This is a genomic window from Acidovorax sp. NCPPB 3576 (assembly GCF_028473605.1).
Lineage (GTDB): Bacteria > Pseudomonadota > Gammaproteobacteria > Burkholderiales > Burkholderiaceae_C > Paracidovorax.
In genome coordinates, this window is record NZ_CP097267.1 from 3,749,506 (window position 1) to 3,804,938 (window position 55,433).

General features: G+C 67.9%; 52 protein-coding genes (2 of these 52 only partly in view). 29 read left to right on the plus strand and 23 right to left on the minus strand.

Annotated elements, in window-relative coordinates; translation table 11 throughout:
• Positions 1-878 carry the 5' portion of a branched-chain amino acid ABC transporter permease gene (locus M5C98_RS17270; protein WP_272548692.1) on the minus strand. 52 nt of this gene lie to the left of the window's left edge, so 878 of the gene's 930 nt are visible here — the first part of the coding sequence; the start codon lies at positions 876-878; its stop codon lies off the left edge, out of view.
• A gap of 357 nt (positions 879-1,235) precedes the next feature.
• Entirely contained in the window at positions 1,236-2,540 is a 1,305-nt protein-coding gene (locus M5C98_RS17275; RefSeq protein ID WP_272548693.1) for a replication-associated recombination protein A, read from the minus strand.
• Between the two features lie 233 nt (positions 2,541-2,773).
• Here M5C98_RS17275 and M5C98_RS17280 point away from each other — a divergent pair, with 233 nt between their 5' ends.
• Complete coding sequence (locus M5C98_RS17280; protein WP_272548694.1) at positions 2,774-3,130, plus strand: DUF1304 domain-containing protein; 357 nt, start codon at positions 2,774-2,776, stop codon at positions 3,128-3,130.
• 114 nt (positions 3,131-3,244) lie between these two features.
• Here the strand turns inward: M5C98_RS17280 and lolA are convergent, their stop codons facing one another.
• Positions 3,245-3,877, minus strand: a complete 633-nt coding sequence (lolA, locus tag M5C98_RS17285) for an outer membrane lipoprotein chaperone LolA (protein ID WP_272548695.1) — start codon at positions 3,875-3,877, stop codon at positions 3,245-3,247.
• A gap of 49 nt (positions 3,878-3,926) precedes the next feature.
• On the minus strand, positions 3,927-6,266 hold the full coding sequence (locus M5C98_RS17290) for a DNA translocase FtsK (RefSeq protein WP_272548696.1): 2,340 nt from the start codon (positions 6,264-6,266) through the stop codon (positions 3,927-3,929).
• A 221-nt stretch (positions 6,267-6,487) separates the two neighbouring features.
• On the opposite strand from M5C98_RS17290, the gene trxB reads away from it, so the two are divergent.
• The 3 genes from trxB to rpmG all read left to right on the plus strand — a co-directional run bounded on the left by trxB (position 6,488) and on the right by rpmG (position 8,057).
• Positions 6,488-7,447: a thioredoxin-disulfide reductase gene (gene trxB / locus M5C98_RS17295; RefSeq protein ID WP_272548697.1), complete on the plus strand. Its 960-nt coding sequence runs from the start codon at positions 6,488-6,490 to the stop codon at positions 7,445-7,447.
• A 194-nt stretch (positions 7,448-7,641) separates the two neighbouring features.
• Positions 7,642-7,875: a 50S ribosomal protein L28 gene (gene rpmB / locus M5C98_RS17300; RefSeq protein ID WP_272548698.1), complete on the plus strand. Its 234-nt coding sequence runs from the start codon at positions 7,642-7,644 to the stop codon at positions 7,873-7,875.
• Between the two features lie 11 nt (positions 7,876-7,886).
• Positions 7,887-8,057 (plus strand): 50S ribosomal protein L33, encoded by a 171-nt coding sequence (gene rpmG, locus M5C98_RS17305; RefSeq protein ID WP_008904999.1) that lies wholly within the window; start codon positions 7,887-7,889, stop codon positions 8,055-8,057.
• 82 nt (positions 8,058-8,139) lie between these two features.
• On the opposite strand, the gene M5C98_RS17310 is transcribed toward rpmG, so the two are convergent.
• The gene (locus tag M5C98_RS17310) at positions 8,140-9,645 is read right to left on the minus strand and encodes an aminotransferase-like domain-containing protein (RefSeq protein WP_272548699.1); all 1,506 of its coding nucleotides are present in this window, start codon (positions 9,643-9,645) and stop codon (positions 8,140-8,142) included.
• Positions 9,646-9,865: 220 nt separating this feature from the next.
• On the opposite strand from M5C98_RS17310, the gene M5C98_RS17315 reads away from it, so the two are divergent.
• Positions 9,866-10,282 carry a hypothetical protein gene (locus tag M5C98_RS17315; protein WP_272548700.1) on the plus strand — a complete coding sequence of 139 codons (417 nt, stop codon included), beginning with the start codon at positions 9,866-9,868 and terminating at the stop codon, positions 10,280-10,282.
• Between the two features lie 62 nt (positions 10,283-10,344).
• Here M5C98_RS17315 and M5C98_RS17320 read toward each other — a convergent pair whose 3' ends face one another.
• Both M5C98_RS17320 and M5C98_RS17325 read right to left on the minus strand, forming a co-directional pair.
• On the minus strand, positions 10,345-11,559 hold the full coding sequence (locus M5C98_RS17320) for a DesA family fatty acid desaturase (protein WP_272548701.1): 1,215 nt from the start codon (positions 11,557-11,559) through the stop codon (positions 10,345-10,347).
• Between the two features lie 138 nt (positions 11,560-11,697).
• Complete coding sequence (locus M5C98_RS17325; protein ID WP_272548702.1) at positions 11,698-13,020, minus strand: RsmB/NOP family class I SAM-dependent RNA methyltransferase; 1,323 nt, start codon at positions 13,018-13,020, stop codon at positions 11,698-11,700.
• Between the two features lie 203 nt (positions 13,021-13,223).
• Between M5C98_RS17325 and M5C98_RS17330 the strand changes: the two genes are divergently transcribed.
• The gene (locus M5C98_RS17330; RefSeq protein ID WP_272548703.1) at positions 13,224-13,490 is read left to right on the plus strand and encodes a DUF1653 domain-containing protein; all 267 of its coding nucleotides are present in this window, start codon (positions 13,224-13,226) and stop codon (positions 13,488-13,490) included.
• Between the two features lie 32 nt (positions 13,491-13,522).
• On the opposite strand, the gene M5C98_RS17335 is transcribed toward M5C98_RS17330, so the two are convergent.
• A complete protein-coding gene (locus M5C98_RS17335; RefSeq protein ID WP_272548704.1) occupies positions 13,523-13,687 on the minus strand; it encodes a hypothetical protein in 165 nt (54 codons plus the stop codon).
• On the opposite strand from M5C98_RS17335, the gene M5C98_RS17340 reads away from it, so the two are divergent.
• Complete coding sequence (locus M5C98_RS17340) at positions 13,688-14,362, plus strand: hypothetical protein (protein WP_272548705.1); 675 nt, start codon at positions 13,688-13,690, stop codon at positions 14,360-14,362.
• A gap of 107 nt (positions 14,363-14,469) precedes the next feature.
• Here M5C98_RS17340 and M5C98_RS17345 read toward each other — a convergent pair whose 3' ends face one another.
• Together M5C98_RS17345 and M5C98_RS17350 are read right to left on the minus strand one after the other, a co-directional pair.
• Positions 14,470-15,618: an ATP-binding protein gene (locus M5C98_RS17345; protein WP_272548706.1), complete on the minus strand. Its 1,149-nt coding sequence runs from the start codon at positions 15,616-15,618 to the stop codon at positions 14,470-14,472.
• Positions 15,618-16,343: a response regulator gene (locus tag M5C98_RS17350; protein ID WP_272548707.1), complete on the minus strand. Its 726-nt coding sequence runs from the start codon at positions 16,341-16,343 to the stop codon at positions 15,618-15,620. Before M5C98_RS17350 ends, M5C98_RS17345 begins: the two co-directional genes overlap by 1 nt.
• A 256-nt stretch (positions 16,344-16,599) precedes the next feature.
• On the opposite strand from M5C98_RS17350, the gene xopAW reads away from it, so the two are divergent.
• Both xopAW and M5C98_RS17360 read left to right on the plus strand, forming a co-directional pair.
• On the plus strand, positions 16,600-17,712 hold the full coding sequence (gene xopAW / locus M5C98_RS17355) for a XopAW family type III secretion system calcium-binding effector (protein WP_272548708.1): 1,113 nt from the start codon (positions 16,600-16,602) through the stop codon (positions 17,710-17,712).
• Between the two features lie 446 nt (positions 17,713-18,158).
• Positions 18,159-19,223, plus strand: coding sequence for a sensor domain-containing diguanylate cyclase (locus tag M5C98_RS17360; RefSeq protein ID WP_272548709.1), 1,065 nt, complete (start codon positions 18,159-18,161; stop codon positions 19,221-19,223).
• Positions 19,224-19,250: 27 nt separating this feature from the next.
• Here M5C98_RS17360 and purN read toward each other — a convergent pair whose 3' ends face one another.
• The gene (purN, locus tag M5C98_RS17365; protein WP_272548710.1) at positions 19,251-19,835 is read right to left on the minus strand and encodes a phosphoribosylglycinamide formyltransferase; all 585 of its coding nucleotides are present in this window, start codon (positions 19,833-19,835) and stop codon (positions 19,251-19,253) included.
• Positions 19,836-19,856: 21 nt separating this feature from the next.
• Here purN and M5C98_RS17370 point away from each other — a divergent pair, with 21 nt between their 5' ends.
• From M5C98_RS17370 to M5C98_RS17380, 3 genes are all read left to right on the plus strand, one after another.
• On the plus strand, positions 19,857-20,570 hold the full coding sequence (locus M5C98_RS17370) for a YceH family protein (RefSeq protein WP_272548711.1): 714 nt from the start codon (positions 19,857-19,859) through the stop codon (positions 20,568-20,570).
• A 63-nt stretch (positions 20,571-20,633) separates the two neighbouring features.
• On the plus strand, positions 20,634-21,839 hold the full coding sequence (locus M5C98_RS17375) for an acyl-CoA dehydrogenase family protein (protein WP_272548712.1): 1,206 nt from the start codon (positions 20,634-20,636) through the stop codon (positions 21,837-21,839).
• Positions 21,840-21,883: 44 nt separating this feature from the next.
• A complete protein-coding gene (locus M5C98_RS17380) occupies positions 21,884-22,999 on the plus strand; it encodes an acyl-CoA dehydrogenase family protein (RefSeq protein WP_272548713.1) in 1,116 nt (371 codons plus the stop codon).
• Between the two features lie 23 nt (positions 23,000-23,022).
• Here the strand turns inward: M5C98_RS17380 and M5C98_RS17385 are convergent, their stop codons facing one another.
• Positions 23,023-24,150 (minus strand): esterase-like activity of phytase family protein, encoded by a 1,128-nt coding sequence (locus M5C98_RS17385; RefSeq protein WP_272548714.1) that lies wholly within the window; start codon positions 24,148-24,150, stop codon positions 23,023-23,025.
• A gap of 180 nt (positions 24,151-24,330) precedes the next feature.
• Between M5C98_RS17385 and M5C98_RS17390 the strand changes: the two genes are divergently transcribed.
• Together M5C98_RS17390 and M5C98_RS17395 are read left to right on the plus strand one after the other, a co-directional pair.
• The gene (locus tag M5C98_RS17390; protein WP_272548715.1) at positions 24,331-25,638 is read left to right on the plus strand and encodes a glycoside hydrolase family 18 protein; all 1,308 of its coding nucleotides are present in this window, start codon (positions 24,331-24,333) and stop codon (positions 25,636-25,638) included.
• Between the two features lie 215 nt (positions 25,639-25,853).
• Positions 25,854-27,167, plus strand: a complete 1,314-nt coding sequence (locus M5C98_RS17395; protein WP_272548716.1) for a tetratricopeptide repeat protein — start codon at positions 25,854-25,856, stop codon at positions 27,165-27,167.
• Between the two features lie 77 nt (positions 27,168-27,244).
• Here M5C98_RS17395 and M5C98_RS17400 read toward each other — a convergent pair whose 3' ends face one another.
• The 4 genes from M5C98_RS17400 to M5C98_RS17415 form a co-directional block, all read right to left on the minus strand.
• Positions 27,245-28,528 (minus strand): TRAP transporter large permease, encoded by a 1,284-nt coding sequence (locus tag M5C98_RS17400; protein ID WP_272548717.1) that lies wholly within the window; start codon positions 28,526-28,528, stop codon positions 27,245-27,247.
• A gap of 20 nt (positions 28,529-28,548) precedes the next feature.
• The gene (locus M5C98_RS17405) at positions 28,549-29,064 is read right to left on the minus strand and encodes a TRAP transporter small permease (protein WP_272548718.1); all 516 of its coding nucleotides are present in this window, start codon (positions 29,062-29,064) and stop codon (positions 28,549-28,551) included.
• A gap of 120 nt (positions 29,065-29,184) precedes the next feature.
• Positions 29,185-30,168, minus strand: a complete 984-nt coding sequence (locus M5C98_RS17410; protein ID WP_272548719.1) for a TRAP transporter substrate-binding protein — start codon at positions 30,166-30,168, stop codon at positions 29,185-29,187.
• A 115-nt stretch (positions 30,169-30,283) separates the two neighbouring features.
• Complete coding sequence (locus M5C98_RS17415) at positions 30,284-30,841, minus strand: HNH endonuclease (RefSeq protein WP_272548720.1); 558 nt, start codon at positions 30,839-30,841, stop codon at positions 30,284-30,286.
• A gap of 166 nt (positions 30,842-31,007) precedes the next feature.
• On the opposite strand from M5C98_RS17415, the gene M5C98_RS17420 reads away from it, so the two are divergent.
• The 3 genes from M5C98_RS17420 to lspA all read left to right on the plus strand — a co-directional run bounded on the left by M5C98_RS17420 (position 31,008) and on the right by lspA (position 35,549).
• Positions 31,008-32,048 carry a bifunctional riboflavin kinase/FAD synthetase gene (locus tag M5C98_RS17420; RefSeq protein WP_272548721.1) on the plus strand — a complete coding sequence of 347 codons (1,041 nt, stop codon included), beginning with the start codon at positions 31,008-31,010 and terminating at the stop codon, positions 32,046-32,048.
• Between the two features lie 109 nt (positions 32,049-32,157).
• Positions 32,158-35,037: an isoleucine--tRNA ligase gene (gene ileS / locus M5C98_RS17425; protein ID WP_272548722.1), complete on the plus strand. Its 2,880-nt coding sequence runs from the start codon at positions 32,158-32,160 to the stop codon at positions 35,035-35,037.
• A complete protein-coding gene (lspA, locus tag M5C98_RS17430) occupies positions 35,037-35,549 on the plus strand; it encodes a signal peptidase II (RefSeq protein ID WP_272548723.1) in 513 nt (170 codons plus the stop codon). The genes ileS and lspA overlap by 1 nt, the downstream gene beginning before the upstream one ends.
• 47 nt (positions 35,550-35,596) lie before the next feature.
• Here the strand turns inward: lspA and M5C98_RS17435 are convergent, their stop codons facing one another.
• Positions 35,597-36,550 carry a hypothetical protein gene (locus M5C98_RS17435; RefSeq protein ID WP_272548724.1) on the minus strand — a complete coding sequence of 318 codons (954 nt, stop codon included), beginning with the start codon at positions 36,548-36,550 and terminating at the stop codon, positions 35,597-35,599.
• Positions 36,551-36,955: 405 nt separating this feature from the next.
• Here M5C98_RS17435 and M5C98_RS17440 point away from each other — a divergent pair, with 405 nt between their 5' ends.
• The 6 genes from M5C98_RS17440 (at position 36,956) to M5C98_RS17470 (ending at position 42,560) form a co-directional block, all read left to right on the plus strand.
• Complete coding sequence (locus tag M5C98_RS17440) at positions 36,956-37,948, plus strand: LacI family DNA-binding transcriptional regulator (RefSeq protein ID WP_272548725.1); 993 nt, start codon at positions 36,956-36,958, stop codon at positions 37,946-37,948.
• A 68-nt stretch (positions 37,949-38,016) separates the two neighbouring features.
• Positions 38,017-39,030, plus strand: coding sequence for an ABC transporter substrate-binding protein (locus tag M5C98_RS17445; protein ID WP_272548726.1), 1,014 nt, complete (start codon positions 38,017-38,019; stop codon positions 39,028-39,030).
• Positions 39,031-39,034: 4 nt separating this feature from the next.
• Positions 39,035-39,853 (plus strand): ABC transporter permease, encoded by an 819-nt coding sequence (locus tag M5C98_RS17450; RefSeq protein ID WP_272548727.1) that lies wholly within the window; start codon positions 39,035-39,037, stop codon positions 39,851-39,853.
• Positions 39,854-39,866: 13 nt separating this feature from the next.
• Positions 39,867-40,664: an ABC transporter permease gene (locus M5C98_RS17455; RefSeq protein ID WP_272548728.1), complete on the plus strand. Its 798-nt coding sequence runs from the start codon at positions 39,867-39,869 to the stop codon at positions 40,662-40,664.
• Positions 40,654-41,721, plus strand: coding sequence for an ABC transporter ATP-binding protein (locus tag M5C98_RS24810; protein WP_442867193.1), 1,068 nt, complete (start codon positions 40,654-40,656; stop codon positions 41,719-41,721). Before M5C98_RS17455 ends, M5C98_RS24810 begins: the two co-directional genes overlap by 11 nt.
• A gap of 5 nt (positions 41,722-41,726) precedes the next feature.
• Positions 41,727-42,560: a phosphodiesterase gene (locus M5C98_RS17470; RefSeq protein ID WP_272553321.1), complete on the plus strand. Its 834-nt coding sequence runs from the start codon at positions 41,727-41,729 to the stop codon at positions 42,558-42,560.
• Between the two features lie 60 nt (positions 42,561-42,620).
• On the opposite strand, the gene M5C98_RS17475 is transcribed toward M5C98_RS17470, so the two are convergent.
• Entirely contained in the window at positions 42,621-43,946 is a 1,326-nt protein-coding gene (locus M5C98_RS17475; RefSeq protein ID WP_272548729.1) for a hypothetical protein, read from the minus strand.
• A gap of 267 nt (positions 43,947-44,213) precedes the next feature.
• Between M5C98_RS17475 and M5C98_RS17480 the strand changes: the two genes are divergently transcribed.
• The 4 genes from M5C98_RS17480 to M5C98_RS17495 all read left to right on the plus strand — a co-directional run bounded on the left by M5C98_RS17480 (position 44,214) and on the right by M5C98_RS17495 (position 47,189).
• A complete protein-coding gene (locus M5C98_RS17480; protein WP_272548730.1) occupies positions 44,214-45,884 on the plus strand; it encodes a Na/Pi cotransporter family protein in 1,671 nt (556 codons plus the stop codon).
• 73 nt (positions 45,885-45,957) lie between these two features.
• Positions 45,958-46,350 (plus strand): arsenate reductase (glutaredoxin), encoded by a 393-nt coding sequence (arsC, locus tag M5C98_RS17485; RefSeq protein WP_272548731.1) that lies wholly within the window; start codon positions 45,958-45,960, stop codon positions 46,348-46,350.
• A gap of 240 nt (positions 46,351-46,590) precedes the next feature.
• The gene (locus tag M5C98_RS17490) at positions 46,591-46,950 is read left to right on the plus strand and encodes an HPF/RaiA family ribosome-associated protein (protein ID WP_272548732.1); all 360 of its coding nucleotides are present in this window, start codon (positions 46,591-46,593) and stop codon (positions 46,948-46,950) included.
• An 83-nt stretch (positions 46,951-47,033) separates the two neighbouring features.
• Positions 47,034-47,189 carry a hypothetical protein gene (locus M5C98_RS17495; protein WP_272548733.1) on the plus strand — a complete coding sequence of 52 codons (156 nt, stop codon included), beginning with the start codon at positions 47,034-47,036 and terminating at the stop codon, positions 47,187-47,189.
• A gap of 155 nt (positions 47,190-47,344) precedes the next feature.
• Here M5C98_RS17495 and M5C98_RS17500 read toward each other — a convergent pair whose 3' ends face one another.
• A complete protein-coding gene (locus tag M5C98_RS17500) occupies positions 47,345-48,415 on the minus strand; it encodes a bile acid:sodium symporter family protein (protein ID WP_272548734.1) in 1,071 nt (356 codons plus the stop codon).
• A gap of 96 nt (positions 48,416-48,511) precedes the next feature.
• Between M5C98_RS17500 and M5C98_RS17505 the strand changes: the two genes are divergently transcribed.
• Entirely contained in the window at positions 48,512-49,462 is a 951-nt protein-coding gene (locus M5C98_RS17505; RefSeq protein ID WP_272548735.1) for a LysR family transcriptional regulator, read from the plus strand.
• Positions 49,463-49,500: 38 nt separating this feature from the next.
• Here the strand turns inward: M5C98_RS17505 and M5C98_RS17510 are convergent, their stop codons facing one another.
• The 3 genes from M5C98_RS17510 to M5C98_RS17520 form a co-directional block, all read right to left on the minus strand.
• The gene (locus tag M5C98_RS17510; RefSeq protein WP_272548736.1) at positions 49,501-51,225 is read right to left on the minus strand and encodes a hypothetical protein; all 1,725 of its coding nucleotides are present in this window, start codon (positions 51,223-51,225) and stop codon (positions 49,501-49,503) included.
• 376 nt (positions 51,226-51,601) lie between these two features.
• On the minus strand, positions 51,602-52,423 hold the full coding sequence (locus M5C98_RS17515) for an NUDIX hydrolase (protein ID WP_272548737.1): 822 nt from the start codon (positions 52,421-52,423) through the stop codon (positions 51,602-51,604).
• Positions 52,420-53,406, minus strand: coding sequence for a quinone oxidoreductase family protein (locus tag M5C98_RS17520; RefSeq protein ID WP_272548738.1), 987 nt, complete (start codon positions 53,404-53,406; stop codon positions 52,420-52,422). Before M5C98_RS17520 ends, M5C98_RS17515 begins: the two co-directional genes overlap by 4 nt.
• Positions 53,407-53,555: 149 nt before the next feature.
• On the opposite strand from M5C98_RS17520, the gene M5C98_RS17525 reads away from it, so the two are divergent.
• Entirely contained in the window at positions 53,556-54,482 is a 927-nt protein-coding gene (locus M5C98_RS17525) for a DMT family transporter (protein ID WP_272548739.1), read from the plus strand.
• A 125-nt stretch (positions 54,483-54,607) separates the two neighbouring features.
• Here the strand turns inward: M5C98_RS17525 and M5C98_RS17530 are convergent, their stop codons facing one another.
• Positions 54,608-55,433 carry the final stretch of a bifunctional diguanylate cyclase/phosphodiesterase gene (locus tag M5C98_RS17530; protein WP_272548740.1) on the minus strand. 1,850 nt of this gene lie beyond the right edge of the window, so the window shows 826 of its 2,676 coding nt (coding positions 1,851-2,676); its start codon lies beyond the right edge, outside the window — the gene reads right to left on this strand; its stop codon occupies positions 54,608-54,610.

Below are 55,433 nucleotides of genomic sequence, written 5' to 3' on the forward strand. Positions count from 1 at the left end.
AGGATGATGATGAGCACGATGAATGCAAAGATGTCGGTGTAATGGCTGCCCAGCAGGCCGCCCGTGAGCGTGCCGATGTAGCCCGAGCCGATGGCCTCGATCAGGCCCAGCAGGATGCCGCCCACCACGGCGCCGGCCAGGTTGCCGATGCCGCCGAACACCGCAGCCGTGAAGGCCTTCAGACCCGGCAGGAAGCCCATGGTGTGCTGCGCGGTGCCGTAGTTGGAGGCATACATGATGCCGGCGATGGCCGCCAGGATGGCGCCGATGATGAAGGTCGCCGAGATCACCATGTCGGGCTTGACGCCCATCAGGGACGCCACGCGGGGGTTTTCCGCCGTGGCGCGCATCGCGCGGCCGAGTTTCGTGTAGTTCACCAGATACACCAGCGAGGCCAGTGCGACCGCCGTCACACTCAGGATCAGCACCTGGGTGGAGGTGATCACCGCGCCGCCGACCTGGAATGGCGTCGTGGGCAGCAACGTGGGATACGGCTTGTAGTTGGGCTTCCAGATGATCATGGCCAGCGTCTGCAGCAGGATCGACATGCCGATGGCGGTGATCAGGGGCGCCAGGCGCGGACTGCTGCGCAGGGGCTTGTAGGCGACCTTTTCGATGACGAAGTTCAGCGCCGCGGCCACGACGCAGGCAATGATGGTGGCCAAAAGAAGGATGACCCAGCCCGGTGCGCCAGGCATGGCCTCTTGCATCAGGCCAATGCAACTCCAACTGGTGAGAGCGCCGATCATCAGCACTTCCCCATGGGCAAAATTAATCAGCTGAATAATGCCGTACACCATCGTGTAGCCCAAGGCTATCAAGGCGTACATGCTGCCGAGTACCAGACCGTTGATGATCTGCTGCAGCAAGATGTCCATAAAAAAAGTCCTTCGTGTTTGTAACGCGCGCACTTCGCAAGCCAAGATCGGCAGTGCCTTGTGAGCCCCCAATGCCACCTAGCAAAAAACCCGCCAGGAGCAAAGCTGTGCGGGTTTGGTGGACGGGATTGTAGCCAGTCGAAACCGTGCGTCTTTAGCACGTTTGGCGGGGTTTTCCCTTGGAATCGCGCGCCATCAGCGGGGCGACGCCGCCATTAGGCAGCGTGATGCAGCCATCGGATTGACGCAAATGGCTTATGCGGTCCACTGGCCGTAAACCCGGCCGCCAGGGGGCGCCCGACCGGCGCGGCAGTGGTTCATGCCGCCTGGCAGCGCCCTCCCCCCTCCCCATCCCCCTCAATCCTTGGCCGCGTCCTGGTCCAGCTGGCGCAACTGGGCCAGCTTGTCAGCGATCTTGGCCTCCAGCCCGCGGGGCACGGGCTGATACCAGCCGGGCTCGGGCATGTCGTCGGGCAGGTACGTCTCGCCCGCCGCGTAGCCGCCGGGCTCGTCGTGGGCGTAGCGGTAGGCCTTGCCGTGGCCCAGTTCCTTCATCAGCTTGGTGGGCGCATTGCGCAGGTGGTTGGGCACCTCGCGCGACTTGTCCTTCTTGATGAACGCCTTGGCCTGGTTGTAGGCCATGTAGCCGGCGTTGCTCTTGGGCGCCACGGCCAGGTAGATCACGGCCTGGGCGAGCGCCAGTTCGCCTTCGGGCGAGCCCAGGCGCTCGTACGTGAGGGCCGCGTCGTTGGCGATCTGCATGGCGCGCGGATCGGCCAGGCCGATGTCTTCCCAGGCCATGCGGACGATGCGGCGCGCGAGGTATTTGGCATCCGCCCCACCATCGAGCATGCGGCTGAGCCAATACAGCGCCGCGTCGGGGTGCGATCCGCGCACGGATTTGTGCAGCGCCGAGATCTGGTCGTAGAAGTTGTCGCCGCCCTTGTCGAAGCGGCGCGCATTGAGGGTGAGCGCACTCTCCAGAAAGGCGGCATCCACCTGCTGCACCCCGGCGGCACGCGCTGCCGTGTCGGTCTGCTCGACCAGGTTGAGCAGGCGCCGCGCATCGCCATCGGCATAGCCCACGAGCGTGTCCACCGCCGCGTCGTCCAATTGCAGATGGGTGAGCACCTTGTCCTGTGCGCGGCGCACGAGCTGCTTCAGTTCGTCGTCGGTCAGCACCTGGAGCACATACACCTGGGCACGCGAGAGCAGTGCCGAATTGACTTCGAACGACGGGTTCTCGGTGGTCGCGCCCACGAAGGTCACCAGGCCCGACTCCACGAACGGCAGCAGGCCGTCCTGCTGGCTCTTGTTGAAGCGGTGGATCTCGTCCACGAACAGGATGGTCTTCTTGCCCAGCGCCAGGTTGTGCTCGGCCTGCTCCATCGAGGCGCGGATCTCCTTCACGCCAGAGAACACCGCCGACAGGGCGATGAACTCATATCCGAAGGCGCTGGCCGTGAGCCGCGCCAGCGTGGTCTTGCCCACGCCGGGCGGTCCCCAGAGGATCATCGAATGCGGCTTGCCCGACTCGAACGCCAGCCGCAGCGGCCGGCCTGCACCGATCAGGTGCGACTGGCCGATGACCTCGTCCAGGCTGGCCGGGCGCAGGGCCTCCGCGAGCGGTGCGGTGGGGGCGGTGGAAAAGAGATCGGCCATGGGTTTGGATGTCAACGAAGGAGGTCCAGGAAGTGAAGGGCTCGGGATGGGCCGATGGACAGCGGTCGCAAGGATGCGCCACCGGGAGCGCGGATCGGGTGGCGCGTGATCGGTGAAAGCGGATTATTCTCCGCCGCCCGCGTTGCATGCTTCGCCCCCGGGGGAGTGCGGGAATTTCCCGCACAATGCCGCGGCACCCGTTTCGATTCAAAAACCCCGAGGAGGAGACCCCCATGTCCATCGCCGCCAACGCCGTCGTCGCCCTGATCGCCCTGCTCCACGTGTATATCCTGGTGCTGGAGATGTTCCTGTGGGACAAGCCCGCAGGGCTGCGCGCCTTCGGGCAGACGGCCGAGCGGGCCGCGGCCACCAAGGTGCTGGCGGCCAACCAGGGGCTGTACAACGGTTTCCTCGCGGCCGGGCTGTTCTGGGGCCTGTCGCTGGGCGGGGCCGGCCTGGGCGTGAAGGTGTTCTTCCTGCTGTGCGTGCTGGTGGCCGGCGTGTTCGGCGCTGCCACGGCGGCCCGCAAGATCCTGTTCATCCAGGCCATTCCGGCCGCCGTGGGTTTGGCGCTGGTGTTGCTGGCCTGAAAACGCCCCCGCCTTGGGGCCACCCATGGCGACCATCAAACAAAATGGCCGCCACCGCAATAAACACTAGGGCATATTGCTATAAATACTATAGCAATCCAATTCAAATGCCCGTTACTGCTTGACCACGTCCGCGCCCGCCGGGGGCTTGAAGTCGAAGGTGGAGGCCGGCAGCGAGGCGCTCGACTGCACATTGGTGAACCGGATGGCCGAGCGCTGGCCGAAGCTGTCCAGAATGTCGAGCGCCGCAAGCCGCTCGCCCTGGAAGCCCACGCGCACGCTCTTGAGCTGCCCGTCCTTGGCCTTCGGCGTGGCCAGCACCCACTGCAAGCCGTCCTGCTCGGGCGCGGATTCCAGCGTGAAATCGGCGCGCAGTGCCTGCAGGTCGGGCGCGGAGGCCAGCAGCGCCGCCGGCGTGGTGCCCAGCGCCTGGGCCTGGGCCCGCTGGGTGACCTGGTTCAGGTCGGCGTCATAGAGCCACAGCGTCTTGCCGTCAGCCACGATGGTCTGCTCGAACGGCTTTTGGTAGGTGAAGCGAAAGCGCCCGGGGCGCTGGAATTCGAAAGTGCCGCTCGACGTCTTGGTGCGCGCCGCCTCGCCATCCTTCGGGGGAGCGGTGACGGTCTGCGTGAAATCGGCGCGGCCGGCCGCCGCACCCTTCATGAAGGATTCGAGGCTTTTGAGGCCGTCGGCGCTGGCGCACTGGGCGGCGGCCGCGATCAGGGCGGTGAAGATGATTTTTTTCATGGATTCTCGGTATCTGAGGCCGGGCGTCGGCTTTTCCAGGGCGGCTGGTTCATTCGCCGCCGCCGCGCGCGGGCACCAGCACTTCGCGCTGGCCGCTGGTGGTCAGACCGCTCACCAGACCGGCCTTTTCCATGTCTTCGAGCAGGCGGGCGGAGCGGTTGTAGCCGATGCGCAGCTTGCGCTGCACGTACGAAATACTGGCCTTGCGGTCCTTGAGCACCACTTCGACGGCCTGGTCGTACATGGGGTCCTTCTCGCCCCCGCCGTCCGCGTCGCCCAGGGGGCCATCGTCACCCTCGACCGTGCCGCCTTCGAGCACGCCGTCGATGTAGTCGGGATCGCCCTGGCTCTTGAGGTAGCTCACCACGCGGTGCACTTCCTCATCGGACACGAAGGCGCCGTGCACACGCACCGGAAGGCCAGTGCCGCTGGCCATGTAGAGCATGTCGCCCATGCCCAGCAGGGCCTCGGCGCCCATCTGGTCCAGGATGGTGCGGCTGTCGATCTTGCTGCTCACCTGGAAGGCGATGCGCGTGGGAATGTTGGCCTTGATCAGCCCGGTGATCACGTCCACGCTGGGGCGCTGCGTGGCCAGGATCAGGTGGATGCCCGCCGCGCGCGCCTTTTGCGCCAGGCGGGCGATCAGCTCCTCGATCTTCTTGCCGACCACCATCATCAGGTCGGCCAGCTCGTCGATCACCACCACGATGTGCGGCAGGCGCTGCAGCGGCTCGGGCTCTTCGGGCGTGAGGCTGAACGGGTTGTAGATGAACTCCTCGCGCGCCTTGGCCTCGTCGATCTTCACGTTGTAGCCGGCCAGGTTGCGCACGCCCAGCTTGCTCATCAGCTTGTAGCGGCGCTCCATCTCGGCCACGCACCAGTTCAGGCCGTGCGCGGCCTGCTTCATGTCGGTGACCACGGGCGCCAGCAGGTGCGGAATGCCTTCGTACACCGACATTTCCAGCATCTTGGGGTCGATCATCAACAGGCGCACGTCGCGCGCCTCGGCCTTGTAGAGCAGCGACAGGATCATGGCGTTGATCCCCACCGACTTGCCCGAGCCGGTGGTGCCGGCGACCAGCACGTGCGGCATCTTGGCGAGGTCGGCCACCACCGGGTTGCCCACGATGTCCTTGCCCAGGCCCATGGTGAGCATGCTCTTGCCCTCGTGATAGACGTGCGAGCCGAGGATCTCGGACAGCCGGATCGACTGCCGCTTGGCATTGGGCAGCTCCAGCGCCATGAAGTTCTTGCCTGGAATCGTTTCGACCACGCGGATGGAGACGAGCGAAAGCGAGCGCGCCAGGTCCTTGGCCAGCCCGACGATCTGCGAGCCTTTCACGCCGGTGGCGGGCTCGATCTCGTAGCGGGTGATGACCGGGCCGGGCATGGCGGCGACCACACGCACCTCCACGCCGAAATCCTTGAGCTTCTTTTCGATGAGGCGGCTGGTCATCTCCAGGGTTTCGGGCGAGACAGTCTCCTGGCGCTGCGCGGGCGGGCCGTCCAGCAGATCGACCTGCGGCAGGCGGCTGTCGGGCATCTCGGTGAACAGGGGCTTTTGCCGCTCCTTCACCACACGGGCGCTCTGGGGCACATCGGACAGCACCGGCTCGATGATCTGCACGGGCTGAGGATGGTGCTGCTCGACTTCATGGCGCTCTTCCTGCACCACCTCTTCGCGTTCGCGTGCGGCGCGCTTGCCGACGGCGACGTCCTTGGCCTTCTCGCGCTTGGCAAGGCCCAGCTGCACCAGCGAATCGATGCGCCCGCCCAGCCGCTCGGCCACGTGGCCCCAGGAGAAGCGGAACACCAGTCCCGCGCCCAGCACCACCAGGATCACGCCGACCAGGCCCGAGCCGGTGAACCCCAGCCACTTCACTCCGGCAGGCCCGGTGAGGTAGCCGATCGCTCCGCCCGCATGGCCCGGCAGCAAGGACTCCAGCCGGTAAAGGCGCGACCATTCCAGCCCGGTGCTGGCCGCCATCAGCATGACGAGGCCGCCCCAGAACATCGCGCGCCGCAGCATCGGGCCATGCCCGTTGGCGCTGGCGTCTTCGCCGCCCCGCATCCAGCGCGCCAGGGAAGACAGCCAGGCCTTCACCGCCGCGGCCACGCACCACCAGACGGAAAAGCCCAGCGCGAAATAGCTGCTGTCGGCCAGCCAGGCACCGAATCGGCCTGCCCAGTTGGCCATCAGGCGGCCGTCCCCCACGCCGGAGGTGGACCAGGCCGCGTCCTGGCCCGAATAGGTGGCAAGGGCCAGCAGCCAGAAAACCAGGGCCACGAGACCGAGCACGAGGCTGATCTCATGGCCGAAACGTGCCGCACCACTGCGGGGCGGCGCCTTGCCCGCGGAGGCGTTGAGGGTATTGAGGGAATAGGTCATAAACGTGCGCGGCCAAGCTTACCCCATGCGCATTGCGCGGCTTCGGCCCCGCCGGCGGAGCCGAGCGCCCCGGAAAGAAGCCTGGCTTTTCATGGCTTCTTACAATGGCCGCGATTGAGAACGCGGCGCCTTTTGCCCGCAGCAGCGGGTTGATACTTCGCGGCTGCGGCCACATCTGCCATTCCAGCCCGGCCGCGGGCGCATACAAACATTTACTTTCCATGTCCAACACGCAACACGCCAAAGTCCTGATCCTCGGCTCCGGCCCCGCCGGCTACACCGCCGCCGTGTACGCAGCGCGCGCCAACCTGAGCCCCGTGCTGATCACCGGCATCGCCCAGGGCGGCCAGCTGATGACCACGACCGAAGTGGACAACTGGCCCGCGGACGTGCACGGCGTGCAGGGCCCCGACCTGATGCAGCGCTTTCTGGAACATGCCGAGCGCTTCAAGACGCAGATCGTGTTCGACCACATCAACCAGGTGGATTTCAGCCAGCGGCCATTCACGCTCAAGGGCGACAGCGGCACCTACACCTGCGATGCGCTCATCCTGGCGACGGGCGCCTCGGCCAAGTACCTGGGCCTGCCGTCCGAGGAGGCCTTCATGGGCCGGGGCGTGTCGGGCTGCGCGACCTGCGACGGCTTCTTCTACCGCGAGCAGGACGTGTGCGTGGTGGGAGGTGGCAACACCGCCGTGGAAGAGGCGCTGTACCTGTCCAACATCGCGCGCAAGGTCACGCTGGTGCACCGCCGCGACAAGTTCAAGGCCGAGCCGATCCTGGTGGACAAGCTCAATGAAAAGGTCGCGGCCGGCAAGATCGAATTGAAACTGTTCCACACGCTCGACGAGGTGCTGGGCAACGACGGCGGCGTGACGGGCATCCGCGTCAAGAGCACGGTGGACGGCCGCACCGAAGACATCGCGCTGCAGGGCTGCTTCATCGCCATCGGCCACTCGCCCAACACCGCCATCTTCGACGGCCAGCTGACCATGGAGAACGGCTACATCGTCACACAGGGCGGCCTCAAGGGCTTCGCCACGCAGACCAGCGTGCCGGGCATTTTCGCGGCAGGCGATGTGCAGGACCACGTGTACCGCCAGGCCATCACCAGCGCGGGCACCGGCTGCATGGCCGCGCTGGATGCGCAGCGCTTTCTCGAGCAGGATGGCGTCATCTGAACGAAGCGGGCTATAATCCGCGGCTTTGCTGAAATTGGGCCGGCTTTACGCCAACCTGGACACGGCAATCGGGTTACCGCCACCCTGAACTGGCGAGGTGAGGCCGGCAGCAGGCCTTGCGATTCACGGCGTTTCTCGCTGGCGGGTCCGCAGGGTGTTCGCTTTAAGGCCGTTAAAAATATCGGAGTGTCCTCATGGCACGCGTATGTGAAGTCACGGGCAAAGGCCCGATGGTCGGGAACAATGTTTCCCACGCCAACAACAAAACCAAGCGTCGGTTCCTGCCGAACCTGCAATACCGCCGCTTCTGGGTCGAGACCGAAAACCGCTGGGTGCGTCTGCGCATTTCCAACGCCGGCCTGCGTTTGATCGACAAGAACGGTATTGACTCCGTGCTCGCAGACCTGCGTGCACGTGGCCAAGCTTAAGGAGAAGCACCATGGCAAGCAAAGGCGGACGCGACAAGATCAAGCTGGAATCCACTGCGGGTACCGGCCATTTCTACACCACCACCAAGAACAAGAAGACGATGCCCGAGAAAATGCTGATCATGAAATTTGATCCAAAAGCTCGCAAGCACGTCGAATACAAGGAAATGAAGCTGAAGTAATTCAGCCTCAGGCTCCTTTGAAAAACCGCCCGGCACCCCGGGCGGTTTTTTTATGTCCGGCCCGTTCTCGCTCTGCAGAGCTTCAGGCTGCCCGACGCAGCGCTGTCGGTTCCGCGCGCTGCTGTGCCATGAGCTGGCCCAGCGTGCGGTAGGCCTCCTCCACCTCGGGTGTGAACGGCATGCCGCAGCTCAGGCGCAGGAAGTTTTCGTAGCGCCCGGTGTTGGAGAACATCGGGCCCGGCGCGATGCGGATGCCGCACTGCAGCGCCTGGTCGTACAGGCGCGTGGTCGAGATGTCGGCGGGCAGCTCCAGCCACAGGCTGATCCCGCCCGGCGGCAGGCTCAGGCGCGTGCCCATCGGAAAATACCGCGCCACGGCGCGTGCAGACTGCTCGCGCTGCAGGCGCAACTGGATGCGCATGCGGCGCATGTGGCGTTCATAGGCCGGCGAATCCACGCTGCGCGCCGCCAGCAACTGGGACCAGGTCTGCATGTTGCGGGTGCGGGCGAACTTGAGCATCTGCACCCGGGCCTGCCAGCGCCCGGCGCTCATCCAGCCCTGGCGCAGGCCGGGGGCGAAGCTCTTGCTGAGCGAGGCGCAATAGATCACCTGGCCGGCGTCGCCCACCTTGTCCCAGGCCTTGGCCGGGCGCAGCGCGCGGGGCGACTCGACGAACTCGCGGTAGATGTCGTCTTCGATCAGCGCCAAGCCGTATTCCACGCACAGCGCCACCAGGCGCTCCTTGTGCGCATCGGGCATCACGCTGCCCTGGGGCATCTGCAGGTGGGGCACCACCACCACGCCCTTGAGGCGCGGCTCGTTGCGTGCCGCCAGCTCCAGCGCCTCCAGCGAAATGCCGGTGTGCGGGCTGCAGGGAATCTCCAGCGCCCGCAGGCCGCGCACCTGGATGGCCTGCAGGATGCCGAAGAAGGTCGGCGACTCCACCGCGATCACATCGCCGGGGTCGGCAATCGCATCCAGCGCCAGGGTGACCGCCTCCGAATTGCCATGGGTGGCGCCGATGTCGGAGGGCGCCAGGCACACCCCGAAGGTGAGCGCATGGCGGGCCATGGCCTGCTGGAACTCCACATGGGTGGTGGGCGCCGACGGCCCATAGACGAGGATGTCGGGCTGCTCGCGCAGCAGGCTTTGCGCCAGCCGGTTCAGCGCCCGGGCATCGAACAGGCTGGGCGCCGGCATGGCGCTGCCCAGATCCAGCGGCACCGGGCCGGCGCGGCGCGCCTTTTCCAGGAACATGGAAATGCGCTCGTTGATGCCGGCGAACACACGCGGGTCGTCCGGCAGGGGCTCGAGCAACTCGGGCTCGCGCGCACCGGGCAGTGCCATTGCCCCCGACTCGCGCACGAAGTAGCCCACGCGTTCGCGGGCCTCCACGCTGCCCTGGGATTCGAGGTGCCGCAGCACCTGCAGCGCGGTGGTCAGGCTCACCTGGTGGCGCTGGCAAAGCTCGCGCACCGAGGGCATGCGCATGCCGGGCCGCAGGCTGCCGGCGGCGATCGCCTGCTCGTACAGGGCCGCCAATTGGCGGTACAGGGGAATCTCTCGGATATCGGCAGAACGCGGCATGGCAGGCATCGGAAAAACCCGCGCACCAGACCCGCGCGCGGCAAGCGGGAATCCCATCATGCCCCGGCACGGTGTACCGGAACAGATACAGGATGGAACATGGCGAACCATAACAGCCCCCTGCCGATCGCGGCTGTTCTACCTGCCGCCAGGGGCGTGTGTACCTGCCCTCGGAGGCCGGCTTTTCTTACGCTGGAGCCCTCACCTGAAGGAGTCCGCCATGACGCAAGCCCCCCGCCACACCGCTGCCAGTGCCCCTGCCACCGCCACTGTTTTACGCCTGGTTCTGGACATCGCCCCAGGACAGCATGTGCTGGCCTGCCTGCCTCCGTCCAGCACGCTCCAGGCGCTGGAGGGAAACATCGTTCTGGGCTTCGGCCCGCTGATCTGCGGGCAGGTGCTGCATGCGCGCCGACAAACCCTGGCGGCCGGTCAGGCGCTCTCGCAAGACGGTGGCGCAACCAGCACCTGGGTGCAGCTGGGCAACCCGGGCCGGCAGACGGTGCATGCCGTACTGATCGAAGCGGTGCCACAACCCGGTGGACTGGCACAGGCCTGGGCGTGGATGAAGGCCCGATGGACTGCCGCAGGGGGCAGCGGAGCGCGCGCACCGGGCGGGGTCGGGACGGCGCACTGACCCCGAACAGGAAAAGGACAGCACCCGAAACGGGCCTGCCCGAGAGGCCAGCCCTGGTCGCCTCAGACCTGCGCCGAGCGCAGACGCAGCGAGAACTCGCGCAGGGCCGCGACGCCGCTTTCCTCCGCTCGGTGGCACCAGGCCTGCAGGTCCGCGGTGAGCTGTTCGCGCGACTGGGAGGTGTTCAGCCACAGTTGGCGCAGTTCTTCGCGCATGGTGATCATCTTGTCGAGCACCGGGTGGGCGGCGCGGGCCTGGGCCAGGTGCGGCTGGATGCGGGCCGGCACCTTCTCGGTATCGCGGTGCACCCAGCGGCGCGCAGCGCGCAGCGCGGACGCATCGGCATTGCGCGCCTTGAGCGCCGCCAGTTCCTCGCGGCAGGCCTGGCGCACGCCCCGTGCATAGCCGGCCATCACCTCGTAGCGGTTGGCGATCAGCGCTTCCAGCGTATGTTCGTCGGCCACGGGCTTGACGGCCCCCAGGCGCAGCTTGGGCGGCACTTTCTTGACCGTGGCCCAACCGACGGCGCGCATCAGGCTGATGTACATCCAGCCGATGTCGAATTCATAGGGCTTGACCGAGAACTTGGCCGCGGTCGGATAGGTGTGGTGGTTGTTGTGCAGCTCCTCGCCGCCGATCACCACGCCCCAGGGCACGAGATTGGTACTGGCGTCCTGCGCCTCGAAGTTGCGGTAGCCCCAGAAGTGGCCGATGCCGTTGACCACGCCGGCCGCCCAGAAGGGAATCCACAGCATCTGCACGGCCCACACCGTGGCGCCCAGGCCGCCGAACAGCACCAGGTTGATGATGAGCATGAGGCCCACGCCCTGCCAGGCGAACCGGCTGTACACATTGCGCTCCACCCAGTCGTCGGGCGTGCCGTGGCCGAACTTGCGCACCGTCTCGGCATTGTTCGCCTCGGCGCGGTACAGCTCGGCGCCGCGCCACATCACGGTGTCCAGGCCCCGGGTCTGCGGACTGTGGGGGTCTTCTTCGGTTTCGCACTTGGCGTGGTGCTTGCGGTGGATGGCGACCCACTCTCGGGTCACCATGCCGGTGCCCAGCCACAGCCAGAAGCGAAAGAAATGCGAAGGCACCGCCCCCAGCTCCACCGAGCGGTGCGCCTGCGCGCGGTGCAAAAAGATGGTCACCGCCGCGATGGTGATGTGCGTGGTGAACAGCGTGTACAGCACCACCTGCCACCACGACAGGTTCCACAACCCGTGGCCCAGCCAGTCGATGGCGGCGTTCAGAACAGCCCAGTCGGGTAACAGCATAGTGGAAGACCTTCGCTAACTAAAGAAAGTTACCGCCCCATTCGGGGCAGCTGACAGATTTTAAGCGGCGATGCAACCACGATGCCGCATATGCCCTTGACCCCGCCGGTGTCTTGGACTGGGAGGGCAGCCCAGCGCTCAAGGCCTGCGCGTCCAGATGGCGGCAAAGAAACCGTCCGTCTGGTGCAGATGGGGCCACAAACGCAAATAACCAGTGCCCGATGCCGTGCCGCTGCACAGCGCGCCGGCCTGCTCGACCTTGAGCTGGGTCAGCAGCTCCCCGGCGTCGGCCGGTTCGAAGTCCGGGTGCGCCGCGCTGAACGCCTCGGCGATGGCTTCGTTCTCTTCGGGCAGCACGCTGCAGGTGGCGTACACCAGCCGGCCACCCGGCTTGAGCAGGCGCGCGGCGCTGGCGAGGATGGCGGTCTGCTTGGCCACCAGTTCCTGCACGGCCTGGGGGCTCTGGCGCCATTTCAGGTCGGGGTTGCGGCGCAGGGTGCCCAGGCCGGAGCACGGCGCGTCCACCAGCACGCGGTCGATCTTGCCGGCCAGGCGCTTGATGCGGTCGTCGCGCTCGTGCGCGATGGCGGCGGGGTGCACGTTCGACAGGCCGCTGCGGGCCAGCCGGGGCTTGAGCGCATCGAGCCGGTGGGCCGACACGTCGAAGGCATAAAGGCGCCCGGTGTTGCGCATGGCCGCGCCGATGGCGAGCGTCTTGCCGCCGGCGCCCGCGCAAAAATCGACCACCATCTCGCCGCGCTTGGCATCGAGCAGCAGCGCAAGCAATTGCGAGCCTTCGTCCTGCACTTCGATGGCGCCCCGGGTGAAGGCATCGAGCTTGGCGAGCGCGGGCTTGCCATCCACGCGCAGACCCCAGGGGGAGTACGGGGTGGGCTGGGCAGGAATGCCGGCCTTGGCCAGTTCCTTTTGCACATCGGCCCGCTTTTCCTGCAGGGCATTCACGCGCAGATCGAGCGGCGCGCTTTGCGACAGGCTGTCCACCAGGGGCCAGAAGCCATCGCCCAGCTGGCTCTTGAGCGGCGCCACCAGCCACTCGGGCAGGTTGTGGCGGTGGCGCTCCATGAGGTCGTCCGCCGGCACGGCATCGCACTGGTCGAGCCAGTTCTTTTCCTGGTCGTTCAGCGCGCCGCGCAGGAAGTCGCGCGCGCCGGAGGCATTGCCGGCACCCGCCCGGCGGGCCTGCTCGTCCTGGCTGTGCGCGAAGCCCAGGATGGCCAGGCGGCGCTCCTTGGGGCCGCTGCCCGAACGGGCGAGCTGCTCGAACAGCAGCTTCTTGCGCAGCACGGTGTAGGCGGTCTCGGCGAGGGTGGCGCGTTCGCGCGGGCCGAGGGAGCGGTGGTCACGGAAAAAACGGGACACCACCGCATCGGCGGGGTGTTCGAGGGTCAAGGTCAGCCTGACGAGTTCAGCGCAGGCGTCCAGAAGGGCTTTGGGGTGCATCCCCCGATTGTCCCACTGGCTGGCGCCCCTCCAGCCAGCGGCACAGCGCAGCACGGCCTTCGTCCATGCACCGAGCCCCCCAACGCAGGCCCTGCGAAAGCGGCGACACTGCGCCGTTGCGCGCCGTTGCGCGCCGTTGTGCACCGGACTCTCCGGCGCGCTCTGGCCCGCCGCCTTCCGTTTGACAACCCGCCATCGCATCCATGACCGACGACCTTCCCGCCCTGCGTCCCACCCAACCCGGCCTCTACCGCCACTACAAGGGCCTTCTGTACGAGGTGATCGACACTGCCCGCCACAGCGAGACGCTGGAACCCATGACGCTGTACCGCGCGCTCTACGGCGAGCAGGGGCTGTGGGTGCGGCCCGCCGCGATGTTCGAGGAAACCGTGGTGATCGACGGAAAAGCGCAGCCGCGCTTTCAGCGGGTGCAAGCATCGCCGGAAACCGCGCCCGAGACCAAGCCTTAGAAGTGCCGAACGCCTTAGATTCAATTGCCTTCTTAGCTATTATTTTTATAGCAAATTAATGCTAATCCGCTGCGATACGTCAGCTTCGGGTGGCCCACGGCGCGTTCGCGCGGCAAATCAAATTCCACTGCGCCAGGAACACCATCCTGTTTCATCCTCTGGTCTGTGCCAGTTGAAACAAACAAAGGTTCGGCCAAGTGAAATTTTCCAAATTACTGACGCACTCCCGTCCCAGCACGCATGCGCCCACATCGACAGAGCCCGGGAAAACAGCGGGTACGGCACCGAAAGCCAGCAGCAGCAGCGGTGGCGGCCTGCTGTCCGGTCTGATGGGGCGCCATTCCAAGCCACAGGCGGCACCCCGACCGCGCCAGCCACTGGACAGCGCCGCCAGCCAGCGGGCGTCCGACGTGGCCTCCGCCATTCGCTACATGAACGCGAGCGCCGGACCGGCCTTTGCCGCCTCGCCCCGCCGCTCGGAACCGGCGCCCCTGGCGGCGCAAACTCCTTCCGAAACACGCCCTGAAATCCGGCAGGAGCCGCCGCCCGCAGCCCAGCCCGTGCCGGATTCAGCACACGCCGAGGAAATCGAGGGCGACGACAGTGCCGAGGTCCAAGCTGCGATGGCCCGACTGCAAGGCCGGACCCTGTTCACCATCGCGGAGGAGCCCGAGTTGGAAGCGCAGGCGACGAGGGTCACCCTGCAGGATCTGTTCGATGCCGAGGACCATGCGCGGGCGAAGGCCCATGCCAAGGCCCAGGCCAGCTTGCCAGCCGCGACCAGCGCGGCTGCGGCGGCCTCCACCGCGCCGGCGCATTCCTCATCCGGCGGAATCGCGCAGCGGCTGCGCCATTTCTTCCAACGGGCATAGCAGGAGCGCAGCCAGCGCGGGCCATCCCCTGGGATCGCCCTGCCATGGCGGATTCATGCGCCAATGTGCCAACGCCGCCGTATTGATTGCCTTAGCAGCTACTATTTTTATAGCAAACGTGCTGCCGGGCTGCCGTTACCCCCGCGCGGCAGCGTGACGGTGGCGACCAGCCCGCCGCCCGGCGCATTGCACAGCTGCAGGCTGCCGCCATGCCGCTGCGCGATGTCGTGCGCGATCGACAGACCCAGGCCCACGCCGCCGCTGTGCCGGTTGCGCGAGCCTTCCACGCGGTAGAAGGGCTGCATGACGCGGTCCAGCTCCTGCTCGGGCAGCCCCGGCCCGCGGTCGCGCACGGCAATGGAGACGGCGTCGCCCCGGTCGCTCAGCGTGATCTCGGCGCCGCCGCCGTAGCGCACGGCGTTGCCGACCAGGTTGCCGATGCAGCGGCGCAGCGCGCCCACGCGCGCCGGCAAGGGCTGCGCGCTGCCCTGCAGCGTGACGGCGTGGCCGCAGTCCTGCGCGTCGTCCACCAGGCTCTGCAGCAGCGCCCCGATGTTCAGCGGCGCCACCGGCTCGGCATGGGCCACGCCGCGCAGGTGGTCGAGCGTGGCGGTGATCATGGCGTCCATCTCCCCGATGTCGCGGCAAAAACGTTCGCGCTCGCCGTCGTCCTCCAGCGTTTCGGCGCGCAGCCGCAGCCGGGTGAGGGGCGTGCGCAGGTCGTGCGACACCGCGGCCACGAAGCCGTCGCGCTCGGCCAGTTGCTGGCGGATGCGCGCCTGCATCTGGTTGAAGACGCGGCTGGCCTCGCGGCATTCGGCGGGGCCGTCTTCGGGCAGCGGCGGGCCATGCAGATCGCCGCCCAGGTCGCGCGCGGCGCGGGCCAGCCGGTGGATGGGCCGGGACAGCCAGCGCGCGCCCCACCACGCGGCCAGCATGAGGGCCAGAAGGCGAACGCCGATGTCGAGCGCGAGGCCCGCGTGCAGTAAGCCCGGCCGATGGTCGCGCGGGGGCCGGCCGGCTTCGGGCGGGCCGGACGGTGGCGGGCGCCGCGCGGCATCGCCTTCCATGGCGGCCCTGGGCGGCGGCGGGCCCATGCCGGCCGGGCGCAGCTCGAACATCAGCGTGAGGGCCAGCACATGGCTGGCCGTGACGGCCACGAACAGCAGCAGCGCCAGCCGGCCGAACAGGGTGTCCGGCAGCCAGCGCCGCCACCCTGCGCGCGCGGGCTCCATCGGCGCCGCGGCCTGCGTCACTACGCCCTGCCCGCCAGCCCCTGCACGGTCTGGGTGTGAAACAGATAGCCCACGCCGCGGACGGTGCGGATGAAGGAAGGCGAGCGCGGGTCGTCCGACAGCTTGTGCCGCAGGCGCGAGACCAGCAGGTCGATGCTGCGCTCGAACGAATCCATGGTGCGGCCGCGCGCATGCTCCATGAGCTGGTCGCGGCTGCACACGCGCCGCGGCATGCGCAGGAAGGTGCACAGCAGGCGGTATTCGGCATTGGTGAGCGGCACGGTGACGCCGGCGGGGGAGACGAGATGGCGCTCCACGCCGTGCAGCGCCCAGCCGTCGAAGCGCACCACGTCGTCCGGCGCCGAAGGCACGGCCAGGGGACGCGCCGCCGCGCGCCGCAGCACGTTCTGGATGCGCGCGACCAGCTCGCGCGGCTCGAAGGGCTTGCTCATGTAGTCGTCGGCGCCCATCTCCAGCCCCAGCACGCAGTCGTACGGATTGGCGCGCGCCGTGAGCATGATGATGGGCACGGCCGAGCGCTCGCGCAGCTCGCGCGCCAAGGTGATGCCGTCGGTGCCGGGCAGCATGATGTCCAGCACGACGAGGTCCATGGTTTGCGCGGCCATGCGCTCGCGCAGGGTCTGGGCATCGCGCGCCGCATGGGTGGCGTAGCCGAAGCGGGCGAGGTACTGCGTGAGCAGTGCGGTGATGTCGTCGTCGTCATCGACCACCAGGATGTGTTGCATGGGAGCGGGCGGAAAAGCGGGGTTGCCGGCCCAGTGTACGCAGCGCCCACGCGGCGTTGCGCACGAACTGGCCGGCTTTTTGCCCGCTGTTCGCGCCTTGGCGAACCCTTTCGTACCCGACCCGATACAAACGGGACAAACCGCCGTTACCGGCGCTTCCAAGAATGGGCTGCAGGCTGCTGCCGGTGCGCGCGTTCCGCCAGAGGGACGCACGACGGCGCGGCAGCCGCCAACCCTTGGAACGAAAGGAACGATGATGACGACCATCAGTAGTGTCGGCAGCGCGTGGTCCAGTGCGAGCGTCCAGCGGGCTTCGCGCCCCGGGCCTTCGCCGGAGCGCCTGTTCGGAAAATTGGATGCCGATGGCAGCGGCGGGGTGGACGGCACCGAGCTGCAGGGCCTTCTGGACAAGGTGGCGAAGAAAAGCGGTGTGGACAGCGGCACCAGCGCTTCGGACCTGATCCAGAAGTACGACAGCGACGGCAACGGCAGCCTGAGCAGCGACGAGCTGTCCAAGACGCTGGAGAGCGTGCTGCCGCAGCGCTCCACCATGGACTTCGCCCAGTCGCGCAGCGACGCCGGCAGCGGCGCGACCGGCCAGGCCGGCGACGACCTGTTCGGCAAGGTGGACGGCGACGGCGATGGCAAGGTGAGCCAGACGGAACTGCAGTCCCTGCTGGAAAAAATGTCCGGCGGCACGGCCAGCGCCACCGGCACGAGCAGCGACGAACTGTTCGGCCAGCTGGATGCGGACGGCGACGGCAGCCTGTCGCAGGCGGAGTTCGACGCCGGCCGGCCCTCGGGCCAGGGCGGCGCGGGCGGACCGCAGGCGGGCGGCATGCCGCCCCCGCCCCCCGGCGGGCCGGGTGGCGGGGGCGGGCCCGGTGGAGCGGGGGGTGCCGGCAGCGCGAGCGCATCGTCCGGCAGCACCACCTACGACGTGCTGGACACGAACGAGGACGGCGTGGTGTCGGCCTCGGAACTGGCGGCGGCGGCCACCGCGGACACGTCCAGCACCTCGGGCACCTCCGGCAGCACGACGGATGCGGTCACCGCGCTGTTCAACGCCATCGACACCGACGGCGACAAGCAGCTCAGCGCCCGCGAATCGTCATCGTTCATCGACCAGTTGACGCGCCAATGGACGCAGGCCACCCGCAGCGGCACCGCATCGTCCAGCGACGCCAGCAGCGGCACCGCATCGTCCAGCGACGCCAGCAGCAGCAACGACAGCAGCAACGCGAGCGCCCGCAGCAGCCAGCGGCTGGATCTGGCGCAGCTGGCCGAACAGGCACGGCGGCAATACGCTGCGGTTTCCGGCGGGTGGAGCGGCAGCAGCACCGCCAGCACCTTGAGCGCCCTGGCCTGAAGCCATCGCCGGCCGAGCCAGCAGGCCCGGCCGGCACCCGGTTCGCCGATCCACGCAGTGCTTTCCAGCCCGTCAGTCGACGAGCTGCGTGGACCGGCACCCCTGCGCTGGCAGCCTTACAACCAAAACAGGCTCCACCGCAATATTCACTATGGCGTATAGCTATATTTTTTATAGCATTCGATCCAGCCACTCCCGGTGAGCGGAACGGCGCGCCCCTTCTTTGGATGCGCTGGCACCCGCGTGCCGCGCTTGCTGCCATGCACCGCACTCCATCGCCGAACGGCCGGGAAGCCCGCTTATCCTCGCGCTGAAGCCCGCCGCCAGACAGCGCCCCGGCGGCGGTCCTGCCCCTCTGGGAAACACCGTTGCCGTAGCAAATGGATACAACGGAACGCCCGGATGTTGCGTACACCCTCCTCGTCGTTCCTCACGTGAAGCCATCGATGTCCTCCACCCAGAAACCCGACTCGCCCGCCAGCACCACGCCCGGGGCACAGGCACCGTCCCAAGGCGCCCCCCTGCCCTTCAACGAACCGCAGCGGCTGGACGCGCTGGAGAAGCTGCGCGTGCTCGACACCCACCCCGAGCAGGCCTTCGACGACCTCACCATGCTGGCATCGGCGGTGTGCCAGGCCCCGATCGCGCTGATCTCGCTCATCGACGCGGAACGGCAGTGGTTCAAGTCGCGCACCGGCATCGACACGCCCGAGACGCCGCGCGAACTGGCCTTTTGCGCCCACGCCATCCTGCAGCCCGACTACGTGTTCGAGGTGCCCGATGCGCACCTGGACCCGCGTTTTTCCGGCAACCCGCTGGTGACCGGCGACCCCGGCATCCGTTTCTATGCCGGTGCGCCGCTGGTCACCTCGGACGGCATGCCCATCGGCACCGTCTGCGTGATCGACCGCGAGCCGCGCTCCCTGACGGACGCCGAACGCCGCGCCCTGCAATCGCTGGCCCGCCAGGTGGTGACCCAGCTGGAGCTGCGCCAGGCCATGGCCGGGCTGGAACTGGAGAGCATGACGGACGGCCTCACCGGACTATGGAACCGGCGCTGCCTGGACCGCCAGTTGCGCACGGGCTGGGACGACGGCAAGCGCTCCGGCCAGCCGCTGAGCCTGGTGATGATCGACCTGGACCACTTCAAGCGCGTCAACGACGAGCTGGGCCATCCGGCCGGGGACGACATCCTGCGGCACGCAGCGCAAGTGGTCCGCAGCAGCGTGCGGGCCGGCGATTTCGCGGCCCGCTTCGGCGGCGAGGAATTCTGCGTGGTGCTGTCCCAGACCAATGCCGACGGCGCCCGCCATGTGGCCGACAAGCTGCATGCGGCATTGAATGCCAGCACCTGGCCGCACCGCCCGGTCACCGCCAGCTTCGGGGTCGCCACGGCGGGGTTCGAGGAAGTGAGCAATCCCCACGCGCTGCTGGCGCGGGCCGACCGGGCGCTCTACGTGGCCAAGGCTTCGGGGCGCAACCGGGTCAGCGTGTTCGACGGCTGGTCCTGAGCGGAAGGCGCCGCCCGGCGGGCCGGCTCAGCCCAGCCGGTGCAGCAGCTTGAGCACGGCGCGGGGGTAGATGGCGTGTTCCTGCGCCAGCACGCGCGCGGCCAGCACCGGCGCCGTGTCGCCGGGCAGCACCGGCACCACGCCCTGGGCGAGGATGGGGCCGCAATCGAGTTCGGCGGTCACTTCGTGCACCGTGGCGCCGGCCACCTCGCAGCCCGCGTCGATGGCGCGCTGGTGCGTGTGCAGCCCCGGAAAGGCCGGCAGCAGCGAGGGATGGATGTTGACCAGCCGCCCGGCGTAGCGCGCCACGAACGCGGGCGTCAGGATGCGCATGAATCCCGCCAGCACCACCAGGGCCGGGGCATGGGCATCGATGCGCTCGGCCAGCGCGGTATCGAACGCCTCGCGCGACGCGAAGGCGCGGTGGTCCAGCGAATCCGTGGCGATCCCCTGCGAACGGGCCCAGGCGAGGCCGCCGGCGTCGGCCTTGTTGCTCAGCACGGCGGCCACCCGGGCGCCATGGCGGCCGGCCCAATCCTGCTGGCGGGAGGCATTCACGATGGCGGCCATGTTGGAGCCGCCGCCGGAGATCAAAATCACGATGTTCTTCATTGCCGGAAATTATCCCCCGCCATGCCCTTCGATCCCCGCACCCGCCCCCTGTCGCCCACCGAGGCCCGCGTGCTCGCCACGCTGATGGAAAAAGCCCGCACCGTGCCCGACAGCTACCCGCTCACGCTCAATGGCGTGCTGAACGGCTGCAACCAAAAGAGCAGCCGCGACCCGGTGATGCAGCTGACCGAGCCCCAAGCGCAAGAGGCGCTCGATTCGCTGCGCCTGCGCACGCTGGCGGTCGAGATCGGCGGCAACCGGGCGACGAAGTTCGAGCACAACTTCCCGCGCGGCATCGGCGTGCCCGACCAGTCGGCGGTGCTGCTGGCCCTGCTGATGCTGCGCGGACCGCAGACCGCGGGCGAGCTGCGCATCAACTCCGAACGCTGGCACCGGTTTGCCGACATCTCCTCGGTGGAGGCCTTCCTGGACGAGCTGCAGTCGCGCAGCGAAGAAAAAGGCGGCCCGCTGGTGGTGCAGCTGCCCCGCGCGCCCGGCGCCCGCGAGCAACGCTGGGCCCACCTGCTGTGCGGCCCGGTCGATGCGAGCCAGTACGCCGCCGGCCCGTCGGCCAGCGAAGGCCCCGCCGCCCAGGGACTGGCCCCGCGCGTGGCCGCGCTGGAGGCCGAGGTGGCCCAGTTGCGCGCCACCGTGCAGCGCCTGTGCCGGGAACTGGGGCTGGAGGAACCGGAGCCGGAAGGCGCTGCGCCCGTGTCGCCGCCCGGACAGGAGTAAAAAGCACGACCGTGCTACAACCGGCGGATCGGCTCGAACCGGCAGCCCGAGGAGACACACCGCATGGATCTCGCATTCACCCCCGAAGAACAGGCCTTTCGCGAAACGATTCGCGCCTGGGTCAAAGAGCATCTCCCCCCGGAGATTTCCCACAAGGTGCACAACGCCCTGCGCCTGACACGGGGCGATATGCAGGGCTGGGCCAAGATCCTGGGCAAAAAGGGCTGGCTGGGCTTCGGCTGGCCCAAGGAGTTCGGCGGCCCGGGCTGGACCGCCGTGCAAAAGCACCTGTTCGAAGAGGAATGCGCCCTGGCCGGCGCGCCGCGCATCATTCCCTTCGGCCCGGTGATGGTGGCGCCCGTCATCATGGCCTTCGGCAATGCCGAGCAGCAAAAGCGCTTCCTGCCCGGCATCGCCAGCGGCGAGGTGTGGTGGAGCCAGGGCTACAGCGAGCCCGGCGCGGGCTCGGACCTGGCCTCGGTCAAGACGCGCGCCGAGCGCGTGGGCGACCACTACGTGGTCAACGGCCAGAAGACCTGGACCACGTTGGGCCAGTACGGGGACTGGATGTTCAACCTCGTGCGCACCAGCACGGAAGGCAAGCCGCAGACCGGCATCTCGTTCCTGCTGCTCGACATGAAGTCGCCCGGCGTCACGGTGCGGCCCATCAAGCTGCTGGACGGCGAATGCGAGGTGAACGAGGTCTTCTTCGACAACGTGAAGGTGCCTGCCGAGAACCTCATCGGCGAAGAGAACAAGGGCTGGACCTACGCCAAGCACCTGCTGAGCCACGAGCGCACCAACATTGCCGACGTGAACCGCAGCAAGCGCGAGCTGGAGCGCTTGAAGCGCATCGCCCGCGCCGAGGGCCTGTACGACGACCTTCGCTTTCGCGACCAGATCGCCCTGCTGGAGGTGGACATCGTCGCGCTGGAGATGCTGGTGCTGCGGGTGCTGTCGGCCGAGAAGTCGGGCAAGAACTCGCTGGACATCGCGGGCCTGCTCAAGATCCGCGGCAGCGAGATCCAGCAGCGCTATGCCGAACTGATGATGCTGGCCGCCGGCCCCTTCAGCCTGCCCTTCATCGAGGAAGCGATGGAGGCCGGCTGGCAGGGCGATGCCGGCGCCGGCGCCCTGGGCGGCTTTCCGGGGGGCGAGGTGGCCAACGCCCCGCTGGCCGCGAACTACTTCAACCTGCGCAAGACCACCATCTACGGCGGCTCCAACGAGGTGCAGCGCAACATCGTCGCCCAGACCGTTCTGGGCTGAACCCACCCCTCCCGCCAGGGCGAGAACTTCGCCAGGAGTGAAACATGGACTTTGATTTCTCGGATGACCAGCAATCGCTGCGCGACGCGGTGCGCCGCTGGGTGGACAAGGGCTACACCTTCGAGCGCCGCCGCGGCATCGTGGCCGGCGGCGGCTTCGACCGCGCGGCCTACAACGAACTGGCCGAGCTGGGCCTCACGGCCCTGACCGTGCCCGAGGCGCATGGCGGCCTGGGCCAGGGCCCGGTGGACGCCATGGTGGCCCTGGAGGAACTGGGCCGGGGCATCGTGCTGGAGCCGCTCGCCCAGGCCTTCATCGCCAGCAGCGTGCTGAGCCAGTACGCGCCGCAAGCCGTGCAGGCCGACTGGCTGCCCCGCATCGCCAGTGGCGAGGCCCTGGTGGTGCTGGCGCAGCAGGAGCGCAAGGCCCGCTACCGCCTCGACGTGTGCGAGGCAAAAGCGGCCCCAGCGCAATCAGGACATGCGCTGACAGCTATCAAAAGCATCGTTCCGGCCGGCGACCAGGCGGATACCTTTTTGGTGCCGGCCCAGCTGGACGGCGCGATCGCCCTCTTCCTGGTCGAACGCAGCGCGCCGGGCGTCGCCACGCGCGGCTATGTCACGCAGGACGGCAGCCGCGCCGCCGAGGTGCAATTGGCCGACGCACCCGCCACGCTCGTCGCCACCGACGGCCTGGCCGCGCTGGCCCTGGCGGTGGACACCGGCATCGCAGGCGTGTGCGCCGAAGCCGTGGGCGTGATGGACCAGGCCGTGTCGCTCACCGTGGACTACATGAACCAGCGCAAGCAGTTCGGCGTGGTGATCGCCAGCTTCCAGGCCCTGCGCCACCGCGTGGCCGACATGAAGATGCAGCTGGAGCTGGCACGCTCGATGAGCTACTACGCCAGCCTCAAGCTCAACGCGCCGGCCGACGAGCGCCGCCGCGCCATCGCCCGCGCCAAGGTGCAGCTGGGCCATTCGATGCGTTTCGTGGGCCAGCAGTCGGTGCAGTTGCACGGCGGCATCGGCGTGACCGATGAATACATCGGCAGCCATTACTTCAAGAAGCTCACGCAGCTGGAGATGACCTACGGCGACACGCTGCACCACCTGGGCGAGGTGTCGGCGCGCATGCAGGACACGGCCGGCGTCTTCGCCTGACGGGGCGGGCCCGGCGCGGCAGGCTATTCGGACAGCACCTCGAACGCGAGGAACTGGCTGATCTGCGTGTCGTTGAAGTTGTTGTCGGACACCATCACCAGGCTGCGGTGGCCGTTGGCCAGCCGCGGGCCCCAGGCCATGCCCTCGATGTTGTCCAGCGTGCGCAGGCCCAGCGTGTTCAGGTTGAGCACCAGGCGCTTGCGCACCGGGGTGAAGCCGCCCGAGCCCAGCGAGGCCATGCCGCTCACGTCGGTGGCATCCCGGGTGTCGATCTCGTACAGGCGGATGTACATGCGGTACAGGTCGTCGCTGCCCTGCACGCCCGAGCGCTCCAGCACCAGGAAGCGGTGGTCGTCCACCGCCAGCATTTCCGACACGCCGTTGTCCGCGTTCTTGCCCGTGCCCGGCACCGCCTGGATGGGATCGACCGGATAGGCCACCGGGCGCAGCACCGCGCCGCTGCGGCTGTACTGCAGCATGCGTGAATACGCGCCCGCCGTGGGCGTGGGCACCGGGCCGTCCTGGTAGAGCGGCGCCTCCATGGCGGCCCACAGCGATGCGCCGTCGGCCGAGAAGCTGAGCCCCTCCAGCGTGAGGTTGTTGCGCGCACCGGTCGCCTGCGTGGGCGACATGCGGTACGCCGCGGGCCAGGGCAGCGCGCCCAGGGCCCGGCCGCTGGCATCGGCATGCATCACGAACGGGTCCAGGCCCAGGCTGCGATCGCCCTCGCTGGTCCACCACAGGCTGCCGTCGAGCGGATCGATGCGGATCGCCTCCGGATCGGGCACGGGGCTGGCCGCCGTGGAGGCCGTGCGCGCGGGGTACACGCTGCCGTCGGCCTGGCGCCAGGGCGTGGTGGCGAGGAACTGCACGGGCGCGAACGTGGACTGGTCGAACGTGAGGCGCGCGGTGTAGAACCGGGCGGGGCTCTTGTCGGAGCGGTCGTCGCTGACCAGCACCCAGGTGTCGCGCGCCGCGTCGTAGTCGATGCCCGAGAGGCCACCCACCACCGTGCCACCCACCTGCAGCGTGTTCGGCACGGTCTGCTCGCCGATCAGGCGCACGCTGATGTCGCGGGCGCCGCCATCGCTGCCTCCGCAGGCGGCAAGGAACACGGAGAGAACGGCGGCGCAGGCGATGGGTCGGAACATGGGCGGCTCTTTGGACAAAGTTGGGTGGCAGGGGGTGGCCAGCGCCGGACCTTAGCGGGCCCGCATGACAGGCTGATGGCGCTCGCGGCCCGGCATTTTGCAGGGAAATTTCACACATTCCAAAAGGTGGAATTTCGCTATAGTGACCGCCCCAACAACAGCTCCGGAGGTTTTCCCGCCATGCGCACCTTGATCAAACAGATTGCCGCCATCCACCTGATGACCCTGATGGCCACCAGCGCCTGGAGCCACGGAACGGGCCACGGCCCCGGCGGGGGCAGCGCCGCCCAGCCGCGCGAAGTCGTCGGCTACTTCACGTCCTGGGGCATCTACGCGCGCAACTTCAAGGTCAAGGACCTGGTCGCCCAAGGCGGCGTTCCGGCCGTGACCACCATCAACTACGCATTCGGCAACGTGCAGCCCGCGCAGGCCGGCGGCACCGGCCCGGTGGTCTGCCAGCTGGGCGATGCCTACGCCGACGTGGACCGCGCCTGGGCCGCCGAAGAGAGCGTGGACGGCCAGGCGGTCGATGCCAGCCAGCCGCTGCGCGGCAACTTCCAGCAATTGCTCGCGCTCAAGCGCGCCTACCCTGGCACCAAGGTCCTGATCGCGCTGGGCGGATGGAACGGGTCGAAATGGTTCTCCGACGCCGCGCTGACGGCAGAGTCCCGCAGCGCGCTCGTCACCTCCTGCATCGACCTGTTCATCAAGGGGCGCACCGACGGCAGCACCGCGGGCAACGGGCCGGCCGCCGGCGTGTTCGACGGCATCGACATCGACTGGGAATACCCGGCCGCGGAAGGCGCCGAGGGCAACACCGTGCGGCCCGAGGACACCCGCAACTTCACGCTGCTGCTGCAGGAGTTTCGCCGCCAGCTCGATGCGATCGACCCGCAGTTGCGCCTGACCATCGCCGCGCCGGCCGGCCCGCAGACCGCCGCCAAGATCGAACTGGCCGAGGTGGCCCAGTCGCTCGACTTCATCAACGTGATGGCCTATGACCTGCACGGCGCCTGGGAAAGCACCACCAACCACCAGGCCGCGCTCGCGCCGAACCCGAACGATCCGGCCCGTGCGCAGAAACTCTCGGTGGTCGAGACCGTGGGCCGCTACCTGCAGGCGGGCGTGCCGGCCCACAAGATCGTCGTCGGGGCGCCGCTGTATTCGCGCGGCTGGACGGGCGTGACCAACGCCCAGCGCGGCCTGTACCAGCCGGCCACGGGCGTGCCAGCCGGCACGTACGAGGCCGGCATCGAGGACTATCAGACCCTCAAGGCCAAGCCGGGCTTCACCCGCTACTGGGATGCCCATGCCCGCTCGGCCTGGCTGTTCGACGGCACCACGTTCTGGACCTTCGACGATGCGCAGACCCTGCGCGAGAAGGCCCGCTTCGTGAAGCTGGCACGGCTGCGCGGCATGATGTTCTGGGAACTGTCGGGCGACGGCGGCGAGCTGGTGCGCGCCGTGGGCGACGAACTCTCGCGCTGACCGATCACGGATCGCCAAAGGTGGAAGGCCGCTGCCGCCCGTTGGGTCGCAGCGGCCTTTTTTCAGGCCCGTGCCCGCCCCGCGCAGGCATGGTGCAACGCCCTCGTCGCAGCGCGGCCAATGCCCGAACGGGACCCGCAGCGAATCCGGGATAATCGTCCACCCATCCTGAAGGCGCCGAACATGCGCGCCTCCCCCTATTTGCCCCTCCCGACATGAGCGCAACACCCCTCGCAGACCCCAACCGCCAACACCTTGAAACCGCCAGGACGCAGATCGCCCAGGGCGAACTCCAGAAAGCCGCGCTGACGCTGAACAAGGCCCAGCAGCAGTCCCCCAACGATCCCCGCGTATTCATGCTGGCGGGCCTGATGGCGGAGAAGGCCGGCAACCTGCCCAAGGCGTTCGAGGCGCTGCGCCATGCCGTGGCGATCTCGCCGGACTGGGGCCCTGGCCTGCTGGAACTGGCCCTGCTGCTGGCACGCCAGAACCAGTTCGACGAAGCAGTGAGCACCGCGGAGAAGGTCGCTCGGATCGAACCCAACAACCTCGTGGTACTGGCCGGCGTGATCGACGTCGCGCACCGCGCGGGCCACCTGGACATGGCCGTGCGCCACCTGCGCCGCGGGCTGGAACTCGTGCCGGGCGATGCGCAGCTGCGCCGCCAGCTGGCACGCGACCTGAGCGGCCAGGGCGCGCACGCCGAATCCGTCGAGTTGTGGAGCGGCCTGATCGCCGAGAACCCGGCCGACACCGAATCGCTGCTCGGCCGCGTGAAGGCACACCTCGCTGCAGGCACGCCCGCCCGCGCCGTCGCCGACACCACCACGCTGCTGGAACTGGCCCCTGGCGACTCGGTCTATGCCTACTACGCCGCGCTGGCCCATGGCGTGACGCCGAAGCACCAGCCGCCGGAACTGAACCGCGGCCTCTTCGACAGCCTGGCCGAGATGTACGACCAGCACATGGTGCGCGGCCTGCGCTACCAGTTGCCCAAGCGCGTGGCGGACAAGATCCTCGAACGCTTCCCGGACAAGAAGCTCAACCTGCTGGACCTGGGCTGCGGCACGGGCCTGCTTGGCGTGTGCCTGGGCCGGCTGGACGGCTTTTTGATCGGCGTGGACATCTCGATGAAGATGATCGAGCAGGCCGGCCGCCACAACGTGTACGACCGCTTCCACCACGTCAACCTGCTCGACGCCCTGCAGGAAACACCCGACGCCATCTACGACGTGCTGGCCGCGCTGGACGTGTTCATCTACACCGGCGACCTGACCGAGACCGTTCCCAACGCCCTGCGCATCCTGGTGCCCCAGGGCGAGCTGATCTTCTCTTGCGAGACGTCGGACGAAGCGGGCCCGGACATGGTGCTGCAGCCCAGCGGCCGCTACGCCCACAAGCGCAGCCATGTGGTGGCGCTGTGCAAGGCGGCAGGCTTCGAAACCGTGGAAGTGGAAGACACCGTGCTGCGCTACGAGAACAACGCGCCCGTGCAGGGCTTCATCGTCACGGCGCGCAAGGCGGTCTGACGGCGGGGCGCCCACGGCGCCCCCAAAGAAAAAGCGCGGCCGGTGCCGCGCTTTTTTTCATGGCATCTCGCGCCGGATCAGAACCCCAGCGCGTGCGGCAGCCAGGTCGAGATCGCCGGCACGAAAGTCAGCAGGATCAGCACCGCCAGGTGCGCCAGCAGGAAGGGCGGCAACTCCCGCGTGAGGGCCGCCAGCGGCACCTTGGTGGCCACCGAGGTCACGAACAGCAGCCCGCCCACGGGCGGCGTGATCATGCCCAGGGTGAGGTTGACGATCACCACCATCGCGAAGTGGATCGGATCGATGCCCAGCGCCGCCGAGATGGGCGCCAGGATCGGCACGAGGATCATCACGCCCGGCAGCGGCTCCATGAAGATGCCGAACAACAGCAGCAGGATGTTCACCGCGATCAGGAAGGTGACGGGCGACAGGTTCCACCCCACGATGGTCTCTGCCAGTTGCTGGGGAATGCCTTCGATGGTCAACACCCACGCGAACGCGGCCGACGCGGCCACCACCAGCAGCACCGAGGCGGTGAGCAATGCCGAGCGCGCGGCGATGTGGGGCAGCGCCTTCCACTCCAGCGTGCGGTAGATCCATTTGCCGCAGATGAGCGCGTAGAACACCGCCACCACCGACGCCTCGGTGGGCGTGAAGATGCCGAAGCGGATGCCCACCAGAATCAGCACGACCAGCATCAGCGCCGGGATGGCGCGGATGCTGTTGGACAGCATCTCCGCCCGGCTCGGCCGGGGCTCGCGCGAGCGGTAGTCGCGGCGCACGCACACGCGCCAGTTGACGAAGGCCATGGCCGCGGCGATCAGCAGCCCGGGCGCGAAACCGGCGATGAAGAGCGCGCCCACCGACACCTGTTCGTCCTGCAGCGCATAGATGATCATGATGATCGAGGGCGGAATGATCGGCCCCACGATGGCCGTGCTGGCGGTGAGCGCCGCCGCGTAGGCGCGCGAGTAGCCCGCCTTGTCCATCATCTTGACCATCATCGAGCCGGGCCCCGCCGCATCGGCCAGTGCAGAGCCCGAGATGCCCGAGAACAGCGTGAGCGACAGGATGTTGGCATGCCCCAGTCCGCCGCGCAGATGGCCCACGAACTGCGCCGCGAAGCGCAGCAGCACCACGGTGAGCGCGCCGCCGGACATGATCTCGGCCGCGAGGATGAAGAACGGCACGGCCATCAGCGGGAAGCTGTCGATGCCGGTGAACATCTCCTTGAACACGATCAGCTGCGGATAGCGCCCGCCCACGAACACCGCGATCGCGGCCGACATGGCCAGCGCGAACGCGACGGGAAAGCCCAGCGCCATCAGGACGATGGCGGAAACGAAGAGAGTGATGGCCATGGGTCAGGTCCTTTGGAACATCACAGCGACGCGGCGGACTCGGCGTCCATCTCGTCGGACTCGACATAGCGCCCATCCCGTACATAGCCCCGGGCCATGAACAGCAGGTGCACGAACAGCAGCAGGAAGCCCACCGGCATGGCCGAATAGATCCACGCGAACGCGATGTCGGTGGCCGGCGTGGTCTGGAACCGCGTGGCCCACACGTACTGCACCGAGAACCACGCCATCACCAGGAAGAACACGCCCAACCCCGCCACGATCAGGCCGCGCAACCAGCGCGCGCCAGTCTGCCCCAGCGTGTGGTGCAGGTTGTCGATGGCCACGTGCCCGCCGAAACGCAGCACCAGCCCGGCCCCGAGGAACGTGCCCCAGATCATCAGGTGCCGGGCCACCTCCTCCGCCCAGACGATGGAATCGCCCGTGGTGTATCGCAGCACCACGTTGGCGAAGACGATGCAGGCCATGGCCAGCAGCAGGATGATGAGCAGCCAGCGGTTAAAGGCTACCAGCGCGCGCTCGAATCGGTTCAGCATGGGAAGGAGGGCACCTGCCGGCGCCAATCTGTCGGTCGATCGATCAAAACGGAAAAAGCCCGGCTAGGCCGGGCAGAGGAAAAGCGCACGCCGGACAGGCTCCGGGCGCGCCGGCCACCGTCACTTCGTGCCGGTGATCTGGTCCAGCGTCTTCTGGCCGAACTTGGTGGCGTATTGCTTGTAGGCAGGTTCCAGGGCCTTCTGAAAGGCCGCCTTGTCCACCGACTCCACGACCTGCATGCCGGCCGCCTTGACTTCGGCCAGGCCCTTTTGCTCCACGTCGTCCACGAACTTGCGCGACGCCGCCGCGCCCGCCTTGGCGCCCTGGGTGAAGGTGGCCTTCTGCGCATCGCTGAGGCCCGCCCAGAAGTTGGGCGACACGATCAGCGCCATGGGCGCATAGACGTGGCCGGTCAGCGAGAGGTACTTTTGCACCTGCGGCAGCTTAGCGGAGACGATCACCGACATGGGGTTTTCCTGCCCGTCGATCGTGCCCTGCTGCAGCGCGCCGATCACCTCGGGCCAGGACATGGGCGTGGGCGAGGCGCCCAGCGTGCGGAAGGCCGTGATGTGCACGGGGTTCTCGGTCACGCGGATCTTGAGGCCCTTGAGGTCCGCCGGCGTGCTCACCGGGTGCTTGTTGTTGGTCAGGTGGCGAAAGCCCTGCTCGCCCCAGGCCAGGGCGATCAGGCCCCGGGCCTTGAACTTGCCCAGCAGGTCCTGGCCGAAGGGCCCATCCAGCACCGCGCGGGCATGGGCCGTATCGCGGAACAGGAAGGGAATGTCCACCACGCCCACATCGGGCACGAAGTTGCTCAGGGCGCCGGTGGAGACGATCACCGCCTCCACGGTGCCCAGTTGCAGGCCTTCGATCAGCTCACGCTCGCCGCCCAGGGCGCTGGAGGGAAACTGCTTGAACTTGAAGGCGCCGTTGGTGCCCTTCTCGACCGTGTCCGCCCAGGCCTGGGCCGCGGCGCCGTAGTGCGAGTTGATCGCCAGCGCATAGCCGACCTTGGCTTCCTTGGCCTGCTGGGCGAACACGGAAACGGTGGGCAAGCCGGCAACGGCGGCGGCCAGCAACAGGCGGCGGGAAGCAATGCGCATGGAAACGGTCCGATCTGGGCCCCCAGGGGGCGTTGTGACAAAGGAGGCAGGATTATTCCCGCAGCCCTCGGCCCCTGCCCTCGGGGAAAGTACCTGCGCAGGCGCTTTTTTTCGATCAGTCCAGCAGGCGGGACGATTTGGGCACGTGCGCCATCAAAAACTCCATCTGGTCCGCCAGGATGCGGCGGTTGCGCAGGATGAAGTCTTCCCACAGGCTGGGCACGTAGGGCGCATAGAGCAGCGGCATGTGCGCCTGCTCGGGCGTGCGCGGGCCCTTGCGGTGGTTGCAGGGGCGGCAGGCCGTGACCACGTTCATCCAGTGGTCCACGCCCTGGCGCGCATAGGGCACGATGTGCTCGCGCGTGAGGTCTTCTTCGTGGAAGTGCCCGCCGCAGTACGCGCAGACGTTGCGGTCGCGGGCGAAGAGCTTGCCGTTGGTGAGGCTGGGCTTGAGGTTGAACGGGTTGATGGCCGGCACGCCCTTGGTGCCGATGATGCTGTTGACACCGATGACCGACTGTTCGCCGGTCACCGCGTTGTGGCCGCCGCGGAACCGGGCGATCTGGCCGCCGGATTCCCAGCGCACCTCGCCCGCGGCATAGTGAATGACTGCCTGTTCCAGCGAAATCCACGATTGGGGCAGCCCCTGGGCCGACAACTTCAAGACCTTCACAACTCGCCTCCTGGAACAACGATGCACACAAGGATTCAGAACGCTGATGTCTCACGGACGGCGTGCCAAGGCCGGCCTGTGGCTCACAATATACTCCGTTCATGACAAATTGGCGTCCAGCGCTTGGTACACCTGCGCAAGGCGCTATCAAAAGTAAAGCACTCCGATGAAGATCTTTCGAGGCTTCCATCACCCCGACATTGCATCGGCCTGCGCCCTCACCATCGGCAATTTCGACGGCGTGCACCGTGGGCACCAAGCCATGCTGGCACTGCTGAACAACGAGGCGGCACACCGCGGCGTGCCCAGTTGCGTACTGACGTTCGAACCCCACCCGCGCGACTACTTCGCCGGCGCCCGCCAGCGCCCCGAACTGGCGCCCGCCCGCATCGGCACGCTGCGCGACAAGCTGGACGAACTGCGCCGCTGCGGGGTGCAGCAGACCGTGGTGCTGCCCTTCAACGAACGGCTGGCCAGCCAGCCGCCGCAGGCTTTCATCGAGGACGTGCTGGTGCGCGGCCTGGGCGCGCGCTACGTGCTGGTGGGCGACGATTTCCGCTTCGGCGCGCAGCGTGCGGGCGACTACGCCATGCTGGACAGCGCCGGCCGCAGCCAAGGCTTCGAAGTGGCCCGGATGAACAGCTACGAGGTGCACGGCCTGCGCGTGTCGAGCTCGGCCGTGCGCGAAGCCCTGGCTGCCGGCCGCATGGAAGACGCTGCCCGGCTGCTGGGCCGGCCCTACGCCATCTCGGGCCACGTGGTGCACGGACGCAAGCTCGGCCGCGAACTGGGCGCCAGCCGCGAAGGCGCCGGCGACGGCTTTCGCACGCTCAACCTGCGCTTTGCCCACTGGAAACCCGCCGCGGGCGGCATCTTCGCCGTGCGTGTGCACGGCCTGGCCGCCGATCCCCTGCCGGGCGTGGCCAACCTGGGCGTGCGCCCGTCGCTCGACCCGAAGGACGTGAACGGCGGCCGCGTGCTTCTGGAGACGCACTGCCTGGACTGGCCCCGCGATCTGGGACCCGAAGGGGCGTACGGTAAAATCGCCCGCGTGGAACTCCTGCACAAACTGCACGACGAGCTGAAATACGACAGCCTCGACGCCCTCACCCGCGGCATCGCCCAGGACTGCGATGACGCGCGTGCGTATTTCTCCGCCGCCACGCACGCCGAGACCCGTCGCCAGACCACGCGCGACCGAATTTGACGGTCCCCGTGCCGCAGCGCAGCCCTGCGGCCCCGTCCGCCCCCTCATCTTCTTTCTCTTCCTGCGTTCCAGGCCATGGCCCGGAACGGCCCGCTCCTTAGGTCTTGCCATGTCCGAGAACACGAACGCCAACCCCACCCCTTCCACCGGCACAGATTACCGCGCCACGCTCAACCTGCCCGACACCGCCTTTCCGATGCGCGGCGATCTGCCCAAGCGCGAGCCGGGCTGGGTGAAGGAATGGGACGAAAAAGGCATCTACAAGAAGCTGCGCGACGCCCGCTGCGGCGCACCGAAGTTCATCCTGCACGACGGCCCGCCCTACGCCAACGGCCAGATCCACATGGGCCATGCAGTGAACAAGATCCTGAAGGACATGATCACCAAGGCGCGCCAGCTCGAAGGCTTCGACGCGCTGTACGTGCCCGGCTGGGACTGCCACGGCCTGCCGATCGAGAACGCCATCGAGAAAAAGCACGGCCGCAACCTGAGCCGCGACGACATGCAGGCCAAGAGCCGCGCCTATGCCACCGAGCAGATCGCGCAGCAGATGGGCGACTTCCAGCGCCTGGGCGTGCTGGGCGAATGGGACAACCCCTACAAGACGATGAACTTCGCCAACGAGGCGGGCGAAATCCGGGCGTTCAAGCGCGTGATGGAGCGCGGCTTCGTGTACCGGGGCCTGAAGCCCGTGTACTGGTGCTTCGACTGCGGCTCGTCGCTGGCCGAATTCGAGATCGAGTACCAGGACAAGAAGAGCACCACGCTGGACGTGGCCTTCAAGGCGCACGAACCTGCCAAGCTGGCCGCCGCCTTCGGCCTGCAAGGACAGGAAGGCCCCTCCGGTAGCCTGTCCAAAGACGCCTTCGTGGTGATCTGGACCACCACCGCCTGGACCATCCCCGCCAACCAGGCGCTGAATTTGAACCCCGCCTTGACCTACGCGCTGGTGGACACCGAGCGCGGCCTGCTGGTGCTGGCCGAATCGCTGGTGGAAGACTGCATGGCGCGCTACGGCCTCACCGGCCAGGTGCTGGCCACGGCACTGGGCGAAAAGCTCGGCGGGCTGGAGTTCGAACACCCGCTCTACGACGTCGATGCCGGCTACCGGCGCCTGTCGCCCGTGTACCTGGCCGACTACGCCACGGCTGACGACGGCACCGGCATCGTGCACTCCTCGCCCGCCTACGGCCTGGAGGATTTCAACTCCTGCCGCGCGCATGGCCTGGCGCTGGACGACATCCTGAACCCCGTGCAGGGCAACGGCACCTACGCGGCGGACTTCCCCCTGTTCGGCGGCCAGCACATCTGGAAGGCCGTGCCGGTCGTCATCGAGGCGCTGCGCAACGCTGGCCGCCTGATGGCCACCAAGGACATCACCCACAGCTACCCGCACTGCTGGCGCCACAAGACGCCGGTGATCTACCGGGCGGCCGCGCAATGGTTCATCCGCATGGACGAAGGCGAAGGCGTGTTCACCAAGGACAAGGCGCCCAAGACCCTGCGCCAGACGGCGCTGGAGGCCATCGAGCACACCAGCTTCTACCCCGAGAACGGCAAGGCCCGCCTGCACGACATGATCGCCAACCGGCCCGACTGGTGCATCTCGCGCCAGCGCAGCTGGGGCGTGCCCATCCCGTTCTTCCTGCACAAGGACTCGGGCGAGCTGCATCCGCGCACCATGGAAATCATGGACCAGGCGGCCGATATCGTCGAGAAGGGCGGCATCGAGGCCTGGAGCCGCGTGACGCCCGAAGACATCCTGGGCGCCGAGGATGCCGCCTGCTACACCAAGAGCACCGACATCCTGGAAGTGTGGTTCGACTCCGGCTCCACCTTCTTCCACGTGCTGCGCGGCACGCACCCGGGCGTGCACCACGACACCGGCCCCGAGGCCGACCTGTACCTGGAAGGCCACGACCAGCACCGCGGCTGGTTCCACAGCTCGCTGCTGCTGGCCAGCGCGCTGGAGGGCCGCGCGCCCTACAAGGGCCTGCTGACCCACGGCTTCACCGTGGACAGCCAGGGCCGCAAGATGAGCAAGTCGCTCGGCAACGGCATCGACCCGCAGGAGATCAACAAGAAGCTCGGCGCCGAGATCATCCGCCTGTGGGTGGCCGCCAGCGACTATTCGGGCGACATCGCGGGCGACGACAAGATCCTGGCGCGCGTGGTGGACGCCTACCGCCGCATCCGCAACACGCTGCGCTTCCTGCTGGCCAACGTGAGCGACTTCGATCCGAAGGCCGACGCCGTGCCGTTCGACCAGATGCTGGAGATCGACCGCTATGCGCTCACGCGAGCGGCCGAGTTCCAGGCCGAAGTGCTGGCCCACTACCAGGTGTACGAGTTCCACCCCGTGGTGGCCAAGCTGCAGCTTTACTGCTCGGAAGACCTGGGCGGCTTCTACCTCGACGTGCTGAAAGACCGCCTGTACACCACGACGCCCAAGAGCCTGGCGCGCCGCAGCGCCCAGACCGCGCTCTACCAGATCACGCACGCCATGCTGCGCTGGATGGCGCCCTTCCTGTCGTTCACGGCGGAAGAGGCGTGGAAGGTGTTCGGCACGTCCGAATCGATCTTCCTGGAAACCTATGGCGCCATCGCGGGCGCTGACGAAGGGCTGTTGGCCAAGTGGGCGCGCCTGCGCGCCATCCGCGATGCGGTGAACAAGGAAATCGAAGCGCTGCGCGCGGCCGGCCAGGTGGGCTCGTCGCTGCAGGCCACGGTCACCCTGACTGCCGCCCCCGAGGACCACGCGCTGCTCGCCAGCCTCGGCGACGATCTGAAGTTCGTCTTCATCACGTCCGCGATCGAACTGGTGGCGGGCGATGCGCTGCGGATCAGCGTGCAGGCCAGTTCCGATACCAAGTGCGAGCGCTGCTGGCACTACCGCAGCGATGTGGGTCAGGACCCGGCCCACCCGACCCTTTGCGGCCGCTGCACCAGCAACCTGTATGGCGCCGGCGAAGCGCGGGAGCACGCGTGATGGCCCGCAGCAACTATTCGTCCCCCTCCTCCGCCGCTGGCGGCAAGATGTGGCCCTGGCTCGTCTGGGCGCTGCTGATCCTGATCGCCGACCAGTTCACCAAGACGCTGATCCTGGGCTACTACCGGCTGGGCGATGCCACCTACATCACCAGCTTCTTCAACATCGTGCGTGCGCACAACACGGGCGCGGCCTTCTCCTTCCTGGCGGACGCGGGCGGCTGGCAGCGCTGGGTGTTCACGGGCATCGGTGTGGCGGCCACGCTGTTCATCGTGTGGCAGTTGCGCGCGCACCCCGGGCAGAAGCTGTTTTGCTTTGCACTGTCCAGCATTTTGGGCGGCGCCGTGGGCAACGTGGTGGACCGCATGATGCACGGCTACGTGGTGGATTTTCTCGACTTCCACGCGCGGGGCTGGCACTTTCCGGCCTTCAACCTGGCGGACTCGGCCATCACGGTGGGAGCGGCCTGCCTGATCCTGGATGAGCTGCTGAGGGTGAAGCGCTCTTCCTGAGCCGTGGTCGGGGGGGCCCGACTGCGGAGGGCTCGCACCCGGAAATTTCAGCGGCTTTTGCGAAGTTGGTGCTTCGCGCCATTCAACAGGCCGGGCACTTCCTTTTGTGCATCCCGAATGCTGAGGCCGGGCTTCATCTCGCGGGCCACGCCCACTGCGAGGGTGTCATTGAGCAGGCTGCGTCGGGCTTTTTGCAGGCTGGGTGGTGCCGCCAGCGCATCGCTGGAAACACCGAACCGGGTGGCCTTGGCGATGTCGACCGCACGATTGAGTTTGGTCTGGACGCGTAACTCGAAAGCCCGGCTGATCACCGGCATGCCCCGATAGGTGAGGTGGGGCGGCCAGCGGTAATCCGGCACAACCGTTGCGTTCGCCTGAAAGAACATCGCAGCCAGCCCCTGCCCGTTACTCGCGATCAGCCAATCTGTCCGGGCTTTTGCGGCCAGGCCGGAGGTCTGAGAAAAGTTGAAATAAGACTGGGTGCTCTCCTGCACGTCCGACAGCTGGCCATCGGACGCGAACACGGCAGGGCCATCCATCCACGGATCCAAGACCAAAGCAAAGGCACTGTGAGGATTTGCCTCTTGCCTCCACTCGGCCCACACATGGCCAATCTGCGAGGAGGTCACTTGATACAGCACCTCACCCGGCCGCAAAGAGGGTGCATGCAACATGACGCCAAGCGCAGCATGCTCGTCGCAGGTTCCCGTCTGCGCGAACAGCGCAGCCGTGGCCCGTGCCTGCACCCGCGGCCACCCTGCCATCTGGATCAACTGGTACGTCATGGCATTGCAGGCAACGCTTCTGCGTGAGCTTTCTCCCCGCGTGCGCTCGATATCGCTGGCCACATTGCCCCGACCTAAAGGCAGCATTTCGCGAACTGCATCGACCGTTCGATTGGCCAGCCTCAGCCGTGCAAGGTCTGCGCTGTCCACCACCCGGCCATCGATTGCGCGGGCCATGACGTAGGGACGCAGCCGAGCGTCGTTCTGCTGGTGCATTGCCGCGTCTGAAAACGGGAAGTACTGGCGCGGAGGAAGCCCCCCGGACGATGCCGCACGCGCCGGCAGTCCGGCACAAGCCGTTCGGGAAGACGGCGCGGAGATGGGGTGAGTCACCGTCAACGCATCGGTGCCAGTCACTACGGCCCGCTGCGCCGGCCGAGCGTTGCGAGAGGAAAGAGGCGTAACCATGGCGGCTCCAGTGCGATCGCAAGGAAAACAGGTCTTTGCCGGCCAGAGGATGCCCCACCAGGAACCCTTGCGAATGCGCCGTGCGAACGATTTCGTGCGCATGCGAAGCGCCATTCCCATAGGCAAGCCCGAGCTGTCATCACGCCGTCACGCCGCGCCGCTCCAATGCCATGAAATCGATTACATGGCCTTTTCCAGCCCCACCCCACTCCCATGACCATCCAGGACGTTGCCCGCGAAGCCGGGGTTTCGGTCGCCACCGTGTCCCGCGCGTTCAACCTGCCGGACAAGGTCATGCCGGCCACGCGCGACCTCGTGCTCGGCGTGGCCGAGCGCCTGGGCTACGCGCCCAACGCCAGTGCCCGCACCCTGCGCACGCAGCGCAGCCGCGTCATCGGGGTGGTGCTGCCCACGCTGCTCAATCCCGTGTTTGCGGAATGCCTCGAAGGCATCGCGCGCGCCGCTGCGCTGGGGGGCTATGCCATCCTGCCGTTCACCACTGAATACGCGGTCGCGCAGGAAGAGCGCGCCGTACACCTGCTGCTGGCCGGCAATGTGGACGGCATGATCCTCGTGGTGTCGCAGCCCGAAGCCTCGGCTGCGCTCGCGCGCCTGGCTGCGGCTGCGCTGCCTTATGTGCTGGCCTACAACCGGCATCCCGGCCACCCTTGCGTGTCGGTGGACAGCGAAAGCGCCGTGGCCGACCTGGTGGTGCAACTGGTGGCGCTGGGGCACCGGCGAATCGCCATGGTGAGCGGCCAGCTCGCTGCGTCCGACCGGGCGCAGCAGCGCTGCAGGGGCTTTCGCCGCGGCATGGCGGCCGCGGGGCTGGCAGAGGCGCCCGTGGTCGAAGTCCCGTTCGTGGAAACCGCCGTGGAGGAAGTGGCCCAGCTGCTGCGCGGGGCGGGCCGGCCCACTGCACTGGTCTGCTCCAACGACCTCATTGCGATCCGCTGCCTGCGGGCGGCCCACCAGGCTGGCCTGGCCGTGCCACGCGATCTCAGCGTGGTGGGCTTCGACGGCATCGCGCTGGGGCAGGACCTCACGCCCATGCTCAGCACCGTGGCACAGCCAAATGCCGACATCGGCCGCTGCAGCGTGGAACTGCTGATCCAGGCCATGGCGGCGAATGCACCGCTCGCGCCGGGGGACAGCCTGACGCTGCCGCATCACTTGCGTGCTGGCGAATCCTGCGCCGGTGCCTGAGCGACGGATCCCGCAACCGACGTCCCCCAACCCATCCCTTCCCTCGTTCTGCTTTTCTGGAGCCCCCGATGAAACCCACCTTGCAAACCCTGATCCGCACCACCGTGCTGGCCTTCGGCCTGGCCTGCGGCGCCGCCGCGATGGCGCAAACCGCCATTTGCTACAACTGCCCGCCCGAATGGGCCGACTGGGGCAGCCAGCTCAAGGCCATCAAGGCCCGCACGGGCGTGACCGTGCCGCCGGACAACAAGAACTCCGGCCAGGCCCTTGCCCAGATGGTGGCCGAGCGCGCAAGCCCCGTGGCCGACGTGACCTACCTCGGCGTGACGTTCGCCATCCAGGCGCAGAAAGACGGCGTGGTGGGCACCTACCAGCCCGCCGGCTGGAAAGACATTCCGGAAGGCCTCAAGGACCCGGCGGGTCACTGGTTCACCATCCACTCGGGCACGCTCGGCTTCATGGTGAACGTCGATGCGCTCAAGGGCAAGCCGGTGCCGCAATCGTGGGCCGACCTGCTCAAGCCCGAGTACAAGGGCCTGATCGGCTACCTTGACCCGGCCTCGGCCTTCGTGGGCTACGTGGGCGCGGTGGCGGCCAACCAGGCCCGCGGCGGCACCATGGACAACTTCGCACCCGGCATCGACTACTTCAAGGCGCTGCAGAAGAACGAGCCCATCGTGCCCAAGCAGACGGCCTATGCCCGCGTGCTGTCGGGCGAGATCGCCATCTTGCTGGACTACGACTTCAACGCCTACCGCGCCAAGTACAAGGACCAGGCCAACGTGCAGTTCGTCATTCCCGCGGAAGGCACCGTGGTCGTGCCTTACGTGATGAGCCTGGTGGCCAATGCCCCGCATGCGGCAGACGCCAGGAAGGTGCTGGACTTCGTGCTGTCCGACGAGGGCCAGGCGCTCTGGGCCAACGCCTACCTGCGCCCGGTGCGCGCCAGCGCCATGCCCAAGGAAGTGCAGGCCCGCTTCCTGCCGGCCAGCGACTACGCGCGCGCCAAGACCGTGGACTACGGCCGCATGGCCGCTGCGCAAAAGGCGTTCTCCGACCGCTATCTGAAAGAAGTGCAGTAACGCCATGGGCCACGGAGGTTCCGCTCCTTCGCGCCCGGTGCTGCTGGCGTGCGCCGCGCCGGCCGTGGCGTTCTTCGCCGCGTTCTGGCTGCTGCCCGTCGCCCTGCTGCTGGCCCTGCCTGCGGCCAAGGGCTGGGCGACCTACTTCGCGGTGCTGACCCATGCGCGCTACCTGCAGAGCCTGCTGCAGACGCTGGGGCTGTCGCTTGCCGTCACGCTGGCCACGCTGGTGCTGGGTGCGCTGGTGGGCATCACGCTCGCGCGCCAGCGCTTTCATGGCCGGGCGCTGCTGCTGTCGCTGCTCACGCTGCCGCTGTCGTTTCCCGGCGTGATCGTGGGCTTTTTCATGATCCTGCTGGGCGGGCGGCAGGGGCTGGTGGCCGACCTGTCGGAGGCGCTGGGCGCGGGCCGCACCACGTTCGCCTACGGCCTGACCGGCCTGTTCCTGGCGTATCTGTACTTCTCGCTGCCACGGGCCATCGCCACCTACACGGCGGCGGCCGGCAGCATGGATGCGCAACTCGAAGAAGCCGCCCGCTCGCTCGGCGCCTCGCGCTGGCGCGTGGCCCGCGATGTGTGGGTGCCCGAGCTGGCGGCCACGACGCTGGCTTGCGGCGCCATCGTGTTCGCCACGGCCATGGGCGCGTTCGGCACGGCGTTCACGCTGTCGGCCAAGTTCGAGGTGCTGCCCATCACCATCTACAACGAGTTCACCAACTATGCCAACTTCGCGCTGGCCGCCAGCCTGTCGATCACGCTCGGGCTGATCACCTGGCTGGCGCTGTGGGTGTCGCGCCGCGTGTCCGGCACCACCGCTTTCTGAAGGGGCCGAAACCATGCGAAATGCAAGACAGGCCCCGGCCTTGCTGGTGGCGCTGACCGCACTGGTCGCGCTGTTCATGATCGCGCCCATCGCTCTGTCGGTGATGGCAGGGCTGGTCAACAACTACAGCCTGGGCCTGAAAAGCGGCCTCACGCTGCGCTGGCTGGGCGAGGTGTGGGAGAACTACGGCGGCACGGTGGGCTGGTCCCTGGTGCTGGCGCTGCTGTGCGTGCTGGGCAATCTGGTGCTGGGCGTGCCCTGCGCCTATGCCCTGGCGCGCAGCCGCTCGCGCTGGGCGCGGCTCTTTGAAGAATTGCTCACCCTGCCCGTCGCCGTGCCCGGGCTGGCCAGCGCGCTGGCACTCATCCTCGCCTACGGCACGCTGCAAGGCTTTCGGCAGAGCTTCGCCTTCATCCTGGTGGGGCACATGGTTTTCACGCTGCCCTTCATGGTGCGCACCGTGGGATCGGCATTCCAGAAGAACGAACTGCGCTCTCTCGAAGAGGCCGCGCGCTCGCTGGGCGCCAGCTTCGCGCAGCGCTTTCTGGGCGTGCTGGTGCCGGCCGTGCTGCCGGCCATCGTAGCGGGCAGCCTGATGGTGTTCACGCTCTCGGTGGGCGAGTTCAACCTTACCTGGATGCTGCACACGCCGCTCACCCGCACGCTGCCCGTGGGCCTGGCCGACAGCTATGCCTCCATGCGCATCGAGATCGGCTCGGCCTACACACTGGTCTTTCTGATCGTCATCCTGCCCGTGCTGTGGGGCCTGCAAGCCATCGGCACCTTCATCGAGAAACACCATGGAACTTGAACGCACGCGCGTGGACGTGGTCCAGTGCGCCAAAACCTATGCCGACGGCACCCGCGGCCTGCAGCCCACCGACCTGACCGTGGAGCCCGGCGAAGTCATGGCCCTGCTCGGACCGTCGGGCTGCGGCAAGACCACGCTGCTGCGCCTGATCGCCGGGCTGGAAGCGCCCGATGCCGGCAGCCGCATCGCTTTCGGAAGCACCGATGTCACCCGCATGCCGATCGAGCAACGCGGCGTCGGCATGGTGTTCCAGCACTACGCGCTTTTTCCGCAGATGACGGTGGAGGCCAACATCGGCTATGGCCTCAAGATCCGCGGCGTGGCCGAAGGCGAGCGCCGCCGCGCCGTGGGCGAACTCGTCGATCTGGTGCGCCTGGGCGGCCTGGAGAAAAAGCGCCCGGCCGAGCTCTCCGGCGGCCAGCGCCAGCGGGTGGCCCTGGCCCGCGCCGTGGCCGCGCGCCCGCGCGTGCTGCTGCTGGACGAGCCCCTCACCGCGCTGGATGCCAAGCTCAAGGAATCGCTGCGCGACGAACTGGCCGACCTGCTGCGCCGCCTGCACATCACCGCCATCCACGTCACCCATGACCAGCAGGAGGCTCTGGCCATCGCCGACCGGCTGGCCGTGATGCACGCCGGCCGCATCGTGCAGGTGGGCGAGGGCGAGGCGCTCTACCGAGCGCCCAGCCACCCGTTCGTGGCCACCTTCCTGGGCCGGGTGAACCGCATCGTGCCGGGGGTCGAGCCCAGCGAAGCGCGAAGGCTGCCGCACCTCACGGCGCTGTGGGCAGGCAACGCGCTGTCTGCCGATACACCCGATGCGCTGCTCGTGCGCCCCGAGGACGTCGAGGTGGGCCCGGCCCTGCCCGACTGGGGCGCCGCCGCCGTGACGCGCCGCAGTTTCCTGGGCGACCGCGTGCAGCTCACACTGGCCGTCCCGGGGCACACGCCCCTCCTGGCCGATGTGCACCGTGACCACCCCGCGCGCGAAGGCGAGTGGGTGGGCTTTCGCATCGCCACCCACCGGCTCCTGTCCGTCACCGAAAGCCTCAGCGCATGACCCACATGAACACCACCACCTTGCTGCTGCAGCTCTCCGACCTGCACATCCGCGAGCGCGGCCGGCTGGCCTATGGCCGGCTGGACACCGCTCCCTACCTGCGCCAGGCCGTGGACACGGTGCTGCGCATGCCGCAGCGCCCGGATGCCGTCGTGGTCACCGGCGACCTGACCGACTTCGGCCGGCCTGCGGAATACGGCCACCTGCGCGAACTGATGGCGCCGCTCGGGGCCATGCCGCTCTACCTGCTGCCCGGCAACCACGACGACCGCGAGCAACTGCGTGCCAGCTTCCCCGGGCACACCTACCTTGGCGAAGACGGCTTCGTGCAATACAGCGTGCCCGTGGGCGGGCTGCAGCTCATCGCACTCGACACCGTGGTGCCCGGCGCCAGCGAAGGCGGCCTGTGCGAGGCACGGCTGGCGTGGCTGGAGCGCGAATTGGAGGCACAACGCGGCCGGCCAGTGGTCATCGCCATGCACCACCCGCCTTTCCGCACGCTGATCGGCCACATGGACGCTATCGGCCTGCTGGAAGGCGCCCAGGCGCTGGAGGCCATCGTGGCGCGGCACCCCAACGTGGAGCGGGTGGTCTGCGGCCACCTGCACCGCGCCATCCAGGTGCGCTTCGGCGGCACCCTTGCGGCGACCGTGCCATCGCCCGCGCACCAGGTGTGCCTGGACCTGGCACCCGACGCCGCCTCGGCCTGGACGCTGGAGCCGCCCGGCTTCGGGGTGCATGCGCTGCCGCAGGGCGGGAGGCTGGTCAGCCACATCGCGGCCAGCGGGACGTATCCCGGGCCATATCCGTTTCACGAGGCGGGGCAACTCATCGATTGAGAATGCCACCAACCCCAAGCCCCCTTGTGCCGCGAGGTTGGCCTCACGGCACGACCACGCTCAACGGCTACTCGGGAAAATCTCTGCCCTGGAGTAGCCCTCGATCATGGTCAGATGTTCCACGCCGTTTCGCATGCGGGCTTTGATGTCGCTGATCGATGCCGCCAGTTCATTGAATTTCGCTGCGGGGTCCATGGCCGCCGCATCGCGCCACTGCTTGAGCTGCCGAGGATCCAGCCGGGCACCCAGCGTTTCGTCGGCCAGTTGCTCCACCAGATCGTCATAGCCTTCCAGCATCTCGTCCTTTGCCGCAAGCACCTGCTCCAGGTTTTGGATCTTTCTGCCCATCGCCTGGACGTTTCCGAGGAGTTCCAGCACGCCACTGACGTGATATCGCATGTTCATGGTGCGCAGAGACAACAAGGCCTGCGCCATTCCATGGCGCTTTTCGTCTGCCGCTTGCTGGGCCAGCGCAGCAGTTGATTCGGCAGCCACCGTGCTGGCGGCATGTTTTGGGGAGGCAGGAGCGCCAGCCGCCGGCTGGGTCAGCGCGTTCGCTTCAGCGGCAGGGGGGCTGGCAGCCGCTTTCGGCGGTTCGGAGTGGACGGGCGCAACGGTCAACTCCACCTTGGCTTCGACCTCCACGCTCTCCTTCGTTTCCTTTGCCGCTTCTGTTTCCGTGCCGGTCTCCAGATCCGAGCCCCAATCCGACAGCGCGTCCATGAAGACGTCGGTATCCGAGTCCGTTTCCGATTCAGGGGCGCCCTCCAGCCGCGCCTGCATGTCGCGCACTGCGGCCTCCGCGTCCTGGAACACCGCCTCCAGATTCACCGATGCGGCCTGGGCCCAATGGCCGTAGCGGCCCGGATTTGAGTGCCCATCCAACTGGTTCATCTGCTTGCGCAGTTCTGCCTGCGCACCGAGCGCAGCGTCTCTGAACCGCAGCATGTCTTGCAGATTCCGAACCTGGGCCTGCACCGCCGCAAGGTTGTCCGACACCGATTTCTCGGCATCATCGACATAACCCTTCGGCTCGCCCAACATCTTGAGAATCCCCTGGGCCGCCCGATCGTGCTGATGCATGGCTGTGTCCAGTGACTTCGCGACAGTGGCCACGGAAGCCTTCGACACCTCCTCGGTGCCGGCCGGTGACGACTGGATACGGATGCCCACGTTTGATCGGGGACGATTCACGTGGGAGCCCCCGTGCATCGGCGGCATCCCGCCGTCCCCGGTGGATGTGGGTTGATGCCCGGCCCTGCCTTGCAGGCCGAGCCCGGTCCGCGGCATGGAACTCGACCTTGCCGCCGGGACGGCTTCCTTTCCGCGGTCGGCAACGGAGCGGGCAACCCGCGGCGGCGACTTGATTTCTGTGAGCTGGACCATGGCTTCTCCCTTGAATGCTTATGTGGAAGGGCCGAGCGTAGGAACGGGCCTTCCGCGCCGCGCCGCACAACCCGAAGCCCTTGCCCGACACGCGAAACCTGGACTACCCCGTGCCACCCAGTCCACCCGGCATGCCAGCCCGACCCGCCCGGGCCCGTGGTTGCTGGCCGGCTGCTATGGATTCAGGAGTATGCTGTCAGTCCCGGAAAGGCAGGCAGGCCAGGAGCCCTGTGCACCGCCTCCCGGGTGACGCATCCGATCCTTTTCATGAAGCACCTGTTGAATCTGCTGGCCGCCGTGGCACTGCTGGTCTGGGGCACCCACCTGGTGCGCACGGGCGTGCTGCGTGTGTTCGGCGCCAACCTGCGCACCATGCTCGCTCGCAGCATGGGCAACCGCTTCACGGCAGCGCTGTCGGGCATCGGCGTGACGGCGCTGGTGCAGTCCAGCACGGCCACCTCGCTCATGACCTCGTCGTTCGTGGGCCAGGGGCTCATCACCCTGCCCGCCGCGCTGGCGGTGATGCGCGGGGCCGATGTGGGCACGGCCCTCATGTCGGTGCTGTTCTCCACCGACCTGTCGTGGCTGTCTCCCCTGTTCATCTTCGTCGGCGTGGTGCTGTTCATCACCCGCCAGTCCAGCTCGGCCGGGCGCGTGGGGCGCGTGCTCATCGGGCTGGGGCTCATGCTGCTCGCGCTCGACATGGTCGTGCAGGCCAGCGGTCCCATGCTGGCCTCGCCCATCATCAAGGCCATGCTCGGCTCGCTCAACAGCGACATCGTGATGGAGATCGTCATGGGCGCGGTGCTGGCCGTGATCGCGTATTCCAGCCTGGCCATCGTGCTGCTCATCTCGGCCATGGCGGCCTCGCATGTGGTGCCGCTGGACGTGGCCCTGGGCCTGGTGCTGGGCGCCAACCTGGGCAGCGGCCTGCTGGCCGTGCTGACCACAGCCAAGTCGGCCGTCGAAGTGCGTCAGGTGACTGTGGGCAACCTCGTCTTCAAGCTGATGGGCGTGGCGCTGGTGGCCCCGTTCGTGGGACTTTGGCTGCGCTACGTGCAGCCCCACATGCCGGGCACCGCACAGGGCGTGGTGCTGTTCCACCTGGGCTTCAACGTGGTCATCAGCCTGGGGTTCATCGCCTTCACGCAGTGGGTGGCCACCTGGGTGACCCGGCTGCTGCCCAAGCCCGTGGGCGCGCAGAGCCTGCGGCCGCACCACCTGGACCCTTCGGCCCTGTCCACCCCGTCGCTGGCCATTTCCTGCGCCGCGCGCGAGGCGCTGCACCAGGCCGACGTGGTGGAGACCATGCTGCTGGGCGTGCTCGATGTGATCAAGAAGAACGACGTTCAACTGGCCGAGCGCCTGCGCAAGATGGACGACGAGGTGGACGAGCTGTATTCGTCCATCAAGTACTACCTGACCAAGATTTCCCGAGAGGCGCTGGGCGAGGACGAGAGCCGGCGCTGGACCGACATCATCAGCTTCACCATCAACATGGAGCAGATCGGCGACATCATCGAGCGCGTGCTGCTCGACATCGAGGACAAGAAGATCAAGAAGGGCCGCCAGTTCTCCGACGCCGGCATGGCCGAGATCACGGAACTGCACGAGCGCCTGATCAACAACCTGCGCCTGGGAATGAGCGTGTTCCTCAACGGCACGGTGCGCGATGCACAGAAGCTGCTCGAAGAAAAGGCACGCTTTCGCGACCTGGAGCGCGCCTACGCCGCCACCCACCTGGTGCGCCTGTCGGACAAGACGCTGCAGAGCATGGAAACCAGTTCGCTGCACATCGACCTGATCAGCGAGCTCAAGCGCATCAACTCGCACATCTGCTCGATCGCCTATCCCATCCTGGACTCGGCCGGAGCCCTCGCGCCCAACCGCCTGCGCACGGCCACCGGCGCAGCGCAGGACGCCACGATCGGAAAATGACGGGTCGCCCACGCACCTGCCCCTTCCCAGGGCCGCGCCATCGCAGCACGACCATTCGCTGAAAGCCCTGCCTGTGACCTCCCCTGCCCCGCACGACAGCCGGCTAGAACCCGACGTCATCATTTATCACAACCCCGAATGCGGCACCTCGCGCAACGTGCTGGCGCTGATCCGTGCGAGCGGCATCAAGCCGCATGTGATCGAGTACCTGAAGACCCCGCCTTCGCGCGACATGCTGGCATGGCTGGTCGCGCGCGCAGGCGTACCGGCGCGCGAGATCCTGCGTGAGAAGCACCCGCTGCATGCTGAGCTGGGCCTCGGCGATCCGGCCCTGGACGACACCCGGCTGCTCGATGCCATGGCCGCCCACCCTGCGCTCATCAACCGCCCCATCGTGGTATCGCCGCGGGGCGTGCGCCTGTGCCGGCCCGCCGAACGGGTGGCGGATCTTTTGCCCGCCCGCTAGCAAAGCGGTAGGCACGGCGCCCGACCGTGCGCTCACCAGGATGGGTGGGTTCAGTCCATCCGCTGCACGATCAGGGTCGCGCCCGCCCCGCCGGCCAAAGGCGGGGGTCAGCACCCCAGAGAACGAGGTGTCACGCAACGTGACAAAGGGCCCTTCGCACGGCCCCATGCTCCCTCGGCCTACAGGTCGGGGAGACAGCCGAAGGCACCCTGAACCCTCTTATCTGCATCAGGAGATTTCATGGAAATTCACATCAACACGGGCAATGGCATGGAAAACCGCGAAAGCCTGGAACGCTGGGCCGACGCGGAGATTCGCAAGAATCTGTCGCGGTTCAACGATGGCGTGCGGCGCGTCGAAGTGCACCTGTCGGACGTCAACCATGACCGGGGCGGCGCGGACGACAAACGCTGCGTGATCGAAGCGCTGGTCCCCCAGCATGCGCCCGTCGTTGCCACCCACAACGCACCCTCGGTGGATGAAGCCTTCCGAGGCGCCGAAGCCAAGCTGCAGCGCGCGCTGGACAGCGCCCTCGGCAAGCTCAAGGATCTGCGCGACCGCACCTCGATCCGCACGCAGCCGGAATTGCTGCAGCCTTGATCGAGCGAAGTCGGCGCCCGCCGAAGGCGCAGGGCAGGCCGGCCAGGGCCTGCCCCGCCTGCATCCCCTTTCCAGGAGACACCATGAACACCCCCAAGCACTCGCCGGACAACGACGAACCGGAAATCACCCAGGAAGACAGCGTGCCGGTGGACGAGACCGACGCGGAGGGCGAAGCCATGATGAAAGAGGTCCGCAACGACCGCCTGAAGGTGCCCCCCGGCGAAGAAAACGCATGAGGCCGGGGACGGCCGCCAATCGGGCGCGCACCCGACGCGCTGGACGCTGCGGCGGTTTCAACAGCGGTATCGGTCTTGCCAACGGCGGTCCACGCCGTCCATGAATGCACGCAGGGCCCTGCGCCCTCCGTCAGGCCCCTGCCCTGCCCTCTCCTTTACGGGACCCGCGTGGTCTCGGCCACGCGGGCCGCTGCCGCGCCGGCGGCGATGCGGTCCGCGGGGGCGAGCCCCTCGGGACGGCGTGCGTAGCGCTGTGCAAGCACGGCGCACACCATGAGCTGCATCTGGTGGAACACCATCAGCGGCAGCACGATGGCCCCCACGGCGTGCGAGGCGAACAGCACCTTGGCCATGGGCACGCCACTCGCCAGGCTTTTCTTGGAGCCGCAGAACACCACGGTGATCTCGTCCTCCTTCGAAAAGCCGAACCGCCGGCCGACCCAGGTCGTCGTGGCCAGCGCGATGGCAAGGATCACCGCGCACACCACCACCAAGCCGGCCAGCGCCGGCAGCGGAATCTGCCGCCACAGCCCCTCGATCACCGCTGCGCTGAACGCGGTATAGACGACCAGCAGGATCGAGCCCTGGTCCACGAACTTGAGCACCGCGGCGCGGCGCTGCACGAAGCCGCTGATCCACGGCCGCAGCAGGTGGCCCGACAGAAAAGGGACGAACAATTGCAGCGTGATGCGCCCGATGCTGGCCAGCAGGTCGTGCGTGCCGCCGCCCGCAGCGCCCGCCGTGCTGTGCGCCACAGGAACGCCCGGCAGCAGCCAGCCCACGAGCAGCGGGGTGATGACGATGCCCAGCAGCGTCGAGCCCGAGGCCGCGCACACGGCGGCAGGCATGTTGCCGCGTGCCATGGCGGTGAAGGCGATGGACGACTGCACGGTCGCCGGCAGCACGCACAGGAAGAGCACGCCCAGGTACAGCTCGGGCGTGACCAGCGGCTGCAGCACCGGCCGCAGCGCCCAGCCGATCAGCGGGAAAAGCACGAAGGTGGAGGCCACCACCACGAGGTGCAGGCGCCAGTGAGACAGGCCGGCCACGATGGCCTGGCGCGACAGTTTGGCGCCGTGCAGGAAGAACAGCAGCGCGACGGCGGCCAACGTGGCTTGCTCAAAGCCCTGGGCCACGCGCCCCGAGGCAGGCAACAGGCTGGCAAGCGCCACCGTCGCCAGCAGCGCCAGGGTGAAATTGTCGGGAAGAAAACGGGAGCGGGCCATGAAGAGCGGAGCCTTTGCAATCGAATGGCCGCCATTAAGCCAGGGCGAACCGGCAAAGTGAAATGGATTTATCTGATGGTTTTATGATTTCGAATCATGAATGTCACGCTGCGCCAGCTCCACGTCTTTCGCTCGGTCGCCGCCACGCGCCATTTCAGCCGCGCGGGCGAGCAGATCGGCCTCACGCAACCCGCCGTGAGCCGCTGCATCACCGAGCTGGAAGCGCAACTGGGACTGCAGTTGCTCAACCGCACCACGCGCGAGGTCGAGCTGACCGAGGCGGGCCGCAGCCTGGCCGCCCGCCTGGAGCGCGTGCTGGAAGACCTGGACACGGTGCTGCTCGACGTGCGCGGCATGGCGTCCGAACGGCGGGGCCGGGTGCGCGTGGCCAGCAGCCCCACGCTCTCGGCCCACCTGATGCCCGACTGCATCGCCCGCTGCCAGCGCGAGATGCCGGGCCTGCAGATCGTGCTGCTGGACCGCATCCAGCACGACGTGCTGGCAAGCGTCTTATCGGGCGAGGTGGATTTCGGCGTGGTGATCGATCCTGGCGACCGCGAGGCACTCACCTGCGAGGCCATCCTGACCGAGCCCTTTTGCCTGGCCTGCCCGCCGGGGCATCCCCTGGCACGCAAGCGCAGCGTGCGCTGGACCGACCTGGAAGGCCAGCCGCTGGTGCTGCTCGATCACGCCTCGGGCAGCCGCCGCCTCATTGACCAGGCACTGGCGGCGCACGGCGTGGCCGCCACCGTGGCGCAGGAGGTCGGCCACCCGACCACGATCTTTCGCATGCTGGCCGCGGGCCTGGGCATCTCGGTGGTTCCCACGCTGGCCCTGCCGCCCGAGGGCCTGCCCGGCGTTGCCGTGCGGCCTCTTCGCCCGCGCGTGGACCGGGAAATCGTGCTCATCCACCGCCGCAACCGGGCGCTGGCGCCCGTGGCGCAGGCGGCGTGGAACCTCGTGCGTACCGTCGCGCAGGAGCGGCAGGCCCCGGGACCGATGGGCGCCGCCACCATGGCGAAACCAAAGGGCGACGCACGGGGTTGATGCGCTGCGCTCAGCAACCCAACCCGTGCGGCGCTCCGTCAGCGTCCGACACCCGGCGGTGCGAACATGCTTGCCGCCGCCGCAATGGTCGACCGGTCCTCGTCGGAAATCTCCATGGCTTCGTCTTGATCGACACGGTCGTCGGAGATGGCGTCTGAATTCTCGTCATCGTCCAGCGAAAAACCAAAGCTCTCGAGCGTCAACGGGCCGGCGGCCTGCCCATTGTCCGCTCCGGCGGGTGCGGACGTTTCGACTTCCTCTTCGTCGTCGGGCGGGAGCATGCCCTGGCTTTGCAGGATCTGGTTCCTGCGGATCTGCTCACCGATTTCCGAGAGGCTGGCGTCGCGCAATTCCCGGGGGAGCCGTGCAGGCTTTCCCTTGCTGCCATCGGTCCTCTCAGCGATCCCTTCTCTCACCGCGTACTCCGCAAAGCGCACCCGCCGGCCCGAGCCAGCGGCGGCATCCGCCGGTTCGGCGCTTCCTTGCGGTCGAACCGCCACGTACTCCGCATTGAAACGCCGGCCCTGGAACTGGGAGCTGCGGGTGAGCCTCGGCCCATCCCCCGCTGCACTGGAGGCGCCTGTGGGACTGGATGGTTCGGCCGCACGGGCAGGGGACGCCTGCACCGGGGAGGCAACGGACTCCACCGTTGGCGCGGGCCGTGTCCTGCGGGACGTCGCGCCCCGCCATCCCCCCGCCACGGGTGGCGCAGAAGCCTCTGATGAAGGTTCGGGCGGCACGGCTTCCTTGCCCGGGCGGCGGCTGGCGTCCTGGCCCTGCGAAGGCCCAGCCCCGTCGCTCGACGGGCCGGGCCGGGCCGTCTGCGGGCTGGTGCTCCGCTGCCGGCGCTGGGGCTGATACAGCGGAGCAGGCGTGCTCTCTGGCTGAGGCTCGGGGAATGCCCCCGGTGCTTGCTGCGTCCGCTGCCGCCCACGCGCCGCGAGATTTTCGGAGGCGATGTGCACCAGCTCGGCCCGGCGGTATGCCAATGGCCCGCTTCGAAGGCCGTCCATCTTCTGGAAGAGGCGTTCGACCTCGGCCTGCAGTTCGGGACTGCCGTTCAATCGCCGGGCGACTTCGTCGCGCGGCAGGTTGTTGGCGTCAGCACGCGCCGCCATGTTCCGCTGCACCGCTGCGTCGATGTCGTCGCGGTTCAACACGAAAGCATTCCCGTCAGGCGATGCCTGCAGGATCATTTCGTCACTCACCCGCAAGCGCTCTGCCGCGATCACATCGGGATCGTAGAGTTGCGACGCCATGCTCCACTGGAGCGGCGGGCTGCTGCTGATCGCCGTACGCAGGTCTGCCCGCGGCTCTGCCCGGACACCCTCCGGGCGCCCCTGCATCTGCGGCCGGGCCAAGGGTCCTGGCGCAGTCCGGCCCGGGGTGCGCCCGGTCCGGGCCCCGGCTGACGATGCCGACGCCTCGTTCCGCGCGCGGAGCGCCAGATTGGCAGAGGCGATGTGCACGAGCTCGGCCCGGCGGTATGCGAGGCGCCCGTTTGCAAGGCCTCCCAGCTTCTGGGAAAGGCGGGCAAGCTCGGCCTGCAGTTCAGGGCTGCGCTCCAATCGCCGGCTGACTTCGTCGCGAGGCAGGTTGTTGGCGTCCGCACGCGCCGCCATGTTCCGCTGAACCGTCTCTTCGATGGCGGTGCGGTTTGGCCGGTAACGGTGACCGTCTGGCGGTGCCTGCATCATCATTTCCTGATTGACCCGCAAGCGCTCGGCGTCGATCACGCCCGGATCGTAGAGCTGCGAAGCCATGGCCCAGCTCAGCGGCGGGCTCGTGCTGATGCCCATCGCCCGGATGTCTGCCCGCGGCAGGGCGGCCTGCCCGCGGCAGGGCGGCCTGCCCGGCCAACCCTGCACCGGCCTGCCGCGGCGGCGGCATTCCGTGGGGGGATGCATGCCGATGGGGCGACGTGCGCGGCGGCGAAGCGGGTGGACTCGCCGGCCGCTCCGAGGACGAAGAACCGCCGGTGATTTTGCGTGCGATGTGACCGAGACCGAACATGGGCATTCCTTGGAAAACGGGTTGGACCCGTGTTTCCAATTTATCCAGCACGCCCTGCCAGGATCTGCCAGCGCCCGAAACGCCGTGCAGCGCCCCGAAGCGAGCGCCTTCAGGCGCCCTTGCACGCTACCAGCCGTAGAACCCCGCCAGCACCATCGCCGCCTCCGGCGTGAACTCGCCCCGCTCCAGCCGTGCGTGCACTTCAGCCGTCTCCAGCAAATCGAACCGCTCCACCTCGCCATCCTGGTTCTCGGGCACCAGGCCCTCGGGCATGGTGGCGTGGAACCAGTCGATGCGCTCGACCATGTACCCCACGCCTTCGCCGTCGCTGCTGGGCCGGGCGAAGTCCACGTGGCCGCGGTGCGCCATGCCGTGCAGCGCGCCGGCGTGCAGGCCCGCTTCTTCCCAGGTTTCACGTTCCAGCGCCGTGTGCAGCGTGTCAGCAGCGCTGACCATGCCGCCCATGAGCGTGTCCCACTTTCCGGGATGGGTGGGCTTGTCGAATGCGCGCTGCTGCACCCACAGGCGGCCGCCCGGTGCGCTGCCGACCAGGTGCACGGCCTGGGTGGCGATGCCCAGTGGGCGCACGGCGCCGCGCTCCACGGTGCCGATGCGCTCGCCCGCCGCGTTGCACACCGCGAGTTGCTCGTCGCGCCAGGCCCCGCAGCGCCCGGCGCGGCGCAGGGCCTGCGCCAGCGCGGCCAGGGCGGTGGTGGCATCGCTGGCGGTGGCATCGAGGTGCCAGGCAAGCGCACCGCCATGCTCCTTTTTTAATAGCAAGAAGGGCAAGCAAAACGCCGGCATGAGGGCGATTTCATCCAGAACGCCTGGCGCCACCGTGCCCACGGCCTGACCCGCCACCACGAACGGCAGGCGCGGTGCCGCAGGGGGCTGCTGCGCCTGCCGGCGCGCAGCCGGCACCCAGCCCGGCACGGGCAGCCCGCTCATTCGAGGGTGAGGATGGTGCAGCCCGTGGTCTTGCGGGCCTCCAGGTCGCGGTGCGCCTGCTGCACGTCACGCAGGGCATGGCGCTGCGCGATGTGGATCTTGACCGCGCCGCTTTGCACCACGGCGAACAGGTCGTCCGCCATGGCCTGGGTGGCCTCGCGCGTGGCGATGTGCGTGAAGAGCGTCTGCCGCGTGACGTACAGCGAGCCCTTGGCGCCCAGCACGCCGGGCGCGAAGGCCGGCGCCGGGCCCGAGGCATTGCCGAAGGTGGCCATGAGGCCGAAGGGCCGCAGGCAGTCGAGCGACTTCTCCCAGGTGTCCTTGCCCACCGAGTCATACACCACCTTCACGCCCTTGCCGCCGGTGATGTCCTTCACGCGCGCGGCGAAATCCTCGGTGCGGTAGTTGATGGCGTGCGCCGCGCCGTTGGCGAGCGCGAGGCGGCATTTTTCGTCGCTGCCGGCCGTGCCGATGAGCTGCAGGCCCAGGGCCTTGGCCCACTGGCAGGCGATCAGGCCCACGCCGCCGGCGGCCGCATGAAAGAGCACGTGGTCGCCGGGCTGCAGGCCCTCGGCGGGCAGCGTCTTCTTGAGCAGGTATTGCGCCGTGAGGCCCTTGAGCATCATGGCCGCGCCGGTCTCGAAGCCGATGGCGTCGGGGAGCTTGCAGACGGTCTTGGCGGGCATCACGCGCACTTCGGAGTAGCTGCCGGGCGGGTTGCTGGCATAGGCCGCGCGGTCGCCGGCCTTCAAGTGCGTGACGCCCTCGCCCACGGCTTCGACGATGCCCGCGCCTTCCATGCCGATGGTGGCGGGCATGGGCAGGGCGTACAGGCCGGTGCGGTGGTACACGTCGATGAAGTTCAGGCCCACGGCATGGTGGCGGATGCGGATCTCGCCCGGGCCGGGGTCGCCGACGGCCACATCGACGACATGGAGTTCTTCGGGGCCGCCATGCTGGCGGATCTGGACGGCAAGGCTCATGGGGAACACTCCTGCAAACAGAGAGAGGGGGAAAGGGGAGAACAGGGAAGCGGGAGAACGGGCAGGCCGGCTACCGGGCAACGGAAAGCGGGTGAATCCTGCCATGTTTTGCCGCGCCTTGCCGGAGCGAGGCGCTACAGTCCACGCCCATGACGCAACGACTCACCCCGGGCACGATCGCCCTGCTGGCCACCGCGCCGCTGCTGTGGGCCGGCAATGCGGTGGTGGGCCGGCTGGTCCACACGCTGGTGCCGCCCGTCACGCTCAACTTCATGCGCTGGGCGCTGGCATTTCTGGTGCTGCTGCCGCTGGCGTTCCGCGTGCTGGGGCCGCAAAGCCCGCTGTGGCCGCACTGGCGGCGCTATGCGGCGCTCGGGCTGCTGGGCATCGGCTGCTACAACGCGCTGCAATACATGGCGCTGCAAACCTCCACGCCGCTGAACGTGACGCTCGTGGGCTCCAGCCTGCCGGTGTGGATGCTGACCGTGGGCGCGCTGTGCTTCGGCGCGCCGGTGCGGCGCCCGCAGTTGATCGGCGCCGTGCTGTCCATGGCCGGGGTGCTGCTGGTGCTGAGCCGCGGCGAGTGGGGACAGTTGCTCGCGCTGCGCCTGGTGCCCGGCGATCTGTTCATGGTGCTGGCGACGATCTCCTGGGCGTTCTACAGCTGGCTGCTGTCGCGCACGCACGAACCGGCCACGGTGCGCTCGGACTGGGCGGCGTTCCTGATGGCGCAGATGGTGTTCGGGCTGGCCTGGTCGGGCGCCTTCGCCAGCGGCGAATGGGCCCTGGGCCACACGCGCATCGAATGGGGCTGGCCGCTGGCCGCGGCGCTGGCCTTCATCGCGCTGGGGCCGGCCATCCTGGCATACCGCTGCTGGGGCGTGGGCGTGCAGCGCGCGGGGCCGGCGGTGGCTGGGTTCTTCATCAACCTCACGCCGCTCTTCGCCGCCGTGATGTCGGCGATGTTCCTGGGCGAGACGCCGCGCCCTTACCACGCGGCGGCGTTCTTGCTGATCGTGGGCGGCATCGTCGCTTCGTCCCGGACGGCCAAGGCCTCGGCAGACCCGAAGGCATGAAGAGCCGAAAAGGCCTCCACCGCAATCAATACTAGGGCACATTGCTATTAAAAAAATAGCAAAAGAAAGATCGGCACCGTGGCCGATGCCGGGCGCGGCCGGGCCGCAATGAATTGAGCCCCGGCTCAGAGCGGCCCCGGCAAGGGCGCGCTCGGCGCGGCGCTGCTGGCAAAGCGCTCCACCAGTTCCGCGACCGGCAGGGGCCGCGCGAAGAGGTAGCCCTGGTACAGGTCGCAGCCGTGCTGGGCCAGGAAATCCTTTTGCTCGGCGGTCTCCACGCCCTCCGCGATCACCTGCAGCTCCAGGTTGCGCGCCATGCCGATGATGGTCTGCACGATCACGTCGTCGGTGGGGCGCACGCCCAGGTTGCGCACGAACGACTGGTCGATCTTGAGCTGGTGCAGCGGCAGCCGCGTGAGGTAGGCGAGCGACGAGTAGCCCGTGCCGAAGTCGTCCACCGAAAACCGCACGCCCTTGGTGCGCAGCAGGTGCATCTTGGCGACCGAGTCTTCCACGTTGTCCAGCACCAGCGATTCGGTCAGTTCCAGCTCCAGCAGGTGGGGGCGGATGCCGGTCTCCTGGATCACCTCGACCACGCCCGCCACGAAGTCGGGATGGCGGAACTGCCGCGCGCTCACGTTCACCGACACGTGCACGTTGCGCAGGCGCGCGTCGTGCTGCCACTGGGCCAGTTGCTCGCAGGCCGTGCGCAGCACCCACATGCCGATGGGCACGATCAACTCGCTCTCCTCGGCCACGGCGATGAAGTGGCCGGGGGCCACCAGGCCGCGCTCGGGGTGCTGCCAGCGCAGCAGCGCCTCGACGCCGACCATGATGCCGGGCAGCGTGAACTGCGGCTGGTAGTGCAGCACGAACTGGCCCTGCTGGATGGCCACCTGCAGATCGGCCTCCAGCTGCGCGCGCTGGGTGATGACCACCTGCATCTGCGGA

What these genes read in the sequence shown, in the direction of transcription:
- M5C98_RS17495 (WP_272548733.1), top strand. Translation starts at nt 47,034, where the DNA reads ATGAACACCCCCAAGCACTCGCCGGACAACGACGAACCGGAAATCACC.
- M5C98_RS17510 (WP_272548736.1), bottom strand. Translation starts at nt 51,225, where the DNA reads ATGGCTTCGCAGCTCTACGATCCGGGCGTGATCGACGCCGAGCGCTTG.
- M5C98_RS17405 (WP_272548718.1), bottom strand. Translation starts at nt 29,064, where the DNA reads ATGCTGAACCGATTCGAGCGCGCGCTGGTAGCCTTTAACCGCTGGCTG.
- M5C98_RS17360 (WP_272548709.1), top strand. Translation starts at nt 18,159, where the DNA reads ATGTCCTCCACCCAGAAACCCGACTCGCCCGCCAGCACCACGCCCGGG.
- M5C98_RS17375 (WP_272548712.1), top strand. Translation starts at nt 20,634, where the DNA reads ATGGATCTCGCATTCACCCCCGAAGAACAGGCCTTTCGCGAAACGATT.
- M5C98_RS17275 (WP_272548693.1), bottom strand. Translation starts at nt 2,540, where the DNA reads ATGGCCGATCTCTTTTCCACCGCCCCCACCGCACCGCTCGCGGAGGCC.
- M5C98_RS24810 (WP_442867193.1), top strand. Translation starts at nt 40,654, where the DNA reads ATGGAACTTGAACGCACGCGCGTGGACGTGGTCCAGTGCGCCAAAACC.
- M5C98_RS17435 (WP_272548724.1), bottom strand. Translation starts at nt 36,550, where the DNA reads ATGCACCAGCAGAACGACGCTCGGCTGCGTCCCTACGTCATGGCCCGC.
- M5C98_RS17390 (WP_272548715.1), top strand. Translation starts at nt 24,331, where the DNA reads ATGCGCACCTTGATCAAACAGATTGCCGCCATCCACCTGATGACCCTG.
- purN (WP_272548710.1), bottom strand. Translation starts at nt 19,835, where the DNA reads ATGAAGAACATCGTGATTTTGATCTCCGGCGGCGGCTCCAACATGGCC.
- lolA (WP_272548695.1), bottom strand. Translation starts at nt 3,877, where the DNA reads ATGAAAAAAATCATCTTCACCGCCCTGATCGCGGCCGCCGCCCAGTGC.
- M5C98_RS17475 (WP_272548729.1), bottom strand. Translation starts at nt 43,946, where the DNA reads ATGGTCCAGCTCACAGAAATCAAGTCGCCGCCGCGGGTTGCCCGCTCC.
- M5C98_RS17500 (WP_272548734.1), bottom strand. Translation starts at nt 48,415, where the DNA reads ATGGCCCGCTCCCGTTTTCTTCCCGACAATTTCACCCTGGCGCTGCTG.
- M5C98_RS17440 (WP_272548725.1), top strand. Translation starts at nt 36,956, where the DNA reads ATGACCATCCAGGACGTTGCCCGCGAAGCCGGGGTTTCGGTCGCCACC.
- M5C98_RS17385 (WP_272548714.1), bottom strand. Translation starts at nt 24,150, where the DNA reads ATGTTCCGACCCATCGCCTGCGCCGCCGTTCTCTCCGTGTTCCTTGCC.
- M5C98_RS17470 (WP_272553321.1), top strand. Translation starts at nt 41,727, where the DNA reads ATGAACACCACCACCTTGCTGCTGCAGCTCTCCGACCTGCACATCCGC.
- M5C98_RS17350 (WP_272548707.1), bottom strand. Translation starts at nt 16,343, where the DNA reads ATGCAACACATCCTGGTGGTCGATGACGACGACGACATCACCGCACTG.
- xopAW (WP_272548708.1), top strand. Translation starts at nt 16,600, where the DNA reads ATGACGACCATCAGTAGTGTCGGCAGCGCGTGGTCCAGTGCGAGCGTC.
- M5C98_RS17330 (WP_272548703.1), top strand. Translation starts at nt 13,224, where the DNA reads ATGACCGACGACCTTCCCGCCCTGCGTCCCACCCAACCCGGCCTCTAC.
- M5C98_RS17505 (WP_272548735.1), top strand. Translation starts at nt 48,512, where the DNA reads ATGAATGTCACGCTGCGCCAGCTCCACGTCTTTCGCTCGGTCGCCGCC.
- M5C98_RS17325 (WP_272548702.1), bottom strand. Translation starts at nt 13,020, where the DNA reads ATGCACCCCAAAGCCCTTCTGGACGCCTGCGCTGAACTCGTCAGGCTG.
- M5C98_RS17290 (WP_272548696.1), bottom strand. Translation starts at nt 6,266, where the DNA reads ATGACCTATTCCCTCAATACCCTCAACGCCTCCGCGGGCAAGGCGCCG.
- M5C98_RS17490 (WP_272548732.1), top strand. Translation starts at nt 46,591, where the DNA reads ATGGAAATTCACATCAACACGGGCAATGGCATGGAAAACCGCGAAAGC.
- M5C98_RS17420 (WP_272548721.1), top strand. Translation starts at nt 31,008, where the DNA reads ATGAAGATCTTTCGAGGCTTCCATCACCCCGACATTGCATCGGCCTGC.
- lspA (WP_272548723.1), top strand. Translation starts at nt 35,037, where the DNA reads ATGGCCCGCAGCAACTATTCGTCCCCCTCCTCCGCCGCTGGCGGCAAG.
- M5C98_RS17445 (WP_272548726.1), top strand. Translation starts at nt 38,017, where the DNA reads ATGAAACCCACCTTGCAAACCCTGATCCGCACCACCGTGCTGGCCTTC.
- M5C98_RS17310 (WP_272548699.1), bottom strand. Translation starts at nt 9,645, where the DNA reads ATGCCGCGTTCTGCCGATATCCGAGAGATTCCCCTGTACCGCCAATTG.
- M5C98_RS17525 (WP_272548739.1), top strand. Translation starts at nt 53,556, where the DNA reads ATGACGCAACGACTCACCCCGGGCACGATCGCCCTGCTGGCCACCGCG.
- rpmB (WP_272548698.1), top strand. Translation starts at nt 7,642, where the DNA reads ATGGCACGCGTATGTGAAGTCACGGGCAAAGGCCCGATGGTCGGGAAC.
- M5C98_RS17515 (WP_272548737.1), bottom strand. Translation starts at nt 52,423, where the DNA reads ATGAGCGGGCTGCCCGTGCCGGGCTGGGTGCCGGCTGCGCGCCGGCAG.
- M5C98_RS17280 (WP_272548694.1), top strand. Translation starts at nt 2,774, where the DNA reads ATGTCCATCGCCGCCAACGCCGTCGTCGCCCTGATCGCCCTGCTCCAC.
- M5C98_RS17455 (WP_272548728.1), top strand. Translation starts at nt 39,867, where the DNA reads ATGCGAAATGCAAGACAGGCCCCGGCCTTGCTGGTGGCGCTGACCGCA.
- M5C98_RS17480 (WP_272548730.1), top strand. Translation starts at nt 44,214, where the DNA reads ATGAAGCACCTGTTGAATCTGCTGGCCGCCGTGGCACTGCTGGTCTGG.
- rpmG (WP_008904999.1), top strand. Translation starts at nt 7,887, where the DNA reads ATGGCAAGCAAAGGCGGACGCGACAAGATCAAGCTGGAATCCACTGCG.
- ileS (WP_272548722.1), top strand. Translation starts at nt 32,158, where the DNA reads ATGTCCGAGAACACGAACGCCAACCCCACCCCTTCCACCGGCACAGAT.
- M5C98_RS17450 (WP_272548727.1), top strand. Translation starts at nt 39,035, where the DNA reads ATGGGCCACGGAGGTTCCGCTCCTTCGCGCCCGGTGCTGCTGGCGTGC.
- M5C98_RS17315 (WP_272548700.1), top strand. Translation starts at nt 9,866, where the DNA reads ATGACGCAAGCCCCCCGCCACACCGCTGCCAGTGCCCCTGCCACCGCC.
- M5C98_RS17370 (WP_272548711.1), top strand. Translation starts at nt 19,857, where the DNA reads ATGCCCTTCGATCCCCGCACCCGCCCCCTGTCGCCCACCGAGGCCCGC.
- M5C98_RS17395 (WP_272548716.1), top strand. Translation starts at nt 25,854, where the DNA reads ATGAGCGCAACACCCCTCGCAGACCCCAACCGCCAACACCTTGAAACC.
- M5C98_RS17380 (WP_272548713.1), top strand. Translation starts at nt 21,884, where the DNA reads ATGGACTTTGATTTCTCGGATGACCAGCAATCGCTGCGCGACGCGGTG.
- trxB (WP_272548697.1), top strand. Translation starts at nt 6,488, where the DNA reads ATGTCCAACACGCAACACGCCAAAGTCCTGATCCTCGGCTCCGGCCCC.
- M5C98_RS17520 (WP_272548738.1), bottom strand. Translation starts at nt 53,406, where the DNA reads ATGAGCCTTGCCGTCCAGATCCGCCAGCATGGCGGCCCCGAAGAACTC.
- M5C98_RS17320 (WP_272548701.1), bottom strand. Translation starts at nt 11,559, where the DNA reads ATGCTGTTACCCGACTGGGCTGTTCTGAACGCCGCCATCGACTGGCTG.
- M5C98_RS17410 (WP_272548719.1), bottom strand. Translation starts at nt 30,168, where the DNA reads ATGCGCATTGCTTCCCGCCGCCTGTTGCTGGCCGCCGCCGTTGCCGGC.
- M5C98_RS17400 (WP_272548717.1), bottom strand. Translation starts at nt 28,528, where the DNA reads ATGGCCATCACTCTCTTCGTTTCCGCCATCGTCCTGATGGCGCTGGGC.